General features: G+C 72.0%; 50 protein-coding genes (2 of these 50 only partly in view). 27 read left to right on the forward strand and 23 right to left on the reverse strand.

All coding sequences use genetic code 11. The features are described from left to right. Positions 1-1,829 carry the 3' portion of a hypothetical protein gene (locus tag EXW95_RS00940; RefSeq protein WP_174365943.1) on the forward strand. It extends 265 nt beyond the left edge of the window, so 1,829 of the gene's 2,094 nt are visible here — the last part of the coding sequence; the start codon falls outside the window, past its left edge; the stop codon is at positions 1,827-1,829. Positions 1,830-2,379: 550 nt separating this feature from the next. After that, positions 2,380-3,192, forward strand: a complete 813-nt coding sequence (locus EXW95_RS00945) for an endo alpha-1,4 polygalactosaminidase (protein ID WP_174365944.1) — start codon at positions 2,380-2,382, stop codon at positions 3,190-3,192. Between the two features lie 21 nt (positions 3,193-3,213). Here the strand turns inward: EXW95_RS00945 and EXW95_RS00950 are convergent, their stop codons facing one another. From EXW95_RS00950 to EXW95_RS01000, 11 genes are all read right to left on the reverse strand, one after another. Beyond that, positions 3,214-3,789 (reverse strand): hypothetical protein, encoded by a 576-nt coding sequence (locus EXW95_RS00950; protein ID WP_174365945.1) that lies wholly within the window; start codon positions 3,787-3,789, stop codon positions 3,214-3,216. A gap of 109 nt (positions 3,790-3,898) precedes the next feature. Then, positions 3,899-4,597, reverse strand: coding sequence for a histidine phosphatase family protein (locus EXW95_RS00955; protein WP_174365946.1), 699 nt, complete (start codon positions 4,595-4,597; stop codon positions 3,899-3,901). Continuing rightward, positions 4,590-5,684 (reverse strand): phosphotransferase family protein, encoded by a 1,095-nt coding sequence (locus EXW95_RS00960; protein WP_174365947.1) that lies wholly within the window; start codon positions 5,682-5,684, stop codon positions 4,590-4,592. Before EXW95_RS00960 ends, EXW95_RS00955 begins: the two co-directional genes overlap by 8 nt. Then, complete coding sequence (locus EXW95_RS00965) at positions 5,681-6,481, reverse strand: SDR family oxidoreductase (protein ID WP_174365948.1); 801 nt, start codon at positions 6,479-6,481, stop codon at positions 5,681-5,683. The genes EXW95_RS00960 and EXW95_RS00965 overlap by 4 nt, the downstream gene beginning before the upstream one ends. Position 6,482: 1 nt before the next feature. After that, complete coding sequence (locus EXW95_RS00970) at positions 6,483-7,277, reverse strand: SDR family oxidoreductase (protein ID WP_174365949.1); 795 nt, start codon at positions 7,275-7,277, stop codon at positions 6,483-6,485. A gap of 213 nt (positions 7,278-7,490) precedes the next feature. Then, entirely contained in the window at positions 7,491-8,726 is a 1,236-nt protein-coding gene (locus EXW95_RS00975) for an acyl-CoA dehydrogenase family protein (RefSeq protein WP_174365950.1), read from the reverse strand. Then, a complete protein-coding gene (locus EXW95_RS00980) occupies positions 8,723-9,070 on the reverse strand; it encodes a hypothetical protein (RefSeq protein WP_174365951.1) in 348 nt (115 codons plus the stop codon). The genes EXW95_RS00975 and EXW95_RS00980 overlap by 4 nt, the downstream gene beginning before the upstream one ends. Then, the gene (locus EXW95_RS00985) at positions 9,067-9,471 is read right to left on the reverse strand and encodes a PaaI family thioesterase (RefSeq protein WP_174366033.1); all 405 of its coding nucleotides are present in this window, start codon (positions 9,469-9,471) and stop codon (positions 9,067-9,069) included. The genes EXW95_RS00980 and EXW95_RS00985 overlap by 4 nt, the downstream gene beginning before the upstream one ends. Positions 9,472-9,476: 5 nt before the next feature. Further along, positions 9,477-9,944 (reverse strand): MaoC family dehydratase, encoded by a 468-nt coding sequence (locus EXW95_RS00990; protein WP_174365952.1) that lies wholly within the window; start codon positions 9,942-9,944, stop codon positions 9,477-9,479. Continuing rightward, the gene (locus EXW95_RS00995; RefSeq protein ID WP_174365953.1) at positions 9,941-10,717 is read right to left on the reverse strand and encodes an SDR family oxidoreductase; all 777 of its coding nucleotides are present in this window, start codon (positions 10,715-10,717) and stop codon (positions 9,941-9,943) included. Before EXW95_RS00995 ends, EXW95_RS00990 begins: the two co-directional genes overlap by 4 nt. A 131-nt stretch (positions 10,718-10,848) precedes the next feature. Further along, positions 10,849-11,628, reverse strand: a complete 780-nt coding sequence (locus tag EXW95_RS01000) for a hypothetical protein (RefSeq protein WP_174365954.1) — start codon at positions 11,626-11,628, stop codon at positions 10,849-10,851. Between the two features lie 197 nt (positions 11,629-11,825). Here EXW95_RS01000 and EXW95_RS01005 point away from each other — a divergent pair, with 197 nt between their 5' ends. The 9 genes from EXW95_RS01005 to EXW95_RS01045 all read left to right on the forward strand — a co-directional run bounded on the left by EXW95_RS01005 (position 11,826) and on the right by EXW95_RS01045 (position 23,064). After that, positions 11,826-13,022 (forward strand): hypothetical protein, encoded by a 1,197-nt coding sequence (locus tag EXW95_RS01005; RefSeq protein WP_174365955.1) that lies wholly within the window; start codon positions 11,826-11,828, stop codon positions 13,020-13,022. Continuing rightward, a complete protein-coding gene (locus tag EXW95_RS01010; protein WP_174365956.1) occupies positions 13,003-14,955 on the forward strand; it encodes a glycosyltransferase in 1,953 nt (650 codons plus the stop codon). Before EXW95_RS01005 ends, EXW95_RS01010 begins: the two co-directional genes overlap by 20 nt. Further along, positions 14,952-15,263: an STAS domain-containing protein gene (locus EXW95_RS01015; RefSeq protein ID WP_174365957.1), complete on the forward strand. Its 312-nt coding sequence runs from the start codon at positions 14,952-14,954 to the stop codon at positions 15,261-15,263. Before EXW95_RS01010 ends, EXW95_RS01015 begins: the two co-directional genes overlap by 4 nt. 8 nt (positions 15,264-15,271) lie before the next feature. Further along, complete coding sequence (locus EXW95_RS01020) at positions 15,272-16,813, forward strand: ATP-binding SpoIIE family protein phosphatase (RefSeq protein ID WP_174365958.1); 1,542 nt, start codon at positions 15,272-15,274, stop codon at positions 16,811-16,813. 26 nt (positions 16,814-16,839) lie between these two features. Then, entirely contained in the window at positions 16,840-17,142 is a 303-nt protein-coding gene (locus EXW95_RS01025; protein ID WP_058978979.1) for an STAS domain-containing protein, read from the forward strand. After that, entirely contained in the window at positions 17,139-17,549 is a 411-nt protein-coding gene (locus EXW95_RS01030) for a response regulator (protein WP_174365959.1), read from the forward strand. Before EXW95_RS01025 ends, EXW95_RS01030 begins: the two co-directional genes overlap by 4 nt. Then, positions 17,542-20,787: a 6-pyruvoyl-tetrahydropterin synthase-related protein gene (locus tag EXW95_RS01035; RefSeq protein ID WP_174365960.1), complete on the forward strand. Its 3,246-nt coding sequence runs from the start codon at positions 17,542-17,544 to the stop codon at positions 20,785-20,787. Before EXW95_RS01030 ends, EXW95_RS01035 begins: the two co-directional genes overlap by 8 nt. Continuing rightward, positions 20,784-21,740, forward strand: coding sequence for a hypothetical protein (locus tag EXW95_RS01040; protein WP_174365961.1), 957 nt, complete (start codon positions 20,784-20,786; stop codon positions 21,738-21,740). Before EXW95_RS01035 ends, EXW95_RS01040 begins: the two co-directional genes overlap by 4 nt. 82 nt (positions 21,741-21,822) lie before the next feature. Then, positions 21,823-23,064 (forward strand): hypothetical protein, encoded by a 1,242-nt coding sequence (locus EXW95_RS01045; protein ID WP_174365962.1) that lies wholly within the window; start codon positions 21,823-21,825, stop codon positions 23,062-23,064. 44 nt (positions 23,065-23,108) lie between these two features. On the opposite strand, the gene EXW95_RS01050 is transcribed toward EXW95_RS01045, so the two are convergent. Continuing rightward, entirely contained in the window at positions 23,109-24,596 is a 1,488-nt protein-coding gene (locus EXW95_RS01050) for a sensor domain-containing diguanylate cyclase (RefSeq protein WP_174365963.1), read from the reverse strand. Between the two features lie 103 nt (positions 24,597-24,699). Between EXW95_RS01050 and EXW95_RS20315 the strand changes: the two genes are divergently transcribed. The 11 genes from EXW95_RS20315 (at position 24,700) to EXW95_RS01105 (ending at position 37,673) form a co-directional block, all read left to right on the forward strand. After that, positions 24,700-25,791, forward strand: a complete 1,092-nt coding sequence (locus tag EXW95_RS20315) for a substrate-binding domain-containing protein (RefSeq protein WP_217449121.1) — start codon at positions 24,700-24,702, stop codon at positions 25,789-25,791. Next, positions 25,788-26,567, forward strand: coding sequence for a molybdate ABC transporter substrate-binding protein (gene modA / locus EXW95_RS01060; protein ID WP_174365964.1), 780 nt, complete (start codon positions 25,788-25,790; stop codon positions 26,565-26,567). The genes EXW95_RS20315 and modA overlap by 4 nt, the downstream gene beginning before the upstream one ends. 190 nt (positions 26,568-26,757) lie before the next feature. Continuing rightward, positions 26,758-27,555 (forward strand): ABC transporter permease, encoded by a 798-nt coding sequence (locus EXW95_RS01065; protein WP_371809858.1) that lies wholly within the window; start codon positions 26,758-26,760, stop codon positions 27,553-27,555. Positions 27,556-27,828: 273 nt separating this feature from the next. Beyond that, positions 27,829-29,793, forward strand: a complete 1,965-nt coding sequence (locus tag EXW95_RS01070; protein ID WP_174365966.1) for an HD domain-containing phosphohydrolase — start codon at positions 27,829-27,831, stop codon at positions 29,791-29,793. After that, on the forward strand, positions 29,790-31,379 hold the full coding sequence (locus EXW95_RS01075) for a GGDEF domain-containing protein (protein WP_174365967.1): 1,590 nt from the start codon (positions 29,790-29,792) through the stop codon (positions 31,377-31,379). Before EXW95_RS01070 ends, EXW95_RS01075 begins: the two co-directional genes overlap by 4 nt. Continuing rightward, complete coding sequence (locus EXW95_RS01080; RefSeq protein WP_174365968.1) at positions 31,376-32,413, forward strand: serine hydrolase; 1,038 nt, start codon at positions 31,376-31,378, stop codon at positions 32,411-32,413. Before EXW95_RS01075 ends, EXW95_RS01080 begins: the two co-directional genes overlap by 4 nt. A gap of 135 nt (positions 32,414-32,548) precedes the next feature. After that, positions 32,549-34,258: a hypothetical protein gene (locus EXW95_RS01085; protein ID WP_174365969.1), complete on the forward strand. Its 1,710-nt coding sequence runs from the start codon at positions 32,549-32,551 to the stop codon at positions 34,256-34,258. Beyond that, on the forward strand, positions 34,255-34,689 hold the full coding sequence (locus EXW95_RS01090) for a prepilin-type N-terminal cleavage/methylation domain-containing protein (RefSeq protein WP_174365970.1): 435 nt from the start codon (positions 34,255-34,257) through the stop codon (positions 34,687-34,689). Before EXW95_RS01085 ends, EXW95_RS01090 begins: the two co-directional genes overlap by 4 nt. Then, positions 34,686-35,075, forward strand: a complete 390-nt coding sequence (locus tag EXW95_RS01095) for a type II secretion system protein J (protein ID WP_174365971.1) — start codon at positions 34,686-34,688, stop codon at positions 35,073-35,075. The genes EXW95_RS01090 and EXW95_RS01095 overlap by 4 nt, the downstream gene beginning before the upstream one ends. Then, positions 35,072-35,842, forward strand: coding sequence for a prepilin-type N-terminal cleavage/methylation domain-containing protein (locus tag EXW95_RS01100; protein WP_174365972.1), 771 nt, complete (start codon positions 35,072-35,074; stop codon positions 35,840-35,842). Before EXW95_RS01095 ends, EXW95_RS01100 begins: the two co-directional genes overlap by 4 nt. Before the next feature lie 163 nt (positions 35,843-36,005). Next, on the forward strand, positions 36,006-37,673 hold the full coding sequence (locus tag EXW95_RS01105) for an FAD-dependent oxidoreductase (RefSeq protein ID WP_371809859.1): 1,668 nt from the start codon (positions 36,006-36,008) through the stop codon (positions 37,671-37,673). Between the two features lie 174 nt (positions 37,674-37,847). Here EXW95_RS01105 and EXW95_RS01110 read toward each other — a convergent pair whose 3' ends face one another. Then, positions 37,848-38,033, reverse strand: a complete 186-nt coding sequence (locus EXW95_RS01110) for an ArsR/SmtB family transcription factor (protein ID WP_371809860.1) — start codon at positions 38,031-38,033, stop codon at positions 37,848-37,850. Positions 38,034-38,724: 691 nt separating this feature from the next. Between EXW95_RS01110 and EXW95_RS01115 the strand changes: the two genes are divergently transcribed. Continuing rightward, complete coding sequence (locus tag EXW95_RS01115; RefSeq protein ID WP_174365973.1) at positions 38,725-40,125, forward strand: replication initiator protein A; 1,401 nt, start codon at positions 38,725-38,727, stop codon at positions 40,123-40,125. Here the strand turns inward: EXW95_RS01115 and dnaE are convergent. From dnaE to lexA, 4 genes are all read right to left on the reverse strand, one after another. After that, positions 40,103-43,258, reverse strand: a complete 3,156-nt coding sequence (gene dnaE, locus EXW95_RS01120; protein ID WP_371809861.1) for a DNA polymerase III subunit alpha — start codon at positions 43,256-43,258, stop codon at positions 40,103-40,105. The genes EXW95_RS01115 and dnaE overlap by 23 nt on opposite strands. A gap of 70 nt (positions 43,259-43,328) precedes the next feature. Continuing rightward, a complete protein-coding gene (locus EXW95_RS01125; protein ID WP_371809862.1) occupies positions 43,329-43,601 on the reverse strand; it encodes a DUF6504 family protein in 273 nt (90 codons plus the stop codon). After that, positions 43,598-44,833: a Y-family DNA polymerase gene (locus EXW95_RS01130; RefSeq protein WP_371809863.1), complete on the reverse strand. Its 1,236-nt coding sequence runs from the start codon at positions 44,831-44,833 to the stop codon at positions 43,598-43,600. The genes EXW95_RS01125 and EXW95_RS01130 overlap by 4 nt, the downstream gene beginning before the upstream one ends. Before the next feature lie 2 nt (positions 44,834-44,835). Then, positions 44,836-45,471 carry a transcriptional repressor LexA gene (gene lexA, locus EXW95_RS01135; protein ID WP_174365975.1) on the reverse strand — a complete coding sequence of 212 codons (636 nt, stop codon included), beginning with the start codon at positions 45,469-45,471 and terminating at the stop codon, positions 44,836-44,838. A 383-nt stretch (positions 45,472-45,854) separates the two neighbouring features. On the opposite strand from lexA, the gene EXW95_RS01140 reads away from it, so the two are divergent. Both EXW95_RS01140 and EXW95_RS01145 read left to right on the forward strand, forming a co-directional pair. Beyond that, entirely contained in the window at positions 45,855-46,883 is a 1,029-nt protein-coding gene (locus tag EXW95_RS01140) for a type II toxin-antitoxin system prevent-host-death family antitoxin (protein ID WP_174365976.1), read from the forward strand. Further along, complete coding sequence (locus tag EXW95_RS01145; RefSeq protein ID WP_174365977.1) at positions 46,880-47,920, forward strand: ParB/RepB/Spo0J family partition protein; 1,041 nt, start codon at positions 46,880-46,882, stop codon at positions 47,918-47,920. The genes EXW95_RS01140 and EXW95_RS01145 overlap by 4 nt, the downstream gene beginning before the upstream one ends. A gap of 604 nt (positions 47,921-48,524) precedes the next feature. Here EXW95_RS01145 and EXW95_RS01150 read toward each other — a convergent pair. The 3 genes from EXW95_RS01150 to pucL are packed head-to-tail and all read right to left on the reverse strand — an operon-like array spanning position 48,525 to position 50,799. After that, positions 48,525-49,037, reverse strand: a complete 513-nt coding sequence (locus EXW95_RS01150) for a MarR family winged helix-turn-helix transcriptional regulator (protein WP_371809864.1) — start codon at positions 49,035-49,037, stop codon at positions 48,525-48,527. A gap of 5 nt (positions 49,038-49,042) precedes the next feature. Then, positions 49,043-49,396 carry a hydroxyisourate hydrolase gene (uraH, locus tag EXW95_RS01155; RefSeq protein ID WP_174365978.1) on the reverse strand — a complete coding sequence of 118 codons (354 nt, stop codon included), beginning with the start codon at positions 49,394-49,396 and terminating at the stop codon, positions 49,043-49,045. After that, the gene (gene pucL / locus EXW95_RS01160) at positions 49,393-50,799 is read right to left on the reverse strand and encodes a factor-independent urate hydroxylase (protein WP_371809865.1); all 1,407 of its coding nucleotides are present in this window, start codon (positions 50,797-50,799) and stop codon (positions 49,393-49,395) included. Before pucL ends, uraH begins: the two co-directional genes overlap by 4 nt. Positions 50,800-50,992: 193 nt before the next feature. Between pucL and EXW95_RS01165 the strand changes: the two genes are divergently transcribed. After that, entirely contained in the window at positions 50,993-52,309 is a 1,317-nt protein-coding gene (locus EXW95_RS01165; protein ID WP_174365979.1) for an AMP-binding protein, read from the forward strand. Positions 52,310-52,592: 283 nt separating this feature from the next. Then, on the forward strand, positions 52,593-55,118 hold the full coding sequence (locus tag EXW95_RS01170) for a heavy metal translocating P-type ATPase (RefSeq protein ID WP_174365980.1): 2,526 nt from the start codon (positions 52,593-52,595) through the stop codon (positions 55,116-55,118). 63 nt (positions 55,119-55,181) lie between these two features. On the opposite strand, the gene EXW95_RS01175 is transcribed toward EXW95_RS01170, so the two are convergent. From EXW95_RS01175 to nirB, 3 genes are all read right to left on the reverse strand, one after another. After that, entirely contained in the window at positions 55,182-56,015 is an 834-nt protein-coding gene (locus EXW95_RS01175) for a uroporphyrinogen-III synthase (RefSeq protein ID WP_174365981.1), read from the reverse strand. Next, positions 55,994-56,314: a nitrite reductase small subunit NirD gene (nirD, locus tag EXW95_RS01180; RefSeq protein ID WP_371809866.1), complete on the reverse strand. Its 321-nt coding sequence runs from the start codon at positions 56,312-56,314 to the stop codon at positions 55,994-55,996. Before nirD ends, EXW95_RS01175 begins: the two co-directional genes overlap by 22 nt. Positions 56,315-56,460: 146 nt before the next feature. After that, positions 56,461-57,671, reverse strand: partial view of a nitrite reductase large subunit NirB gene (gene nirB, locus EXW95_RS01185; RefSeq protein WP_371809867.1) — the 3' portion only. 1,327 nt of this gene lie beyond the right edge of the window; only the last 1,211 of its 2,538 coding nucleotides appear in the window; its start codon lies beyond the right edge, outside the window — the gene reads right to left on this strand; it ends in the stop codon at positions 56,461-56,463.

The following is a 57,671-nucleotide window of genomic DNA, read 5'->3' on the forward strand; positions in this document are numbered from 1 at the left end:
CCCTGCGGGTCCTGATCCTGGCCGGAGGTGCGGACAGCAACCTCGACACGGCCCGCGCCATGCTCGATCAGGCGGGCGTGCCCTACGACGTGATCTTCCCCGCGCAGACGCCCCTGACCCCGGAGTCGCTGGTCGCGCCGGACGGCAGCGGGCGCTACCAGGGCGTGATCCTCACCACCGGGAACCTCGCGTACGAGGCCAGTCCCGGCGTGTTCCAGAGCGCACTGGACTGGGCCGGATGGAACCTGCTGTGGCAGTACCAGAAGGACTACCGCGCGCGGCAGCTGTCACTGTACACCTACCCCGGCACCTGGCCGGAGGATTACGGCCTGCGGGACGCCGGCGTGGCGAGCAGCAGCGCGGACGTGAAACCCACCGCCGCCGCCTCGGGGGTGCTCAGCGACCTGCGGCAGGTGAACATTCCGGTGCGGTACGCGTACAACTACCCGTCCACCCTGGCGACCGTGCCCGGCGTGAGCAGCACGCCACTGCTGCGCGATCCCAACGGTCGCGTGCTGGGCGTGCAGTCCACCACCGACGGGCGCGAGCGGGTCGCGCTGACCTTCGCGCAGAACCCCTACCTGCTGCACAGCACCCTGCTGGGGTACTCCCTGACGAACTGGCTGACGCGGGGCGTGCGGCTGGGCGAGTACCGCCGCTTCGCGCAGCTGGACATCGACGACTGGTTCCTGCCGGGCGACGTGTACAACCCCTCGACCGGCACCATCAGGGCCGACGGGTTCCGGATCGCGGCGGTGGACGCCATGAACCTCCCGGTGCAACTGGCGTCCCTGCGGGCGCTGTACCCGGTCGCCCCGGCACTGAACTTCACCATCGCGTACAACGGGGGCGGCGCGAACGCCAGCGCGCCCGCCAGCTGCGCCCCCTTCCCCCTCGGGACGCCCGACACGCTGTCCAGCGCCACCAAGTGCCTCGCGAACACGTTCGACTGGGTCAGTCACACCCTCGACCACGAGTACATGGACTTCCTGACGTACGACCAGTCGATGGCGCAGCTCGCCCCGAACCTGAGTGTCGCGCAGGCGTTCGGCCTGAAACTCAGCGCGCAGGGGCTCGTGACGGGCGACATGTCCGGCCTGGGCTACTACAACCCCGCCGGGGACGGCCCCAAGACGAACTTCGGGCTGGGCGCGTCGAACCTCGCGTTCCTGAACGCCGCGCAGGCGACCGGCGTGCGCTACCTCGCGTCGAACCGCTCGGTGGACGGACAGTGGGACCCCACCTGCACGAACTGCGGGCTGTACCACCCGCTGAACCCGTCCATCTTCCTGGTGCCGCGCTGGCCCACGAACGTGTTCTACAGCGTCACCAACCCCAACCAGGCCGTCAGTGCCTACAACAGCGTGTACGGCCCGACCGGCACCGCGCCCTACTGGGATCACAACCTGACCTACGCCGAGTACCTGGACAAGGAAAGCGATCTGGCGCTGGGTCACGTCCTGTCCGGCAGCGCGTTCCCGCACTACATGCACCAGAACAACCTGCGGCAGTTCAGCCTGAACAGGAGCCTCGCCAGCGACTGGCTGGGCGCCGTGCTGAAGAAGTACGCCCGGTACTCCACGCTGCCGCTGAACACCTGGCGCTGGGACGACCTGGGCCCGTACATGCGCGACCGGACCCTTGCCCTGAAAGCCGGCGTGAGCGGCAGCTGGAACCGCGCGTCGAACACGGTGACCGTCACCTCCGAACGCGGCGGCCCAGCCTTCGTGACCGGCGCACTGGGCGGCACGCAGACGAACTACGCCGGCCGGACCATCAGTCTCGTGACCCTGGGGGCCGGTCAGAGCGTCACTCTGCCCGTCCAGTGAAGGGGGCCGCGCCCACCGCGCGGTGGCCTGCAGCCGCCCACGTCGTGAACAGGTCGGGTCACCAGCCCCCCACGCCCGGAACCCGCTGCGCTCCGGCCCGCCTGCTGGCCCGACTGCTGGCCCACCTCCTGAGACGGACTCCGATTGAATGGCTTATAAGGCCGTTCAATCCGAGCGAAGTGATACGGACTCCGGTTGAAAGGTTTGCAAAATCTTTCAACCCGAGCGGAGCGAGCAGGAGAGAACCGGGTTCCGGGCGTGGAGTTGGCAACCTGGTGTCGTTCCGGGTTGTTAACGAAACAAACGGAATCCGTATGAGTCGGAGCAAAACGGGTTCCGGGCGTGAAGGTCGCAACCCGGTGATGTTCCGGCTGGAGGGCGAAACACACGGGATCCGTATGACGCTGCTCGGGAGGTGGGGGGCGCCCCGCCCCGCCCGCCACGCGGCCCAGTCCGCAGCCCAGTGTCTGGCCCGGTCTCCGGTCCTGGGCTACGCCCCCGCACGCGTCCCCTGCGCTTCCCGGCACCCCGGCGCCTGGCAGGAGGCCCCATGACCGGACACCTCCGCCACCCCCTGACGTACCTGCAGCCGCCGGCCCGGACCGCCGGACCGCCAGGCCGCCGCGCCCTGAGCGTGTACTACGGCCCGAACGCCCTGAACGTCCTGTGCCGCTACCAGCGGGTCATCGTGCAGCCCGGCCACTACCGCGTGGACGCCGTGCGCTGGCTGCAGTCGCGCGGCGTGCAGGTCCTGGCGTACCTGAGCCTGGGCATGGACAGCAGTCCGCACGGCGAGTGGCTGCGTGGCGCGCCCGACCCGCACTGGCACCTGCGGCCCGTGGACGCCCGCCACCCGGAGTGGCGCGCGCGGATCGAGGCGCAGGTCCTGGCGCACAAGGCGGTGTTCGACGGGTTCCTGCTCGACACGCTCGACAGTGCCAGCGACCCGGTGCAGGTGCGCGCCATGCTGAAACTCGTGCGGCAGGTGCGGCAGTGGGCCGGACCCTGCTACCTGATGGCGAACCGTGGCTTCGGGCTGCTGCCGCGCCTGGGCGGGACCATCAACGGCGTGCTGATCGAGGCGCTGTCCACCACCTGGGCCGACGGGTACCGCACGTACGAACGGCACGAACTGGAGTACACGGCCGCGCTGGTCGCGCAGGCGCGCCGCCTGCACCTGGAGGTGTACGGCCTGGACTACGCCGTGACCACCCGCGCCCGGCGGTTCGCGCTGCGCCGGGCCGAGGCGCTGGGCGTCCCGACGTTCGTCAGCAACCGCGAACTGACCCTGCCCGGCGGGCTGCTGCCCCGGCTGGCCGCGCCGGAACGGGCGGAGGCGCCCAGGCGCAGCGCGCGCGCCTGAGCGCCACCAGACCCCGCGGAACTACAGGGCGGTGTCGATGCTGACGTCGTCCCAGTCGAGGGCGACGTCCGCGAGCGTCACGATGGGCACCTCGCCGAGCAGGGCACGCAGGTGCTCGATCTGCTCGGTGACCTTCGGGGAGGTCGGCGGGGTGTCGTCCACCTCGGCCGCCTTGGCGCGGAACCAGAAGCGCGGCTTGCTGGCCTGTTTGGCCTGGGCGGACCGTTCGTCCAGCAGCGCCACGAGCGCCTGGGTGGCCTGCACGATCTGCTCGTCGAGCGGCGTCGAGAGCAGTTCCGCGACCGCCTGGGTCTGCAGCAGACCGCTGAGGGTGCCGGGGTCGGCGCCCAGGTCCGCCATGCAGCGCGTGGCGAGGTGCTGGGTGTGCCCCATGTTGGAGTTCATGCCGACGGAGTTGCCGGGGCGGCGGACCTTGTCGCCCTGCACGGCCAGCAGTTCAGGCAGGTTGCCGGGGCGGGGCACGGCGATCAGGCGCAGCCAGGGGCCGCGCGCGCGGTGCGCCTGCAGGACCGTGATGACCTGCGCGGTGCGGTAGACCGCATCATCGGTGGCGGTCAGGACCTCGCGGACGTTCATGCGTCCACCCTAGCGGGGAGGGCGGCACAAATCTCTTTCACTGGGGGGAACACGCTGCAGAGGATAGCGGCATTGACGCCCGGCGTCATGTGGGTTGCTGCGCGGCCGGTCACCGCCATGACCGCTCGGCGGGCGGCAGGTGCGCCTCCTCGTTGAAACTGTCCAGGCTGACGCGCCCACCGCCGAAGGTCAGGCGGGTGACGCTGGCGTTGCGCACCCGCCAGTTCAGGCGCAGGGCCGTGGCGTCCGTGGCGTCCAGCACGCGGGCGAGCGTCAGGCCGATCACGCCGCCACTCGTGAAGACCGCCACGCGGCTCCCGCCGGGCAGGGCCAGCGTGTCCGCCAGGGCCGCGAGAACCCGCGCGCGAAACGCCGCCCACGTCTCCACGTCCGGGTGGGTCAGGGTGCCCGCCTGCCACGCGGCCGCGACCGTCTCCAGCAGCGCCTGGAAGGTGCTGTTGCGCGTCTGGGGGTCGCTGGCGCGGAAGGCGGCGACCTGCGCGGCGAACGCGTCGTCCCGCGCGGCCAGCAGCGGCGCCAGTGTACGGATCAGGCCGTCCCCGTCGAACTCGGCCAGCCGGGCGTCCTGGGTCGCAGCAGGCCAGCCGCTCGCCTGCCCGGCCGCCAGCCCCGCGCTGCGCCGCTGCCGCACGAGGGGGCCGTGCAGGACGTGCGTGGGCACCCAGCCCTCCGCCTGGAACGCCGCGCCGACCGCGCGGGCCTGGGTCTCGCCCAGCGGGGACAGACGGTCGGTGTCGGCCTCGAACGGCGTGGCCTGCCCGTGGCGGATCAGCCGCAGTTCACTCACGCGCGTCCTGCGTCCGGATCAGCTCCCAGGCGCGGCGCATCAGCCACGCGGCCTGCGCGGCCAGCGGCGCGAAGCGCGGGTCCTGCGTCTGCCCCAGGCGGTAACGGGCGAAGATCTGGATGACGATCACCGCGAGCTTGAAGTGCCCCAGCACCTCGAACCACGGCAGCGCGTCCGCCACGCGTCGCCCGCTGCGGGCCTCGTAACGGGCCACCAGCTCGTCCCGGTCCGGAAAGCCCGGCGCCGCCGCCCCGACGCGGTTGGGCGCGCCGCCGGGCAGCTCCGGCATCGTCCAGTACGTCAGGGTCAGGCCCAGGTCCACCAGCGGGTCGCCCAGCGTGGTCATCTCCCAGTCCAGCAGCGCCACCACCCGGCCCGGATCGTGGGGGTCGAGCATCAGGTTGTCCAGCTTGAAGTCGTTGTGGACCAGCGCGTGCGCCGTTTCCGTGGGCGTGTGCGCCTCCAGCCACGCGATCACCAGTTCGTCGCGCAGCTCGGCAGGTGGGGGGAGGTCCCCGGTGTCCTGGAGAGCCTCGCGGGCGCGGCGCCAGCGGCCCGCCCAGCCGTCCACCTGACGGCGGTTGAAGCCCTCGGGTTTCCCCAGGTCACGTAACCCCGCGGCACTCACGTCCACCGCGTGCAGGTCCGCCAGCGTATCAATGAGGGCCGCGCCCAGCCGCTCCGGCGCGTCCGGGAGGTCGCGGTACTCGGGCGGGAGGCTGGTCCGCACGACCGTCCCGCGCCGCCGCTCCATCAGGTAGAACGGGCTGCCGATCACGCCCGCGTCCTCCACGACCAGCAGCGGCGCCGGGGCGACCGGCAGCACCGGGTGGATGCGGGAGAGCAGGTTCGCCTCGCGGGTCATGTCGTGCGCGCCCTTCGGGAGCGGCCCCAGCGGCGCGCGGCGCAGCACGTACTCCTGCTCACCCAGGCGCAGCAGGTACGTCAGGTTCGAGAAGCCCCCGGGGAACTGCAGGACCTCCAGCGCCTCCACGTCGCCGGGCACCCGGCCGCGCAGGGCCTCCCGCAGCGCCTCCAGCGGGAGTTCCTCGCCGGGGCGGACGGGCGCGGCGTCCGGCGCGGTCAACGGCTCGCCTCCCCCGCCTCTGCCCCGTCCTGCTGGGCGTGCAGCAACGCCATGGCCTTGCCGCGCAGGTGCCGCATCTTCCCGATCCAGCCGTCGTAATCCGCCGCCTTGAGCTGGAATCCTTTCAGGGTGCTGGGGTGCGTGGTGATCAGGAACCCGTCGGCGCGCAGCACCTCCAGCGTCCTCGCGACCAGTTCGTCGGTCGTGATGGCCGTCTGCTGCAGCAGGGGCGCGTTCTGGATCATGGGCGTCCACACGCCTTCCGGGCACAGCGCGGCGACCTTGATGCCCCGGTCACCGTACGTGATGCTCAGCCACTCCGCGAACGCCAGCGCGGCGTGCTTGGTCACGGCGTATGGCGCGGAGTGCAATTCCGTCAGCAGGCCCGCTGCCGACGCGGTGTTCAGCAGGTACCCGTCCCCCCGCTCCAGCATGTGCGGCAGGACGTGCCGCGCCGCCCAGACGTGACTCATGACGTTCACCCGCTGGATCAGATCCCACACGCGGTCCGGGGTGTCCGGCCCCTCCCCCACCGCGATGCCCGCATTCGAACAGAAGAGGTCGATGCGGCCCTCCTGCGCCAGCACGTCGTCGATCAGGCCCTTCACGCCCGCCTCCTGCCCCACGTCCGCCGCGATGAAGCGCGCCCCGATCACGGCCGCCTCCTGCGCGCCCAGCTCCGCGTTGCGGTCCGAGGCGACCACCGTCGCGCCCTCCTGCACGAACGCCGCCGCCAGCGCCTTCCCGATCCCTGACGCCGCGCCCGTCACCACGATCACTTTCCGTTCAAAGTCCATGTCAGCCCTCCAGTGCATCCGGGAACGCGTGGCCCCCGGCGAGTTGTTCGGTCGTCTGCCGCGACAGGTCCCGCACGCGGCCCAGCCAGCGGTCATGCGAATTCGCGCGCGCCTGGAAGGCCCGCACGGTCATCGGATGCGTCGTGATCAGGAACTGCCCCGACCGCAGGCCAGTCACGGCCGCCCCGGCGACCTCCTCGGGCGTGATCGCCCCGGCCTGCAGGTGCGGCGCGCCCGCGATCAGGGGCGTCTGCACCCACTCCGGGCACAGCGCCGCCACGCTGATGCCCCGGTCCCCGTACGTGATCGCCAGCCACTCCGCGAAGGCCAGCGCCTCATGCTTCGTCACCGCGTACGGCGCGGAATGCACCTCGGTCAGCAGGCCCGCCGCCGACACCGTCTGCAACAGCGTGCCGCTCCCGCGCGCGAGCATGTGCGGCAACACGTGCCGCGCGCCCCACACGTGACTCAGGACATTCACGCGCCACGACACGTCCCACAACGCGTCCTGCGCCTCCAGACCGTTCCCGACGGCCAGTCCCGCGTTCGAGCACAGCAGGTCGACGCGGCCCTCGTGCGCCAGCACGTCGTCGATCAGGGCCTTCACCCCGGCCTCCTGCCCCACGTCGGCCGGCACGAACCGCGCGCCGATCGCTGCCGCCTCACGCGCCCCGGCCTCCGCGTTCCGGTCGGACGCCACCACCACCGCGCCCTCCTGCGCCAGCCGCGCCGCCAGCGCCCGACCGATCCCGGACGCCGACCCCGTCACCACCGCCACCGCCTGATTCAAGTCCATGATCACTCCTCGGTTCCCGCACCCCCTCCCGGCCTCCCCCCTGAAGGGGGAGGAGAAAACCCGGGATGCGCGGCTGGTACGGATTCCGTTTGTTTCGTTAACAACCCGGGACAGCACCGGGTTGCCAACTCCACGTCCGGAACCCGTTTCTCTCCCACTCGCTCTGCTCGGATTGAACGGCTTTGTAAGCCATTCAATCGGAGTTCGTATGACTCAGCGGCGTCCGCTGACGCCCTGGCGGCGCAGTTCTTCCTTGGCGACCGTCTCGGCGTGCACGATGTCCGGGCCGTCCGCGAGGCGCAGGGTGCGCGCCTGGGCGTACATCATCGCCAGGGGCGTGTCCTGGCTGACGCCCGCCCCGCCGAACACCTGAATGGCGCGGTCGATGACGCGCAGCGCGACGTTCGGCGCGACGACCTTGATCGCGGCGATCTGCCCGCGCGCCTCCTTGTTCCCGACGGTGTCCATCATGTGCGCGGCGTGCAGAGTCAGCAGGCGAGCCTGGTCGATCTCCATGCGGCTCGCGGCGATGGCCTCGCGGACGTGCTGGTGCCCGGTGAGGGGTTTGCCGAACGCGGTACGGGACGCGGCGCGCTGCACCATGAGATCCAGGGCGCGTTCGGCCTGTCCGATCAGGCGCATGCAGTGGTGGATGCGGCCCGGCCCGAGGCGGCCCTGCGCGATCTCGAAACCGCGTCCCTCGCCGAGCAGGAGGTTCGCGGCGGGCACGCGCACGTCACGGAAGGTCATCTGCGCGTGGCCGTGCGGGGCGTCGTCGTACCCGAACACGGTCAGCATGCGTTCCTTCGTGACGCCCGGCGCGTCCAGGGGCACCAGGATCATGCTCTGCTGGCGGTGCCGTTCGGCACTCGGGTCAGTCTTGCCCATGAAGATGCTGATCTTGCAGCGGGGGTCCCCGGCGCCGCTCGTCCACCACTTGTCGCCGTTCACGACGTACTCGTCCCCATCGCGGGTGATGCTGGACTGAATGTTCGTCGCGTCGCTTGAGGCGACGTCGGGTTCGGTCATGGAGAACGCGCTGCGGATCTCGCCGTTCAGCAGCGGGATCAGCCACTGCTCCTGCTGCTCGGGCGTGCCGTAGCGGGCCAGGACCTCCATGTTCCCGGTGTCGGGCGCCGAGCAGTTGAACACCTCCGGCGCCCACCAGACGCGGCCCATGACCTCGCACAGGCCCGCGTACTCCAGGTTCGACAGGCCCGGCCCGAAGGTGCCGTCCGGGTCGCTGGCGGGCGGCAGGAACAGGTTCCACAGGCCCTCGGCACGCGCCTTCGGTTTCAGTTCGTCGATGATCGGGAGGTGCTCCCAGCGGTTCCCCGACTCGATCTGCCGGGCGACCTCGGCCTCGTTGGGGTAGATGTGCGCGTCCATGAACGCGGTGAGGCGCGCGTGCAGGTCACGGGCGCGGGGGGACACGTCGAACATCGTCATAGGGATTCCTCCTCAGTCAGGGGGCGGAAGCTGGCCTCGTCACCGTCGATGCCCAGCAGGAAGTCTCGGTAGCCCCGCCCGGCCTCGCCGCGCAGGATCAGGCCCAGCGACATCAGGCCGTCCAGGACCGCCTCGGCGCGCTCCAGCAGCTCCGGGTCGGGATCCTCGGCGAGTTGCCGCGCGAGGCGGGCGTCCTCGTCGAACAGTGGGCGGTACGGGTCGAAGGTGGGTGTAGCCTCAAATGTGCCCCGAATTGCGAACATCTCGGTGGCGGTGACGGTCAGGGTGCCGAGCACCTCGCCGGTCGTGGGGCGCTCCAGGGTGTAGCGGCTGCCGATCTTCATGGCACGTCCGCGCGGGCGATGGTGCCCAGTGCCGTGGCGACGAGTTTCTCCTGACCGTCCTGCGCGGCGTAGAGGTCGCAGCGGGTCACGGCCTGCCGTTTCCCGGCGCTGATGACGCTGCCGCGTCCGATCAGGGTGTCGCCCTGCGCGGGCCGCAGGAAGTTGATCTTGAATTCACTCGTCAGGACGCTCGGCCCCAGCGCGGCGGCCCCCATGAACGTCAGGGTGATGTCCGCCAGCGTCGCCTGGAGGCCACCGTGCGCGAAGCCGTGGTGTTGCGTCAGGTCGGGCCGCAGGGCGAGACGCACCTCGACCTCGTCGGGGGTGAAGCGAGTCGCGCGGGCGCCAACGAGGGTGCTGAACGGTTGGGCGTCCAGCACGCCCTGCGCCATGGAGAGCATGTCGGTCACAGGTAGACCCGGTAGACGCTCTCGGCGGTGCAGGCGGGTTTATCGGCCCCGTCGATCTCGATGGTGTTCGCGACCGTGATCTGAACAAAACCCTGGCCCGGTTCGGCGGACTGGAGCACGGCGCGGTTGCGCAGGCGTGCTCCGGCGCGGACGGGCGCGATGAAGCGCACGCGGTTCAGGCCGTAGTTGACGGTCATCCGCGCGCCGTCGATGTGGGGGCTGCCGCCGCACGTCATGAACTCCCCGGCCAGCAGCGACAGGGTCAGGAACCCGTGCGCGATGGTGCCGCCGAAGGGGCCCTGCGCGGCCCGTTCGGGGTCGACGTGGATGAACTGGTGGTCGCCCGTGGCGTCCGCGAACGCCTGGATGCGGTCCTGGGTGACCTCCACCCAGTCGGACAGCGCGACCTGCTGCCCGACGTGCGCGGCCAGTTCGTCCGGTCGGAGTCCGGTGGGGGTGGTCATACGACGCCGGCGCCGCCGTCCACGGCGATGTTCTGCCCGGTCATGTAGGCGCTGGCGTCGCTGGCGAGGAGCAGCGCGAGGCCCTTGAGGTCCTCGTCGGTGCCGAGGCGGTGCATGGGCGTGGATTCCAGGATGTTCTGCTCGCCGTACGCCAGGGTCCCCTTGGTCATCTTGGTGGGGAAGTACCCGGGGCAGATGCTGTTCACGGTGACGCCCTTGTCGGCCATCTCGGCGGCCAGGGCGCGGGTGAAGTTCACGACGGCGCCCTTGCTGGTGTTGTACGCGACGGTGGGGGCCATGCGGGGGTCGTTGCCCTGCAGCCCGGCGACCGACGCGACGTTCACGATGCGGCCCTTCCCGGCGGGGAGCATGCAGCGTTTCAGGACGCTCTGGGTGATGAGGAACAGGCCGTTCACGTTGACGTTCATGACCTTCATCCACGCCTCCATGGGGTGGTCGACGGTCGGGGAGCCCCAGGTGGCCCCGGCGTTGTTCACGAGGATGTCGATGGGGCCGACCTCGGCGTGGATGCGTTCCACGAGCGGATCAATGGTGTCGAAGGCGCCCAGGTCGTTGGGGTAGACGTGCGCGGTGATGCCCATGGAGGCGAGGTGCGCTTTGGCTTCGTCGAGTTCGTGGGCTTTGCGGGCGGTGAGGACGACGGTCGCGCCGTATTCGCCGAGCGCCTCGGCGATCTGGAGGCCGAGGCCGCGGCTGCCGCCGGTGATGAGGGCGACCTTGCCGGTCAGGTTGAACAGGTCTTTCAGGGCCATGCGGGGTGAACCTCCGGGTGAGGGGACGTGCGGCGGGGGGTTGAGGCCACCAGCATAGGCAGAAATGTACGTGAACGTCAATTTTGAACGCGAACGGACGCTGCGAGCGGGGACGGGGTCACGGCTGGGGGTCAGGGCCGCCAGTCCAGCGTCGCCTCGCGCGCGGCCCGCAGGCCCGCCACCTCCAGTTCCGCCCGCAGGCGGTAGCGTCCCGCCGGGAGGCCATCCAGCACCGGCAGGACCGGCTCGGCGCGCCGGACCTCGCCCGGCCACAGGATCACTGTCGGGCCGCCCGCGCACGCCTCGTCCGGCAGGACCGTCACGTCCTTTCCCCGCGCGTCCAGCAGCCGCAACCGGACCACGAAGCAGTCCCAGTCCACCCGCACCGGCCAGCGTCCGGTATTCACGACGCGCACGTCGACCGCCAGCGCCCCCCGCGCCGGGGAGGTCGGGCGCACGAAGACACTCAGGCGAGACTCGCGGGCCACCTCGTCGGCCGTGACCGTGATGCCGGGCGGCCCGACCCTGGGCGTGCCCACCGGCACCACCACCCGGTTCAGGAGGGGGGCAAGCCGTCCCACACTGCCCACAGCTCGCTCGGTGTCCAGCAGGTGCGCCAGCGTGAAGCGCGCGGGGCGTACCTGCACGGCGCCGCTGCGGGCGATCTCGCGGGCCTCCCCGCCCAGAGTCTCGGTCAGCGCGTCGGTCAGGGCACGTACGGGGGGCTGCCCCGGCCCGGCCCACAGCAGCGTCAGCCGGGGTCGGCCCGCGCGCGTGTCCACGGCCGCGCCGGCAAACGCCGGGAAGCGGGCGGCGAGGGCCGTCCAGTCCGGCCGGTTGCCCGTCCGGGCCTGCGCGCCGGGGCTGGCCAGGAGGAGCAGGGCGCACAGGACCGGGCGCAGGCGTCGCATGGCTCCAGTGTGACCCGCCCAGCCCGGCAACGAGGCGCCACGTTCATGGTTCGGGGCCGTCATGGTCTGTCAGAATTCCCGTCCCACAACCCCCCATCAGGTTAAGGCACACCGATATTTGCGTCTCAGCCGTGGTTTTTCGCATGCAGCCCCCAGTGAAAGCTCCCGGTGATGACCGGCGGGGCAGCATGGAACGCGTGAACGGACGCCGAGAATCCATGCAGGGCTTGCTGACGGTCGCGGCCATCCTGCTGAGCAGCGCGCTGAACTACGCGTTCACGCTGCTGCTGGGCCGCTGGCTGGACGCCTCGCAGTACGGGGCGTTCGCGTCGTTCACGTCGCTGTTCATGCTGTCGGCTGCGCTGCCGATCGCGTTCCAGCAGGCCACGTCCCGCCGCGCGCAGGGGGCGAACACCGCCGCCGCGCTGCGGGCCGGTGGGCTGCTGGGCGCGGCGCTGCTGCTGCTCTCGCCACTGGCGGGCCTGCTGGGATTGCAGCCCGCGTGGGTGGCGGCGTTCGCGCTGACCGTCCCGACGCTGGCGCTGCTGGGCGCGTGGCGCGGCGCGGCGCAGCGGGACGGCCGGGCCGCCGCGTTCGGCCTGAGTCTGCTGGCCGAGCACGGCCTGAAGATCGCGCTGACGGCGCCGCTGCTGCTGGTCCTGCCGGGCGCGGCGGCGGCGGTCGCGGCGACACTGCTGGGGATGCTGCTGGCGCTGCCGCTGGTCCGGCCCTGCCCGGCCTCCGGCACGGCCGGAGCTGCCGCGCCGGAAGCGGAAGGCAAGCGGCTGCTGGCGCTGGTCGCCGCCGCGCAGAGTGGGCTGCTGTACGGGGACGTGCTGCTGGCCGGGGCGCTGCTCGCCCCCGGTGACGCGGGCGCGTTCGCGGCGGCAGCCACCCTGGCGCGCGTGGTGTTCTTCGCCGGGTGGGCGGTGCAGGTCGCGGCGTTCCCGCTCGTGGCCCGCCGCGCCGCCACCGGGGAGCCGCTGCGGCCCCTGCTGCTGGGTGCGCTGGGCGCGACGCTGCTCGTGGCGGGCGTCCCGGCGGCGCTGCTGGCGCTCGCGCCGGAGCTGTGCGCCCGCGTGGCGTTCGGCGGGGCGCTGCCGGGCGCTTCGGCGCTGCTGCCCGCCGCGGCGCTGGGCACCCTGGCGCTGACGGTGGCCGGCACGGCCATGAATCACCTGCTCGCTTCGGGCGGGCGCGGCGCGCAGCTGCTCACGGCGCGGGCGTACCTGCTGTCCGGCGCGGCGATGCTGCTGCTGGCGCTGGTGTCCTCGCATCAACCATCACATTTGACGCTCTTCGTGGCGGTCGGGAAGGGTACCCTGCTCCTGAGCGCCGCGTCCTCCCTCATCCCTCACTCCTGGAGGTTTACCCGTGTCGTATCCCGCGTTTGAGCAGTGGCGTGACGTGCCGCTGCCCCGAGTCACCCTGAGTATCGTCGTGCCCGCGTACAACGAGTCCGAGCGGATCCTGCCGACCCTGGCGGCGTTCGCGGTGGCGGTCAGCGCCATCGGCGAGCCGTGGGAACTGATCGTCAGTGACGACGGCAGCCGCGACGGCACCGCCGACCTGGTCGGGGCGCTGCCCTGGGCGAACCTGCGCGTGATCCGGCACGCGAACACCGGCAAGGGCGGCGCGGTCCGCCGGGGCGTGCGCGCCGCGCGCGGCGACCTGATCCTGTTCGCGGACGCGGACAACAGCACGCCCATCGAGGAACTGCCGCGCCTGATCGCGGCGGTCCGCGCCGGGGCGCACGTCGCGATCGGGTCGCGCGCCGCCGAGGGCGCCGAGGAGGTCGGCAAGAGCCCCCTGCGGCGGCTGGTGTCCGGCGGGCTGCGGCGCGTGACGCGGGTGCTGACCGGCGTGACCGCCGAGGACACCCAGTGCGGCTTCAAGCTGTTCCGGGGCGAGGTGGCCCGCGACCTGTTCCGGCGCGGCGTGCTCGACGGGTTCTCCTTCGACCTGGAACTTCTGTACCTCGCGGCGCGTGACGGTCTGCGCGTCGTGGAGGTCCCGGTCCGCTGGGTGGACGCCCCGGACAGCAAGGTGGATCCCGTGAAAGACTCCGTGAAGTTCCTCAAGGACGTCCTGATGCTGCGCCGCCTGCACGGCAGCGGCCACCCGCGCCGCGACGGGCTGCACCTGGCAGTCGTCACGGCGTACCCGCCGGGGCGGCGCAGCCTGAACGAGTACGGCCTGCACCTCTCGCGGGTGCTGGCGGACAAGCCCGAGGTGGGACACATGACCATCCTGGCCGACCGGCTGCCCGCCGGGCAGGAGGCCGCCGACGCTCCGAACGTGCGGCGCGTGTGGGACTTCAACGATCCGCTGTCGGCGGCGCGGCTGCTGCTGGCGCTGCGCCGCGCGCGGCCCGACGCGGTGATCTTCAACCTGCAGATGGCGAGTTTCGGGGACCGGCGCGTCCCGGCGGCGCTGGGGCTGCTCACGCCCATGCTGGCGCGGGCGCTGGGGACGCCCAGCGTGACGCTGCTGCACAACCTGTTCGAGACGGTGGACCTGGACCGCGCGGGCTTCGGCGGGAATCCGCTGAAGGTGAAGGTCACGCGGGCGTTCGGGCGGCTGTTCACGCGGGCGCTGCTCGCGTCGAACCTCGTGGCGACGACCCTGCCGCGTTACGTGAAGCTGCTGCGCGAGGAGTACGGCGCCCAGAACGTGTTCCTCGCGCCGCACGGGACGTTCCAGCTGCCCCTCCCGCCGCAGCCGTTCCCGGAGGTGCCGACCGTGATGACCTTCGGGAAGTTCGGGACGTACAAGCGCGTGGAGGTGCTGATCGAGGCCCACCGCCGCCTGCTGGAACGCGATCCGCGCACGCGGCTGGTGATCGCCGGGAGTGACACGCCGAACGCGCCGGGGTACCTCGCGGGCGTGCAGGCGCAGTTCGCGGACGTGCCGAACATCACCTTCACCGGCTACGTCGCCGAGGAGGACGTGCCGCGCGTGTTCAGTGACAGCACGGTCGTGGCCTTCCCGTACAACGCCACGACCGGCAGCAGCGGCGTGCTGCACCAGGCCGGGGAGTTCGGGCGCGGCGCGGTCATGCCGAACATCGGGGACCTCGCGGATCTGATCCAGGACGAGGGCTACCGCGCGGAATTCTTCGAGCCCGAGGACCCCGAGTCCCTGGCGGACGCGCTGTGGCGCGTGCTGAGCGACCCGCGTCAGGCGGCGGCGCTGGGCGACGCGAACTGGCGGGTGGCGTCCAGCCTGCCGCTCTCCGACGTGGCAGACTGGTACCTGCTCCACATTGAAGACCTCACGGGCGCCGCGCCCGGTCCCTCACCCCGCGCCCAGGAGGCCCAGGCATGACCCGACCCCCCACCACCCTCGACATTCAGGTGCGCCGCGATACGGACGACCTGCACCTGTCACTCAGCGGACGCCTGGACGCGCACCAGGTGCCGGGGTTCCTCGCGGCGGCCGAACCGCTCGCGGCGCGCACGACCCTGGACCTGGGCGGCGTGACGTTCATGGATTCCAGTGGGCTGGCGGCGCTGGTGCGCCTGGTGCGCGCCGCGCGGTCCGCCGGGCAGGACCTCGGGATCGTGAACGTTCAGGACGGCGTGCGGCTGGCCATGGAGATCACGGGCCTGTACGCCGTGCTGCCGATCCGCTGAGCGCGGCCATGGACGCGCCCGATCCCTTCACGGAACTGCTGGATCAGGTCGCGGACCTGAGTGATCAGCTGGTGTTCCTGCAGCGCCTGATCCCGCAGGCGCTGGCCCTGACCGACGAGGCGCAGGCGACCGGGCTGGTGCAGCAGGCGGCGGCGCTGATCAGCACGCCGGGCGCGGCGCTGAACGTGCGGGGCGAGTGGCTGGGCGACACGCCGGGCTGGCTGCGCGGCGTGCGTCCGCCTGATCACCCGGCGGTCCTCCCGGCGGGCGCGCTGTATACCGGCGCGCCGTTCGTGGGCGCGTGGCGGCTGACGGCGGTGCTGGCGGTGCCGCTGGAGCAGGGCTGGCTGGCCCTGTGGGGCAAGCGCGATTTCCTGGCGGGCGAGCGGGAACTGATCAGCACGCTCGCGCAACTGCTCGACGCGGCCCTGCGGGCCATGCAGGGGCGGCGCGAGGCGGCGCGGTACGAACTGCAGGAGCGCGACCGGCGGCAGGCGCGGGCGGTGTGGCGCGCCGTGACGCCCGAGGCGCTGCGGACCCCGCCGGGGTACCACCTGCACCTGCACTCGCAGCCCGCCAGTGATTTCGGCGGGGACTTCCAGTTCCAGGAGGCCGAGTGGCTGGTCGCGGGCGACGTGAGCGGCAAGGGCCTCCCGGCGGCGATCATCACGGCGATGTTCGCGTCGGCGTTCACGGTCGCGGCGCGTTCGTCGTCGCTGAACAGCACGCTGGGCGAGGCGCTGCACGACCACCTGGAACGCTCGGGGGCGTTCTGCACGCTCGCGGCGATGCAGGTGCGGCCCGACGGGCAGTTGCGCGTGCTGAACATCGGGCATCCGCCGGTGCTGCTGCGCCGCGCCGACGGGCGCCTGGAGGAGGTGCGGGCCTCGGCGCCGCCGCTGGGCACCTTCCCACTGCTGCACGTGGACGTGGAGCGGGTGTGGCTGCATCCGGGCGACGCGCTGCTGGTGTACAGCGACGGCCTGTTCGAGGCGGAGGACGCCGCGGGCGTGCCGTTCGGCCTGGACCGCACCCGGCAGCTCGCGTCGGAGGTCGCGCCCACCTCGTTCATCCGGCAGGCGGTCTCGGGCCTGCGCGGCTTCGAGGTGGCCGATGACCTGACGCTGCTCGTGCTGCAGCGCGACCCGGCGGCGCGCGGGGTGCAGCGGCGCCTGCCGGGCGACCTGCAGGCCCTGGCGACCCTCAGCGAGGCGCTGCGCGAGGCGGTGCCGCCGGACCACCCGGCGCTGATGCCGACGGAACTGGCGATCACGGAACTGTTCGTGAACGCGGTGCGGCACGGCGGGGCGCGCGAGGTGACGCTGCGGGCGCACACCTCCGGCGCGGACATTCTGGTGACCCTGATGGACGACGGGTCGCCGTTCGATCCTCGCAGCGCCGCGCCGCAGGAGGGCGGGGAGCTGCGCGAACACGGGTACGGGCTGCTGATCGCGCAGCGCTGCGCGCGGGAATGGCATTATGCTCGCAAGGCACAGTTCAACCGCCAGACGCTGCGACTGCGCGCGCCCGACCTCTCCGCACTCATCTGACGACGCCTGAAAGGATGCTGCCCCCGATGCCCCTGACCTACACCGTGAACGGCCCTGAACTGATCCTCTCCGGACGCCTGGACGCCCAGAACGCCCTGGATTTACGCGCCGCGCTCGCGGAGCACGCCGGGCAGACCGGTGACCTGCGCGTGGACATGGCGGACGTGCCGTTCATGGACAGCAGCGCCCTCGCGGCGCTGGTCAGCGCCCTGAAGGACCGGCGCCGCGAGGGCCGGTCGCTGCGCCTGACCCGCGCGAGTCCGGCGGTGCATGAACTGATGTCCCTGACCATGCTGGGCCGGGTCTTCGGTCTGGAGGACCCCAGGTGACGCGGCACCTGCCGGCGAACGTGACCCTGTTAGGGCACGTGCCGTCCAAGCACGTCCTGATCGTGGAGGACGCGCCGGGCATGCGGCTGCTGGTGCGGCACATCCTGCAGCAGGGCGGGCACAAGCCGCTGGAGGCCGAGTCGGTCGAGGCCGCCTTCGAGGAACTCGCGCGCGGCCCGGTGGACGTGATCGTGACCGACCTGATGCTGCCGGGCCGCTCGGGCCTGGACCTGCTGCGTGACCTGCGCGGCACGCCGGACGCGCCGCCGGTGATCGTCCTGACCGGCAGCGGCGAGGAGGTCCTGCGTGAACAGGCCCTGAGCCTGGGGGCGCGCAGCGTGCTGTTCAAACCCTTCAGCCGCTACGAACTCCTTGACGCCGTGTTTGCCGCCGGGATGGGTGGCTGACCCGCCGGAGGGCCACCTGGCACGCGTGGAAGGGCTGACCGGGCGGCTCAGGGAACGGCTCCGCCCACTGGCCGGGCCGGTGGGCGGATTCGGGGAGCGGCTGGCGGACGGGTTGGCGCCGCTGTGGGGCTGGCGGAAGCGGCGGGCGCCCGTCGCGCTGGGCGACACGCAGGGCGACGGCGGCGAGGCCCGCCCCAGCCTGGACCTGCCGGGCGCGCTGCTCCCGCCGGGCGAGGACGAACGCGCCGGGGGGCGGCTGCTGGCCTTCGCGCTGCTGCTGATGCTGGTGCTGCACGGCACGCAGCTGATCAGCGGGTCGTTCACGCGCACGTACGACGCCCTGATTCACGTGTACTTCGGCGCGCACTACGCGAAGTCCTTCTTCGACCCGTGGGAGAGCGGGTGGTACACCGGGTTCTCGCTGACGTCGTACCCGCCGCTCAGTCACTACCTGATCGCGCTGCTGAGTTTCCCGCTGGGCCTGATGGGCGCGTTCGCCGCCACGCAGATCCTGGCCCTGACCGGCCTGACGGTCGGCATGTACCGCTTTGGGAAGGTGTTCGTCACGGCCCGCGCGGCCGGGTACGGCGCGGTGCTGCTGATCCTGTCGAGCGCCATCGCCGAGACGGTGCAGGTGTTCGGGCAGCTGCCCACCACCCTCAGTCTGGGGCTGCTGCTGAATGCCATTCCGTTCGCGGTGCGCTGGGTGCGGACCGGGCAGAAGACGTACCTGATCCGCGCGGCCATGTGGACCGCGGCGACCACGGCCGCGCATCACGTCACGACGCTGTTCGGCAGCGTGTTCTTCATCGCGCCGGTGCTGCTGGCGGTGGTGCTGGAGGGTGCCTCGCGGCCCCGCCCGGCCGAAGGGCGCAGCGGCTGGTGGCGGGTGTGGCGGCGCGTGTACCGGGTGCTGCCGCGCGTGTACCGGGGCGGCCTGTACGGCGTGTCGGCCATCATGGCGCTGGTGCTGGTCGTGCTGCCGTACTGGCTGTGGAGCCGCGCCGACCCGATCACGCAGGTGCCGATCCCGCACGGCAGCCGCGCGAACTTCCTGGTGCGGCGCGACTTCGGGTTCATGTTCTGGCTGGTGCCGTGGGCGACGCTGCTGCCCATCTACTGGGACGCGGTCCGCCGCGGGTTCTACAGTCACCGGGGCCTGCCGCGCTGGCCGATGATGGCCAGCATCCTGCTGCTGAGCCTGCTCGGCACGGGCGGGACCACGCCCATCCCGAAGAAACTGCTGCGCGGCGCGTTCGACATCCTGACCCTGGACCGCTTCACGTTCTGGGCGTGCATGCTGATCCTGCCGCTGGCCGGGCTGGTCATCGAGTCGTGGCGGCACGGGGCGTGGCGGGTGTTCGTGCAGGCACGCTTCGGGGCGCGGGTGCACCACGCGCTGGGGTTGCTGTTCGTGACGGCCGCGCTGATCCTGTCGGTCAGCATCAGCGCCCTGACGTACTACCGCAAGTTCCAGCCGGACCGGATCGACGTGCGGCCCATCGTGAACTTCCTGGAATCCGGGGGGCGCGACCGTTACCGCTACATGGTGCTGGGCTTCGGGGATCAGATGGCGTGGCTGAGTGCCAACACCCGCGCGACCACCCCCGACGGGAACTACCACAGCGCCCGGCGCCTGCCGGAACTGACCGCCACGCCGGTCGAGCGGCTGGAGGGCGCCAAGTACACCGGCGTGCCCGGCCTGGGCAGCCTGCGGCAGTTCATCACGACACCCGCGAAGTACAACCTGCGCTTCATGCTCAGCAACGACGCGTTCTACGACCCGGCGCTGCACATGCTCGGCTGGGTGAGGCTGGGGACGCTGCCGGGCGGCATCATGGTGTGGGAACGCCCGGACATTCCCGAGGTGCAGCCCCGGCTGCCCCGGCGGGAACTGCCGGTGTGGCAGCGCCTGATGTGGGGACTGCTGCCGTCCGGCGCGCCGGTGCTGGCGCTGCTGTCGCTGCTGCTGCCGGTCCGCGCGCCGCGGGGCCGCTCGCGCTGGCCGTGGGTGCGGCTGCTGGCCGAGGACAGCCTGGACCCCCCGCCGCAGCAGGGCGCGTGGTGGCATTCCTGGGTGCGGTGGCTGCCGTTCCGGTCGTGGCGCACGGCGCGCCTGCGGTCGCGGCGGCGGCCGCTGATCTGGCGGCTGCTGAACACCGGCGTGCTGCTGACGCTGCTGCTGGGCGGCGCGACGTTCGCGTACCTGAAGTCGCGGCCCGCCGAGACGCCCGAGCGGGCGGTGCTGGGCTACTGGGACGACCTGGACTTCAAACGCTTCGGGAAGGCGTACACCTGGATCGAGCCGCAGGAGGGCCTGACCGAGGAACGCTGGCTGCTGGACCTGTCGGTGGTGGGGGGCCTGCGCAGCGGCTACGCGAAACTCGACTCGCTGCGCGTCCTGGACGTGACGTACAGCGGCCCTCAGAACGCGCCGGACACCGTGGCGACCGTCCGGTCGAGCCTGACGTGGTTCACGGCGCTGGGCGACGTGACCGAGGAGGTCACCCAGGACCTGCGCCGCACCGACCGGGGCTGGCGCCTGCTGGTCTCCCCCACCCTGAACGTCCGCCCGCCACTGCGCTTCCAGGCGGTGCCCGGCGTGCAGGTGGGCGCGCCGCCCACGCCGGACACGCCGGTGCCACTGCGGGTCCTCAGTCAGCGGCTGGTGGCCTTCCGGAACGCGCCGGACGCGCCCGAGCAGGTGGCGGTGGTGGGCGAGGTGCAGAACGCGGGGCAGGTGGGCGCGTCCCTGACCATCTCGGCGAACGTCACCGACGCCAGCGGGCAGGAACTCGCCCGGAACGACGCGACCGAGACGTTCCTGCCGTGGCTGAATCCCGGCGAGCGCACGCCGTTCCTCGTGACCTTCGACGGGCCGGGCATGACCGTGGACATCCGCGACGTGGCCTCCTACGCGGTGCGGGCCAGCGGCGTGAGCAGCAATCGCAACCTCGCGCGGGACCTGAACCTGTGGCGGCGCGGCCCGGCGGTGCGGGTCGAGAACACCGGCCCGGCCGAGGCGACCCTCACGAATGTGATCGGCACGCTGGACGACCCTGGCGGCGTCGCGTGGGTGGGCCGCACGTACCTGATGGAGGCCGTGCCGCCCATGCAGTCGCGCGAGGCGAACCTGCCGCTGGCCCTGCCGCGCGGGTACCGGGTACTGATCGGGGATGGAGGCCGCGTGAGCGGCTCGCGGCTGTTCGCGCACGCCTTCCACCGGGAGGAACCGTGACGCGCCCCCTTTCCCTGCACCCTGCCCTGCTGGGCCTCCTGCTCCTGCTGGGCCTTGTGCTCCTGCTGGGCAGCTGCCAGCGTCCCCCGCCGGACACGGCGGGCCTGCGCCTGACGCCCCTGCCCGGCCTGAGCGTGCGCGGCGCGCAGCTGCAGGTGACCGGGACCGGCCCCCTGCGGGTCGCCTGCGATACCCCGGCGGGGCCGGTCGTGCGGACCCTGCCGCGCGCCGGGACGCTCCCGGTGCCGCCCGGCGCGCTGAGCTGCGAGGCGGCCCTGACCGCCGCCCCGGAGGGCCGCGTCGCGCTGGATCTGACCCAGGCGCAGGTACCACAGGCACAGGCACCCCAGTCACAGGCACCCCAGCCCCCGGCCCCGGCCCTCTCCCGGCCCGGCCCCACCCCAGCCCCGCCCCTGAGCGGCACGCTGCGCGTCACGCCCTCCCGGATCGGTCTGGGCGAACGGGAGGTCTGGACCGTCACCGCCGAGCTGAGTGCCCCCGGTGGCCGCCCCGCCCCGGACGGCACGCCGGTCCTGCTGCAGGCCACCGCGGGCACCGAGCGGCTCAGCGCGGTGCGCCTGACCGTCAGCGGCGTGGCCCGCTGGCAGCTGACCCCCGCCACGCCCGGTCAGTTCACGTTCACCGCGCAGAGCGGCGACTGGCAGGCCCGCGCGCGCGCGGCGGCCCGTAGCGGCCTGCTGGGCGGACGCCCACGGGCGGTGTTCACCGGGCGGGTCCTGACCCTGGGACCGCTGCGCTGGGAGGACGGCGCGATGCCGGACGACGGCACGCCCGTGCGGCTGCGCGCCCTGAGCCGCGCCGGGACGGTCGTGTGGACGGCGGACGTGACCGTCGCCGCCGGACAGGTCCGCGCCGAGGTGCCGCGCCTGCCTGGCGCCGTGACCCTGCGCGCCGAACTCGCGGGCAGCGAGGTGAGTGTCGCGTGGCCGTGAACCGCACTGCCCCACCTGCGCGCCCGGCGCAACCGGTCCGCGCGCGGCCACCCGGAGTCCTCGTGCTTCCGCCGGAGTCCGCATGAGACCCCGCCCGCGCCCCAGCCTGGGCACGCGACTCAAACGGCTGGCGTTCGTGCTGATCGTGCTCGGCAGCGCCGCTGGCGCCCTGGCGACCCTGCTGCTGTCCGCGCAGGTCTTCGAGCGGCTCAGCCGGGCCGACGTGCAGGTCGACGCCCTGTTCCTCGCGCGGCGGCCGCCCTCCAGCGCCACGCTCGCCTGGCAGCCCGCCCCGCCCGGCGCGGACCAGCCCGACGGGATCACGCTGGAGGACATCCGGCAGGCGTACCTGCTGGCCTACAGCGAACTGACGTACGCGCACGGCAGCGGCGACACCACGGGTCTTCCGGGTCGCCTGGGGGGCCGGGCGCTGCGCGAGGCGCTCGCGGCCACCTCGCCGCGCTCCGGGGCGCTGCTGCTCGACTGGGAGCACCGCGCCACGCCGCTGGGCCTGCTCGACCGCCGCACGTTCCGCCTGCGGGACGAGCTGTGGACCCTGCGGGCCCTGCCCGGCCCGGACGGCTGGGCCGAGCCGGTGGCGCGGCGCGAGACGCGCACCGTCACGCTCGAACGGGACGGTGGGGTGTGGCGCGTCACGGACTGGCGCGTCACGGCCGTGCAGACGCCGCGCGCCCGCGCGGCCACGCCGCTGCCCACAGGGTCGTGGCGGGCCGTGACGGTCGAGGAATGGAGCGACTGGACCCGCGAGGACTGGGCGGCCCTGCTGCGCCGCGTCCGCCGCGCCGGACTGGGACCGGTCGCACTGACCATGCCCGCTGTGCCCACGCTGAACACCGGCCGCGCGCTGAGTCTCGGGACGCGGCTGGCGCGGCAGCAGGGCGTCGCGGTGATCGTGACCTTCAGTTCACCGCTGACGCTGGAGAACCTGCCGTCGCGTGTCACGGCGGCCGTGCAGGCGCGCGGCGCGCTGGCCCTGCGGCCCGGCCCGCTGCCGGACAGCGCCCCGAACACGGCCCGCGCCCTGGAGATCCTGCGCGCCGCGCAGCCCCTCCCGCTGATCACCGAGGGCGCGCCCGTCCGCGTGGAGGTCGCGCCGCTCATCGCCGGGACCGTCACCGGGGCGCCGACGCCCGGCGCGGCCTTCCTGCTGCCCGGCCCGCCCCGCCTGCCCTGGAAGCAGGAGGCGTACCTGCAGGCGGTCGCGGCCCTCCCGGACCAGGGCTGGATCGCGCCGGGCCTGGACGCCCTGACCGACCCCGAGGGTCAACTGACCCCGCTGGGCCGCGCCGCGCTGGGCCGCTGACCCGACCCGCTGGTCCTGGCGGACTGGGGGGCGCGAGTCCGCGCTCAGGCGCGCTGGGCGGCGCGGCGGCGTTTGCTGCCGTACATGCGGGCGTCGGCGAGGTCGAGCAGGTCGGCGCGCCTGGCCTCGCCGCTGTGGGCGACGCCGACGCTCACGCCGGGCAGTGGGCTGAGCTGGCGGGTGGCGAGCACGGCGGCGTCCACGAATTCCAGCAGGTGGTCCTCGCTGAGCGGATCGGCGATCACGACGAATTCATCGCCGCCGTAGCGGTAGGCGGCGCCGCTGCGGCCCAGTTCGGCGGCCAGCGCCGCGGCGAAGATGCGCAGCAGTTTGTCGCCCTGCGCGTGGCCCTGGGTGTCGTTCAGGTGCTTGAGGCCGTCGAGGTCCAGCAGTGCGAGCGTGAACGGCACCTCGGTCAGCGCGGCGTAGTCGTCCTCGAAGGCGCGGCGGTTCAGGATGCCGGTCAGGGCGTCGCGGCGGGCCCAGGCGCGCGCCTGGTGGTGGTCGAGCATCTGCTGCGCGGCGCGGCCCGTCGCCTCCAGCAGGCTGCGGTCGGCGGGGCGCCACTCGGGGACGGGGTGGTCGCGGCGGCGGGTGAAGATCAGGTGCGTGACGCCCTGCGGGTCCCGCCCGGCCGGGATGACCGCCACCTGCGTGATGTCGCCGCTGACGGGCACCCCGGCCCGGTCGGCCAGGGCCGGCAGGTCGTGGACGTAGCGGGGTTCGGCGACGCGGTTGAGCCCCAGGGCGCTGATGGCGGCGGGGGCGCCGGGCGCGGCCGGCTGGTGCTGGACCGGCAGGTCGGGGCGGACGTGACTGACCTGCAGGTCCACCTCGTCCCCCTGGGTGCGGCAGACACCGGCCTGGTCGGCGTCCAGCGCGTCGCCGAGCAGCGAGGCGACGGCCAGCAGCGCGTCGCGTGGTTCCAGGTCGAGGTTCAGCAGCTGGTGCACGCCGCTGAGCGCCTGGGCCTGGTCGAGGCTGCGCTGCAGTTCGGAGCTGTGTTCCCGCTGGGCGCTCAGGGACAGGCTCAGGCGCTGCTGGTAGGCGCGCAGTTCGAGTTCGTTCACGACGATCGAGGCGAGGTCCTGCAGGGCCTGCAGGTCGTCCGGGCTCAGCGGGTGCGGCTGGTGGTCGGTGACGCACAGCGTGCCGATGCGCTGCCCGCTGGGCATGATCAGGGGCGCTCCGGCGTACATGTGGATGTGCGGGTCGCCGGTGACCATGGGGTTGGTGGCGAAGCGCGGGTCGGCCTGGGCGTTCTCGATGACGGTGGGGTGGTCGTGCAGGATCGTCCAGGCGCAGAAGGAGTCGCGGCGGTCGGCGACGGCGCTGTTCAGACCGACGCTGGCCTTGCTCCACTGGCGGGCCTGGTCGATGAAGTTGATGGTGGCGACCGGGGTGCGCAGCAGGTGCGCGGCGAGGCGCACGACCCGGTCGAACTGCGGCTCGCGGGGCGTGTCCAGGATGCCGTAGTACGCGAGCGCCATCAGGCGCTGGGCCTCTTCGGGTGGGAGTGGGGCGCCGCTCATCGCACCTCACTGTATGCGCTGGCGGGGTCGCGGCGCATGAACGTGACCCCGAGGCCTGGTACGTTCGATTGACACTCTGTCGCGCAGACTTTACGCTCGCGGGGTGAGTGACCGTCCGGCCGGGGCCGTGAACGACGCCCCGCTGCGCTGCGCCGTGCGGGAGCGGCGGGAGGCCGCGGGCCTGAGCGTCTCGGCGCTGGCGGCGCAGGTGGGCCTGTCACGGCAGGCGCTCAGCCGGGTCGAGTCAGGCGCGGCGGTGCCCGGCACGCGGCAGGCGCTGCTGCTGGCCCGCGCGCTGCGCTGCCGGGTGGAGGACCTGTTCAGTCTGGGCGCGGCGCGTCTCCCGGCGCGCGTCCCGCCCGGCACCCCGCCCGGCACGCGGGTGCGGCTGGCCGAGGTGGACGGCGCGTGGCAGGCGCTGCCGCTGTCGGGCGAGGCGGGCCTGCGCGTCGCGGCGGACGGGGTGCTGCTGGCGTCCGGCGAGGTGGAGGTGCCGCTGTCGCTGGACGAGGCGCGCCGCACGGCGCTCGTGGCGGGCTGCGATCCGGCGCTGGGGCTGCTGTGCACGTCCCTGACCGGGGGCCGCGCGGCCTGGGTGCCGCGCGCCAGCCTGGAGGCCCTGCAGGCCGCCGCGCGCGGCGAGGTGCACGCGGCGGGCCTGCACCTGGGCCGCCCGGAACGCCACCGCGAGGTCGTGGCGCGTGAACTGCCGGGCGCGCGGCTGCTGCGGCTGTGGCAGGCCGAACAGGGGCTGATCGTCGCGCCGGGCAATCCGCTGGGGGTGCGCGGCCCGGCGGACCTGCCCCGCGCGCGCCTGGTGACCCGCCCGGCGGGCGCGGGGGGCCGGGCACTGCTCGACAGCTGGCTGCGCGAGGCGGGCCTGGACGCGGCCGGGCGCGCGGCGAGGCACGCCGCCGCGCCGGTGGCGGCCTCACCGCTGGACGCGGCGGCGGCCGTGGCGCGCGGCGAGGCGGACGTCGCGCCGGGACCGCGCTCGGCAGCCGGCGCGTACGGGCTGGGGCTCGTTCCGCTGGTCATGGAGGCCTTCGATCTGGCCGTGCCCGAGCGGCACCTCGCGCATCCGGGCGTGCAGGCGCTGATCGCGGCGGCGCGCAGCGCGGCCTTTCACGCGGACCTGCGCAGCCTGGGCGGCTACGTCCCGGCCGACCCTGCCCACCCACTGGAGACTCCATGAACGTGATCCTGTCCCCCTCCAATCCCCGCCGCGTGGCGCTGCTGGCCGCGCTGCTGCTCGCGTCCCCGGCGGGCGCGGCGTCCCTGACGGTCTTCGCGGCGTCGTCCCTGACCGACGCCTTCACCGAGATCGGCCGGGCCTTCGACGCGCGGACCGGGCACCGCACGACCTTCCAGTTCGCGGGGTCGCAGGTGCTGCGCGCGCAACTGGAGGGCGGCGCCCGCGCGGACGTGTTCGCCAGCGCGAACGACGCGCAGTTCACGCCGCTGCTGGGGTCGGTGGTCGCGGCGCGCGAGGTGTTCGCCCGCAACCGCCTGACCGTGATCGCCCCGGCGGGCAGCGCGAGGGTGCGGTCCGTGCGCGACCTGACGGCCAGCGGGGTGCGGCTGGTGCTGGCCGCGCCGAACGTGCCGGTCGGGGACTACACCCGGCGGATGCTCGCGGCAGTGGACCGCTCGGGCACGTACGGGCGGGACTTCGCGGCGCGCACGCTGCGCAACGTGGTCAGCGAGGAGGGGAACGTGCGGCAGGTGGCGCTGAAGGTCAGCCTGGGCGAGGCCGACGCGGCGGTCGTGTACGCCAGCGACGTGACCCCCACCCTGAAAAAGACCGTGCGGGTGGTGCCGCTGCCCACCCGCTTCAACCAGCCGGCGGCGTACCCGCTGGGGGTGGTGCGCGGCAGCGCGAACCCCGAGGCGGCGCGGGCCTTCGTGACGTTCGTGAAGGGCAAGGAGGGGCAGGCGATCCTGCGCCGCTGGGGGTTCCTGAGTCCGTGACCGGGCCACGGGAGTCATGCGGACTCCGGTTGAAAGGGTTGCAAAACCGTTCAACCCGAGCAGACTCGGAGAGCTGCGAAGCAGAGCGAGCAGGAACGAAACGGGTTCCGGGCGTGGAGTCGGCAACCCGGCGTCCTTCCGGGTTGTTCACGAAACAGACGGAATCCGTATCAGGGGCCGGGCGGTCGCCGTGAGGCGCACTCGCGGCGGGCTGGGCTGGGCCGGGGGGGCGCTGGGGGCGCTGTTCGCGGCGTTCCTGCTGCTGCCCACGCTGGTGCTGCTCTCGCGCGGGCTGGGCGCGGACTTCTGGGTGACGCTGCGCAGCCCGGCGGTCCTCGACGCGCTGCGGGTGAGCCTGTGGACGACCGGTGTGACGCTGCTCGTCACGGTGATCACCGGCACGCCGCTGGCGTACCTGCTGGCCCGGCGGGAGTTCCCCGGTCGGGCGCTGCTGGACGCGCTGCTGGACCTGCCGGTGGTGCTGCCGCCCGTGGTGGCGGGGCTGGGGCTGCTGCTGACCTTCGGGCGGGGCGGGCTGCTGGGGCCGGGCCTGGAACTGGCGGGGGTCAGTCTGGCGTTCTCCCCGGCGGCGGTGGTGCTGGCGCAGCTGTTCACGTCGGCGCCGTTCTACCTGCGCGCGGCGAAGGCGGGTTTCGCGGCGGTGGACCGCGAGGCGGAGGAGGCGGCCCTGACGGACGGCGCGGGACGCTGGGCGGCGCTGCGGTTCATCACGTTGCCGCTGGCGTTCCCGTTCCTGCTGGAGGGGCTGGTCCTGACCTGGGCGCGGGCGCTGGGGGAGTTCGGCGCGACGATCCTGTTCGCGGGTTCGCTGCAGGGCCGCACAAGAACGGTGACGCTGGCAATCTACGGCGCGCTGGACAGCGAACTGGGACCGGCGCTGGTGCTGTCAGCCGTGATGGTGGTCGTGGCGTTCTCGGTGCTGCTGACCGTTCGGCTGCTGGCCGCGCGGCGCGACCGGCTGGGCTAGCCGTGCGGGCGAAGACAGGGCATCCTCCGGGGCCCGCAGGAACGGTCGCGCCACGCGACGTCGTCGAGGACCCTGAAACGCGTGCGGTCACCGGGTGCCGCCAGTGCACGGCCTGCCGGACAGCTCCGTCCCCTATCCGTCTGTGGCCTGACCCGTCTGGCCTGACCCGTCTGGCCCGATCCATCTGGCCCGATCCATCGGCGGAGCCACCCACACGGGGGCCGCGGAGTTTCGCATGGCGCGCGGCCTGCCACGGGCTACCATGCAGGAGGCATGACCGACACCTTCGCGCATGACCTCCTGCTGAACACCACGCGCTTCCTGCTGGCTCAGCCGGAGCCGGACCGGCTGTGCCGCGACGGACTGACGTTCCTGGCGGGTCAGCTGGGCGCGACGCTGGGGATGCTGCACCTGCGCGAGACGGAAGTCACGTACCGCCTGCACAGCCACGTCGGCACGCACCCGCTGCTGCACGTCCACGAGCTGCAGATCATGGAGCCCGGCTGGGAGGAGCTGCTGCAGGCCGGCGCGTGGATCAGCACCCCGGTGCCCGCCCCGGACTGGACCGGGCCGGAGGAACGCAACTACGCCCGGCTGGACGCGCGGCACCTCGTGAACTTCGGGCTGTACAGCGGGCCGCGCCTGATCGGCACCGTGAACCTGCTCTTCGATCGGCCGCGCCCGGACCTGTCGGACCTGGAGGTGCTGGGCACGGTCGGGGCGCTGTGGGGCACACTGCTCGAACGGCAGCAGGCACAGCGGGACCTCGCGGGCCGCGAGGCGATGCTGCGCATGATCACCGACCAGGGCAGCGACCTGCTGAGCGTCGTGGACGAGCAGGGCGTCATCACGTACCAGAGCGCCGCGTCCGGCGAACTGATCGGGTACCCGGCCGACTTCCTGATCGGCAGACCCTACAGCGGCGCGATCCACCGCCCGGACCTGCCCGGCGTCACGGCGGCGCTGGACAACCTGCGGCGCGTGCCGGGCAGCGCCCTGAACCTCTCGTTCCGCATCCGTCACGCCCGCGGGCAGCTGGTGTGGCTGGAAGCGAACGCCCGTAACCTCCTGCACGAACCGGCGGTGCGCGGCGTCGTGATCCACATGCGGGACGTGACGGCCGCGCAGGCCACCCAGCGGTACCTGGAGCGGCGCGTGCAGGACCTGACGCTGATGCACGACACGGGCCGCCTGCTGCACCTGAGCCGCACCGTTCCCGAGGTCGCCGAGGGCCTCGTGGACCTCATCCAGGGCCGCCTGGGCCTCCCGCACGTCCAGGTGGGCCGCCTGCTGCCGGACGGCAGCGTCGAGGCGGTCGCGCGCGAGACAGAGGTCCGGGACCAGCCGCCCACCCGCCTCGCACCCGGCGAGGGCCTGATCGGCGCGGCCCTGGAGGCCGGACAGACCCTCTACGTCCCGGATGTGCGTCAGGACCCCCGCTACGTGCAGCGGCACGTGACCATGCGCAGCGAGGCGATCGTCCCGATCCGCGTGAACGGGCAGCTGTGGGGCGTCCTCAACGTCGAGAGTCCCCAGCGCGACGCCTTCGACCGGGGTGACATCCAGACGCTGGAGACCGTAGCCGCCCAGGCCGGATCGGTCCTGGCGAACGTGGCGTTGCTTGAGGATCTGCGCCGCAGCCGCGACGAGCTGCGCGCCGCGTACGACGAGACGCTGGCGGGCTGGGCACGCGCGCTGGACCTGCGCGACCGTGAAACCGAGGGGCACAGCCAGCGCGTGACCGACCTGACCGTGCAGCTCGCCCGGCAGATGGGCGTCCCCGCCGAGCAACTGGTGCACATCTGGCGCGGGGCGCTGCTGCACGACATCGGCAAGGTCGGCATTCCCGACGCGATCCTGCTCAAACCCGGCCCGCTGACCGACGAGGAGTGGCAGGTCATGCGCCAGCACCCGCAGATGGCCTTCGACGTGCTGCGCCCCATCGCGTTCCTGCACCCCGCGCTGGACATCCCCCTGGCGCACCACGAGCACTGGAACGGCGGCGGGTACCCGCGCGGCCTTCAGGCCGAGCAGATTCCGCTGGCCGCGCGGATCTTCACGATCGTGGACGTCTGGGACGCGCTGCGCAGCGACCGCCCCTACCGCCCGGCCTGGACGCGCGAGCGGGCGCTGGCGCACCTGGAGGCGCAGTCCGGCGTGCAGTTCGACCCGCAGGTGGTCCAGGCGTTCATGCGCCTGATCCGCAGCCAGCAGACCCTCGGCGGGGAGAGCGCGTGAGCGGCCTCACCGCGCAGGGCCTGCGCGAGGAACTCGAGGCGCTCAGTCTCGCCGCGCAGGGTGCGGCGGACCCGGCCGAGCGCGCCACGCACCTGCGGGACGCGGCGTACCTCGCGCTGGACCTCGGCGATCCGGCCCTGGCCATGACGCACGCCCTGGCCTGCCTGGAGTCGGCGCGCCGCACCGCCGACCTGTCCCTGCAGGCCCGCGCGCACGTCACGATCGCGCTGGTCATGGGCGACGTCCACGACGACGTGGGCGCGGGCGCACACTTCCGGGAGGCCGAGGGGCTGGCCCGCAGCGCCCGCGACGCGCGGGGCGTGGCCGTCACCAGCGTGAACGCCGCCCACTACGACCAGGAACGCGGACATTACGCGGCCAGCGTGCTGCGCCTGCTGACCCTGCTGCGCTCGCCGTACGCGTCGGCGCTGCACTTCGACGCGCAGCGCAAGGGCCTCGATCAGGTGTTCCACATCAACTTCACGCGCGGCGCGGCCTGCGCGCTTCTGGGCCTGGGCGTGGACGCCGACCCCAGCCGGACAGGCCTCGACGCCCGGCGCGACGAGATCGACGCGCAACTGCGCGAATCCCACGCGGTCCTGCAGCGCCTGCACCGGCGGGAGGAGCAGCTCGCGAACTCCCGCTGGCAGACCGACGTCCTGGAGGCGCTGCTGCTGCACGCGCGCCTGCACGGCGCACTGGACCGCGCAGGCGCACTGGCCGACGAATGGGTGCACCTCACGACCGACTGGAACGTGCGCGCGCAACTGGGCCGCGCCCTGCTGGGCCGCGCCGAACTGCGCGCCCAGCAGGGCCAGTGGGCGGCCGTGCGCGAGGACGCCGCCCGCGCCGCCGAACTGTTCGGGGACGAACACCCCAGCCGCGCACTGTCCGCGCAGCAGCTGCTCGCCCGCGCGTACGCCGCGCAGGGCGACTGGCGCGCCGCGTTCGAGGTGCAGCAGGCCCTCTCCACGCAGGCCGAACGGATCTACCGGGCGTTCACGCAGCAGAGCGCCCGGCTGCGCGTCATCGAGCGGCAGGCCATCGAGGCGGAGGTCCGCGCCGTCGCCTTCGCGGAGGCCGCGCTGCGCGACCCGCTGACCGGCATTCCCAACCGCGCCGGGGCGCTGCGCCGACTCGACCAGCTGATCCGGGCCGCCCGGCGCGGCCGTCCCGGCGCGGTGGCGCTGCTGGACATCGACCACTTCAAGTCCGTGAACGACCGCCACGGGCACGCCGCCGGGGACGAGGTCCTGCGCCGCGTGGCGACCACCGTGACCCGCGCGATCCGCGAGGTGGACCAGCTGGCCCGCTACGGCGGCGAGGAGTTCCTGCTGGTCCTCGACGGCCTGAGTCTGCACGAGGCGCGCCGCGCCTGCCGCCGCGTCAGCCAGCTCATCACCGAGATCGACTGGGACGACGTCGCGCCGGGCCTGCGGGTCACGGCCAGCATCGGCGTGGCGGTCGTCCGCCCCGGCCTGGACCGCGAGGTCATCCTGCGCGAGGCCGACGCCGCCATGTACGCCGCGAAGGCCGCCGGTCGCAACACCGTCCGCGTGGCCGTCACCAGCGGCTCGGCCGAATGACCGGGAATCCCCCCGGCCCCGACCTGATTCCGGAGCGCACCGCGCGGCTGCTGCGCGGCGCCACCGGTCCCGGCGGACCCAGCGCCGCCGCACTGGGCGTCGTGACCGGGCGCGGCGCACGCAGCACCCTGACCGTCGGTCACACCCGGCACGGTGGCCCCGCGCTGAGTGGACACGAGTGGTGGGACCTCGCCAGTCTCACCAAACCGCTCCTGACTGCCCGTGAGCTGCTGCGCGCCGCTGAGGACGGCCTGCTCGACCTGGACGACCCGCTCGGACAGCATCTGCCGGACCTCGCCCACGGGCAGGACGCCGCGCTGCGGCAGCGCACGCTGCGCCAGCTGCTGACGCACAGCGCCGGACTGGGTCCCTGGGCGCGCCTGCACACCTGGGGAGACGAGGCGACCATCCGTCACCGCCTCCTGCAGGAACCATGGGAGGTCGGTCCCGCCGGACCCGTGCGCTACTCGGACCTGGGGTACGTGCTCCTGGGCAGCGTCCTGGAACGCGTCCGCGCCCGCCCGCTGCGCGGCTTCACGCTGGACCCCGGCCTGACCTTCAGCCCGGACGTCCACACGGTCTCCACTGAGGTCTGCGCGTGGCGTGGGCGGCTCCTGACGGCGGAGACCCATGACGAGAACGCCGCTGCCCTGGGGGGCACCGCCGGACACGCCGGGCTGTTCGGCACATTGAACGGCGTGCTGGATCAGGCCGAGCGGCTGCTGCGCGGTGGCTGGCTCTCCCCGGCCGCGCAGGCCCTGGCCCTGCGCCCCCAGGTGCCGGAACGCACCCTGGCGTTCGTGCACGCCTGCCCCGGCTGGAGCGGCGGGAGCCTGTGCAGTCCCCACGCGGTGGGTCACACCGGCTTCACCGGGACTGGCCTGTGGGTGGATCCCCCACGCGGCCTGGCCTGGGTGCTGCTGACCAACCGCGTGCACCCGACCCGGCACACCCGGTTCGACATTCAGGGCCTGCGGCGCGCCGTGGGAAACACCCTGGCCGCGCATCACACCCCCGATCGGGTGGAAGTCTGACAGGCATCTGTCAGGCGATTCGTGAAGGGGGGAATTTCTCACGTTCGATACCGATTCGGGGGATGGTGCGTTCCCGGCGCGGGTGGAACCATGAGCCTACCCGGTCACCCAGCCGTGACCCACGAGGAGTTCATCATGCATACCCGCGAACAAGGCACCGCGCTGATCACCGTCCTCATGACGGCTGTCCTGCTCATGGGCGTCGTCACCGTCACCACGCAACTCACGCTGGGCAGCCGTAAGACCGGCGCGGACGACACCCGCACCTTCCAGTCCGCCCTGCAGGGCGAGAGTGCCCTGGCCGACTTCCTGGTCTGGGCGCAGGACAACGGCCAGTTCCTGGGCAGCGTCCCGGCCGGGTGCGTCAGCACCAACGCGATCTCGCAGCTGTCCTGCACCACCAAGGAGTGGCTGAAGACGTACCCCGGCAGCGGCGGCGTGAACCTGAAACTGGCCGGTATCCAGCTGTCGGGCAGCAACATCGTCACCATGGACGTCGAGGCGAGTTCCACCTCGGGCGGCTCGAACACCCGCATCCTGCAGCAGTACAAACTGAAGAAGCTGGATCTGCCGCCCCTGAACGTGCCCTCCGCCGTGCTGTCGTTCCCCGGCGTGGACGTTGGCGGGAACGCCAGCATCGGCGGGACGGTCCTGCCGACCTCACTGCCCGACGGATATGGGCTGTTCAAGAACTTCGCGCGCAGCACCGCCACGTCGGTCACGCCGCTGGCCAAGGGCAGCACCATGCAGGTCGCCCTGAGTGGCGACGCCGACCAGGTCCGCCGCCTGTCCCGCATGAGGGCCGGGGACTACGTGCAGTTGCCCCTGGCGAACAGCGCCGTGGGGAATCTGGCCACCCCGCTCCAGACCGGCACCTTCAAGATCACGAACAACGCGGGCGGCGCCCTGAGCCTGGAGGCCGTGCAGATCCCGGCGGCCGTCGGCAGTTTCAGCCCCTTCATGCCGAAGAACGAGACGCAGCTGGACTACGTCATGAACGGCGTCGTGAGTGCCGGCGCCGGGAACCTGACCCTGCGCGCCACCGAGACGTTCATCAAGGGTGACAAGGTCGCCGTGAAGATCGCGGGCGTCACGTACACCGCGACCGTCACGGCGGACGGCGCGGCCAACGCGACCAGCGGGAACACCTCGGTCAGCATCGGCGCCTGGAGCCCCGCCACACCCGTGATTCCCGAGGGCACGGCCGTCGCCAAGTCCACGAACGCCGTCGTGACCAGCGGGGACTACAAAGACTGCTCCACCAGTGCGCTGGGCGTCACCAACAAATGCTCCACCAGCGATCTGGTCGGCGGCCTGATCACCGGCGCCGCCGCGAATGCCTACGCGCCCAGCCCCCTGAACGACGCGATGTTCATCAAGACCTTCGGCCGCACTCCCGCCGAACTGAAATCCATGGCGACCGTGATTCCCGAGGCGAACTTCGACCGCGAGGCCGCGAACATCAACGGTCTGACCTGGCTGTCCAGCAGCGGCGGCAGCGTCAACCTGAACAACGAGAAGCTGCGCGGCACCGGCATCCTGATCGTGGACGGCGACCTGAACATCAACCAGAACCAGGCGGACGCCTGCGACATGAAAGGCGTGATCTACGTGCGCGGCAACCTCAGCATCCAGGGGAACCTGGGCCTGTGCGGCGCGATCGTCGTGGAGGGCAGCATCACCGACACCACCGGCATGAAGGTCGTCGGGACCGACGGTGAGGACACCAAGTTCAGCGGCACCGGCCGCAAGGTGCAGTACGATCCGAACGTGATCATGGACATCACCGCCGGCGCCGGTAAATACGTCCTGAGCCTCGAACAGGGCACCTGGAGACAGCGGTGAGGGGCACGCAGGGCTTCAGCCTGCTGGAAGTGCTGTTCGTGGTCACCATCCTGGGCATCCTGCTGGCCCTCGGCGTCCCCAGCTACCAGCGCTGGATCACCCGCACCGAACTCGACCGCGCCGCCGGGCTGGTCGCCACCGAGATCCAGACCACCCGCAGCGCCGCCCGCAAGGGCACCGTCCAGACTTTCACGGCCACCGCGGGCGGCACCAGCGTCGTCAGTCGCGGCACCACGCTCAACCTCCCCACCGCGAAGACCGACGGGGCCGTGAGTCTCACGTTCCAGCCGCCCTTCGGGACCATCCAGACCCCAGCCGGGGCCGTCGCGCCCATCACGCCCGTCAACGTGATCGTCCGCTCCACCCGTGACCCGAACCTGTTCCGCACCGTCAGTGTCGTCAGCCTGATGGGGAAGGTGATCGTGAAATGAACCACCAGGGCTTCACCATCGTCGAACTGCTCGTCTCCATCGCCATCCTGGGCCTGATCCTGATCACCATCGGCGCCGTCCTGCCCGGACTGGCCAAGGTCAACCGCAGTTCCGCGCAGGACCAGACCACCGTGCTCGCCGCCCGCGCGTACTTCGAGCAGGTCCGTTCCCAGCTGAAGGCCGATTTCAACGGCAGCGTCACCGGCCTCAGCATTCCGGGCAACAACCAGAACGGCATGAAATGCACCCCCAGCGAGACCAGCAAGTACAGCACGGTCACCACCACCCTGAAGGTCAGCCGGACCGTCACCCTGACCTGCGTATCGAGCGGCCGCACCAGCACCTTCAAACTGACGGTCGCCAACCCGGACCTGGGCGCCGTATGAACCAGCGGTCTATGAAACGCGAGCAGGGCTTCACCCTCATCGAACTGCTGGTCGGCATGAGCATTCTCGCGGTGCTGATGGTCGCGATGTTCAACTTCCAGCAGAGCACCTCCAAGTTCGCCACCAGTCAGAACAGCGTCGCGCAGCGCCTCCAGACCATCAACGACCTGTCCGGGTACCTGGGCGACCAGCTGCGCGCCGCCGGTGGCGTCGCCCCCGCCGGGACCAGCCTCCCGGACGGCACCGCGGCCGGAACCCTGTCCAGCTGCGACCCGACCGGCACCTCACCGTGCCTGGCCCTGCTGATTCCCGTCGTGGAGGACGAGCGCGGCGCGGCCGCCTGCGCCACCACGCCCGCCACCGAACCCGGCCGGATCGTGGGCTGGACCCTGAACGTCTACCGCTACGTGCCCCGCACCAAACTCGAGGCGGCCCTAAAGACCGTCAGCAGCAGCACCCTGGACAGCGCCGCGTACGGTCTGGTCGAGGTTCGCCTGCAGAACCCCAGCAATCCGGTCAAGGCCGCCGGGAGCTGCGGCACCAGCAAACCCCTCCCGGACGCCGTCAGTGCCTACACGACCGTCATCGGCCGGAACCTGATCAGCGACGGGGCCGTCGTGGGCACCGACCCGGCCTTCGCGTACGACGCCACCAAGCGACTCGTCACGCTGCGCCTGCGAACCGTCGAACTCGTGCAGAACAAGCTGACCTACACGCCCAGCGACCGCTTCTACACGCTGAACGTCAACACCCGCAACGTGTTCTGATCGCTGCAGGGAAGGGGCGCCGGGGCAGACTCCCCCGGCGCCTCTTCCTGATCACCGCGCGCCTCACGTCGTCTGGCGGGTTCGTGAAGGAAAGGGCGTATCGCGGGTCTGGGGTGGGTACACTGCGCGGCATGACACGAGCGGTGGCCGGGTGGGTGGAGGCGTGATCACGGCGGACTGCCTGCGGGACCTGCCGCTGTTCGAGGGCGTCCCGGAGGGCCTGCTGCACGCGGCGGCGCAGGACGCGGCGGACGTGCGCGTCAATCCGGGCGAGTACCTGATCCGCGAGGGGGACACGGCGGCGTTCTTCGTGCTGCTGGAGGGCGAACTGGCAGTCACCAAGGAGGTCGGCGGCGCGGTGCAGGCGGTGGACACGTACCGGCCCGGCGATTCGTTCGGGGAGCTGCCGCTGCTGCTGGGCACGGCGGCGACGGTGGACCTGCGGGCGCAGGCGCCGGTGCGCGCCATGCGGCTGGAGGGGCCGGAGTTCATGACGCTGCTCGCGTACACGGAGGTCCTGTCGGGGCGGGTGCTGGCGAACCTGGCGCGGCGGGTGGGGAACCTGCAGCGGGTGACGCTGGAGGCGCCGCAGGCGGTGACGCTGCTGGTCGGTTCGGCGGACGACCTGCACTGCTTCGGGCTGCGGGACTTCCTGTCGCGCAATCAGGTGGTGTTCCGGTGGCTGGACCCGGCGTCGTCCGCGCTGACCTGCGTGCTCCCGGCGGGCGTGCTGGATGGGCCTCTGCCGGCGGTGGTGCTGCCGGACGGCGAGGTGCTGCGCCAGCCCAGCGTGCGGGACGTGGCGACGCGGGTGGGCCTGCAGGTGCAGCCTGAACACGACGAGTACGACGTGGTGATCGTGGGCGGCGGCCCGGCGGGGCTGGCGGCGGCGGTGTACGGCGCCTCGGAGGGCCTGTGCACCCTGCTGATCGAGAAAGAAGCGCCGGGGGGGCAGGCGGGCACGAGCAGCCGCATCGAGAACTACCTGGGTTTCCCGACCGGCCTGTCCGGCGCGGAACTGAGTGCGCGGGCGCTGCGGCAGGCGCGGCGTTTCGGGGCGGAGGTCGTCCTGACGCGCGAGGTCGCGGCCCTGACGCCAGGCCCGGACGGGCACGAGGTGCGGCTCGACGGCGGCACGCGGGTCCGGGCGCGCAGCGTGGTGCTGACCATGGGCGTGTCGTGGCGGACCCTGCCCCTGCCGGACGCGGCCCGCTTCGTGGGGCGCGGCGTGTGGTACGGCGCGGCCCGCACCGAGGCGCCGGGCACGCGCGGCAAGAACGTGTACCTGATCGGCGGGGGGAACTCGGCGGGGCAGGCGGCAATGTTCTTCTCGAACTACGCGCGGCGCGTGTCCATCCTGATCCGCGCCGACCACGTCGAGAAGGGCATGTCGCAGTACCTGATCGATCAACTGCGGGCCCGCGCGAACGTGCGCATCTGCGAGTGCTGCGAGGTCACCGCCCTGCACGGCGACGCGCACCTGAGTGGCCTGACGGTGCACCACTCGGACAGCGGCGAGGACGAGCATGTCGAGACCGACTCGCTGTTCGTGCTGATCGGCGCGGATGCCCGCACGGACTGGCTGCGGGACGTGGTCCTGCGGGACGAGCGCGGGTACGTCTGCTCGGGCCTGGACCTGGCACCGCAGGGGGCGTGGCCGCTGTCACGCGATCCCTTCCCGCTGGAGACGAGCGTACCGGGCGTATTCGTGGCGGGCGACGTGCGGCGCGGCTCGGTCAAGCGGGTAGCGAGCAGTGTCGGCGAGGGCAGTATGAGCATCGCCCTGGTCCACCAGTACCTCGCGCTGGCAGAGCGGGATGGCCGCGGCTGATCCTGCGCCCCTCTGCTCCACTGATCTGAAGAGCGAGTCCAGCCAGGAACGTCGCATGTTGTCCGATAGGCCCAGGCCGAATGGGCACGAGATTCAGGGTGCGCGGCGTGATCTGGACCACCGGGTGGTCCATGGGAGCCGGGGCGACCAGGGAGGGTTCGGCGGCGCGTGACTTCAGGATCGTTCGCGGGCGTGTTCGATGGCGTTCGTCAGCAGCAGGGTGACGTGCTGGTCGGCCAGGCGGTAGAAGACGCTGCGGCCGTCCCGGTGCGCGCTGACCAGCCGGTGTTCGCGCAGGAGACGCAACTGGTGACTGGTGGCGCTCTCGCTGATGCCCGCCACGAGCGCCAGATCGTGCACGCACAGGTCCCCGGGCGCGGGCCACCGCCTGCGGATGCAGGCAGTCCTCGGCTCAGGTCGCGTCCAGTGCGACGGGGGCGGACGAACTCATCCTGCCATCCTATCGCGGCTCTGCGCGAGCACACAGCGGACACGGGACAGGGCATCCCATCCGGCCTCCCACTTGCCTGACAGCGAAATGTGCATTCTGTATTCTGCTCTAAGGCTCTATTTTGACTATCGGACAACTTGCGCCGTTTTTTCGCAATGCCCTATCGGACAACTTGCGCCGTTTGGACGACCGGAGCGCTCTGGGCGGGAAAATCTCGACACTCCATCCGCGCAAGATCGACCTATCGGACAACTTGCGCCGTTTGGGCTGAAACTATCGGACAACTTGCGCCGTTTTTATCCACAGGTATCGGACAACTTGCGCCGTTTGGTGTCACTAGGTATCGGACAACTTGCGCCAAACCTATCGGACAACTTGCGCCGTTTGCCCTGCAGGTATCGGACAACTTGCGCCGTTCAGGGGGTCAAACTATCGGACAACTTGCGCCGAACTATCGGACAACTTGCGCCGAAAAGGCCGTTTTTTCTCGTGTGGCACACATCTCGGTTGGGCGCTTGGTGTTGACAACATATATTTAAAAAAGAATTATCTAAAAGATAAAAAACAACAAACACACACCGACGACACCCCGGGGGAGCAGTGACCGACAAAGGCATCAAACGATTCGACGAGCTGAACATCGCGCGACTGAGTCTCATCAGCGTGCAGGAACGCATCCCAGCCGACTACCGCGACTGGACCGTCGAACTCGAGGACGGTGACCGCCGCTACCGCGTGACCTGTCAGGCCCTCCCCGAATACGGCGTGCCACACGGCATCGACACCGACATCAGCGCGGCGCTCGTGAACCTGTACATCGATCAGGGCTCTCCGCCGGACGGTGTCGTGACCTGCACGCCCTACCAGTTGCTGCAGATGGCCGGACTCGACACCAGCGGCCGGTACTACGCCGCGCTGGACGAGAGCCTCAAACGCCTGACGACCACCACGTACTTCATCGCCGAGGGCTGGCGGGACCATCCGCGGGGCCGCTGGACCAACGTGAACTTCCGGTACATCGACCGCATCGAGTTCACGTCCGGTGAGGCTGACCGCCTGGACGCCAGCAGCATCCTGCGGGTCACGCTGCCGCAGGAGATCTCCCGCAGTGTCCGCGCCGGATACATCAAGTCGCTGGACCTGTCGTTCATGCAGACCCTCCGGCGTCCCCCCACCCGCGCCCTGTACCGCCTGCTGGACGCCCAGCGGCGCGACCCGGAACATCCCGACGCGGTCGCCATGGCCTACCAGGTGGGTCTGATGGAGTGGGCGCAGGCGTGCAAGATCGTCACCGACCGGCCCAGCATGGCGCAGCGCACGCTGGACGCCGCGCACGAGGAACTGATCGAGAAGGGCTTCCTGAAGAACGTCGAGTACGTGGGGCGCGGCAAGAAAAAGCTCCTGCACTACACCTTCGGCGAGGCGTTCATCCCGCCGGACCCGGCCCTGCTGCAGGATCTGGCGGACCTGGGCGTCACCCAGACGCGCGCGCTGCAACTGGTGCGCGAATACGGCGAGAAGCCCGTCGAGGAGGCGGTGATCCGCTGCCGGGCCGTGCTCGCCTCGGGCTTCAAGCCCCGGTCCCGACCGGCCTTCTTCGTGGACGTCCTGCGCAACCCAGGCAAGTACGAGGTTCCCGAAGGGGCCGCCGCGCCCCAGAAAGGCACCGTGAAGGCCTCACGGAGCGAGGTGCGCCCTTCTCCTCAGCCCAGCCTGTTCGAGGGGCCTTCCGGTGGCGCTGACGAGGAAGGTGACGGACGGCTGCGGGCCATGCCCCGCGAGAAGCAGGTCGAGGAGGTCATGCGGACCCTGACGTTCCTGCTGCGCAACGACCTGAAACTCCAGGAGCTCGACACGCTGCGCCTCGCGCTGGACGAGGGCCTGGAGGACCCGCTGGACATCAAGGCCTGGGCGATCCGGGGCATCAGCAGCGGGCAGAAGAGCTCGGTGGTCCGCGACCTGCGCGCCCGCCTGAGCCTCACGCCGGGCGGCCCCGCGTGAGCCCCAGGGGCAGTTCGGCCAACACTTCGACCCGAAGCGTCACCGCGCGGCCCCGCCGGGTCACCGCGCCCCGCACGATCAGCGCCCGCGCGTCGCGCAGCAGGATCCGGTGCGCTTCCCAGAGATCCGGGCTGATGATCGCCTGCACCCGCCCCGTGGCGTCCTCCAGGACGTAGAACGCGAAGCCCCGCGCGGTCGGCGGGCGCTGCCTGGCGACGATCACTCCGGCCGCCCAGCGGTCCACGCCGGGCTGCAGCCCGGCCAGCGGCCCGCAGCCCAGGTCGCGCAGGCGGGTGCGGTGCGCGTCCAGCGGGTGCCGCCCGGTCGGGGACGTGCCGGTCAACTGCGTGTCCAGGGCGGCCTGCACGTCCAGGGGAAGGTCCGGCAGGTCGGGCAGCGCGGCCCCCGGGGCCAGCAGGGCCCGCGTGCCCGGTGGGCGGGCGTGCGCGACCGTCTGCAGCGCGGCGTACGCCTCCCGCCGGTTCTTCCGCGCGTCGGTCGCGTCGAAGGCTCCGGCCCGCACGAGGGAGTCCAGCGCGGCCCGGCTGACGGTCACGCGGTCGTAGAAATCCTCCACGCCCCGGAACGTCCCGCCCGTCACGCGTTCCTGCACGATCGTCCGGGCGGTGTCCGCGCTGAGGCCCGCCACGGCGCTCAGGGGGACACGGACAACTTGCGCCGTTTCGGCCCGGTACGCCGTCCCGGAGCGGTTCACGTCCACCCCGGCCAGCCGCACGCCGCGCCGGGCCGCCTCGCGCGCGACGGTGCTCGCGGGCCACATGCCGGGCGCCTCGGTCAGGAACGCCGCGAAGTACGCCGCCGGGTGGTGGCGGCGCATGAACGCGCTGGCGTAGGTGTGCTGCGCGAACGCGTGCGCGTGCGACTCCGCGAAGCCGTAGCCCCGGAAGGCCGCGCACTGCTCGAACACCGCCTCCGCCTCCCAGGGGAACGCCCCGACGGTCGCGGCGGCCCCGTCCACGAACGCGGCGCGCAGCCGCGTGAGTTCCGCGTCGTCCTCGACCTGGCTCAGGCGACTGCGGAAGCGGTCGGCGTCCGGCCAGTCCATCCCGGCGTAGCGCGCGGCGAGGCGCAGGATCTGCTCCTGGAACAGCAGCGTGCCGTAGGTCGGGGCCAGGATCGAACGCAGGGGTTCGGGCATCTCCGGGACCACCTCCTCTCCCCTGGCGCGGCGGACGTACGGGTGCACGGTGCCGCTCTGGATCGGACCGGGGCGGATCAGGGCAATCTGGTGCGCCAGTTGCGTCAGGTTCCTGGGTTGCAGGCGGGCCGTCATCTGCACCTGCGCCGGGCTCTCGATCTGGAACAGCGCCATGGTGTCCCCGGTGCCGATCTCCCGCCACACGCCAGGGTCGTCCGGGAGCTGCCCGTACTCGATCCACTCGCCGCTCAGGCGCAGGACCTCCTCGCGCGCCCGTTCCAGCGCGGCGAGCATCCGCAGGCCCAGCAGGTCCAGCTTGATCAGGCCCAGCCGCTCGACGTCGTCCTTGTCGAAGCTCAGCATGCGGACGCCGCCACTGGACCGCGTCAGGGGGCTGAAGTGCGTCAGGGGTTCACTGCTCAGGACCACGCCGCCACTGTGCGGCGCGAGGTGCCGCGTGAAGCGGGGTTCCACCTGTTCGAGCAGCGTCAGCAGCGCCTCCTTGACGGGGGCGTCCCCGAGGACCTCGGTGAACGCGGCCTCCGCCTCCCGCGCGCGGTGGGGCCGCAGGTGCCCGTAGTCCCGGCCCAGCGCGCGACTCAGCCGGTCCCGGAGGTCCGGCGGGAGGCCCAGCGCCCGCCCGAGATCCTGAATGGCGCTCCTGAGGCGGTACGTGACGCGGTTGGCGACCATCGCCTCGCCCGCCCCGTTCAGGCCCCAGCGGTCCTCCACCCAGGCGAGCACCTGATCGCGGCGGGAACTGGCGATGTCGATGTCCACGTCCGGCATGCTGGTGCGGCCCGCATGCAGGAACCGCTCGAACAGCAGCCCGTGCGCCAGCGGATCACTCAGGGTGATGCCCAGCACGAAACACAGGACGCTGCCCGCCGCGCTGCCACGCCCCGCCGCGAGAATGCCGTGCGCGCGGCAGTGGTCGGTCACCTCGGCCGCCGTCAGGAAGAACCCCGCGAGGTCCAGCCCGGCGACCGTGGCGAGTTCGGTCCTGAGCCGCTCGAGCGCGGCGGGCCGCGCGTCCGGCAGGTAGCGGTCAGGCACGGCGGCGAAAGCCCGCTCCTCCAGCCCCGCCTGAGCCGTCTGCAAGGGCCGCAGCGGCGGTTCCGGAACGCTGAGCCGTTCGGGCAGCAGGCGCAGCGCACAGTCCCCCGCCAGCGTCCGGGCATTCAGCAGCGCGTCCCCGAACGGCAGCAGCCTCGCCCAGCCGCCCGGCGTGCCGACATGCCGGGCGTCGTTGCGGGGCCGCCCGGCGTGCGGGGTGCCCACGTCGACGCCCAGCCGCGCGCAGCTCAGCGCGTCCAGCAGCGGGTACTCGCCGGGTGAGGCCATGCAGACCTCCGGCGCGGCCACCACCGGCAGGTCCAGATCCCGCGCCAGGCCGCGCAGGTACGACAGGCGCCGCTGCTCGCCCGGCGCCTGCCCGTGAAACAGCTGCACGTACAGCGCCGACGGGAAGAGGCCCCGCAGCAGCCGCAGGTACGTCGCCGCCCGCGCCAGCTCGCGCGCCTCGCCCAGCACCGTCGGGAAACCCGCCCGGCCCCCGGTCAGGCACACGAGGTGCTGCATGCCGCCCACCTGCCGCAGGACGTCCAGCGGCAGCCCGTCCGGACGTTCCAGATTGACGGCTGTAATCAGCTTGCAGAGGGTCGCGTACCCCTCGCGACTGCGGGCCAGCAGCACGAGCGGGAACATGGTGGTCGGGGTGGAGGACCTGGGTGGATTCGGGAACAGCACGGGCAGGGTCACGCCGACCACCGCCGCCATGCCCTGCGCCCGCGCCTCGTCGCACAGCTCCACGGCCCCGGCGACGCTGCACCAGTCGGCCAGCCCGACCGCGCCGAACCCCGCCGCCTTTGCCACCCGCACCAGCCGCCGGGGCGAGACGGTACTGCGGCCCTCGCTGAAGAACGACTGGCAGGCCAGGAGTGCGTCCAGCCGCGCCGCCCCAGCGGGCGTCACGCTGCCCCCCGGCGCGGCCCCGGCAGGTCGGTGACCGGAACCCGTTTGACCGGGACGGTCCGTCTGCGCGTCAGTCCACCAGTCGCGCCAGCCACCAGCGGCCCTCCGGTCCGTCCTCATGGTGCAGTTCGGCCGTCAGGGCGCCGGCCTGCACCAGGAAGCAGTCGCGGGGTCGCTCGCCCAGCCACCAGCGGCCCCCGTAGCGCCACTCGTCCAGCACCGCCTCCACCAGGTACGTCCGGCCCTGCCAGGTCAGGCGGGCCGGGCGGTCCCCGCGCGCCTCGACCTGCGCGGTCTGGACCGGCACGACCTGGACCTGCACGGCGTGCCCGTACGCCTTCACGCGCCCTCGAAGAACGCCAGGACGCGCTGCACCGCCTGTTCACGCCGCGCGGCGTGCCGGGGCGCCCAGCGCGGGGGCGTCAGGTCACGGGGGCGGACCTGCCCGGTCAGCCAGTCCACCCAGGCGTACTGCGCGTCGGTGGCGTACGCCCAGGGGTCGAGCCACTCGACCCGCACCAGCGCGTCCGGGAAGCGTGACAGGACCGTCTTCGTGACCTCCAGTTCGTCGGGACCGGCCCACAGGCCCACCATCCGCGCCGGGTGCGCCAGTCCGCCCAGCTGCGCGCCCAGCCGTTCGATGCCCAGCGGCAGCGCGCCCGTGCCGCGCAGTGCCAGGCCCGCCACGCGGGCCAGTCCCGGTCCGTCCAGCGGCCACTTCAGCTGCCGGGTGGCGTCCAGGCGGCCGCCCGGCGTGTCGGCCTGCACGGTCAGCGTGGCGGCCAGTCGGCCCCGCAGGGCGCTCAGCAGGTCGGCCGTGAGTTCGCGCAGCGCCGCGTCCACCTGCGCGGTGTCCAGCAGTGGCGTGTCGAAGGTCAGCGCCGCGCCGAGCACCTCGCCCGTGCGGGGTCGGGTCACGCCCGCCGACCTCTCCCCTCTCAGGAAGCGGTTCAGGGGCCGCCCGATGTCCACGCCCAGGAACGCCTCGCGCTGCGCGGCACTCCAGGCCATCAGGTCCCCCAGGTCGCGCACGCCCAGGAACTGCAGCCGTTCCAGCGCGGCGGGCGGCACGCCCAGCGCAGCGAGGTGCGCCAGCGGCGTGAGGCGCACGAACGCTTCCTCCGGCGCGGCGCCGTGAACCGCCCGCATCTCGCCGGGCGCGGCGCGCAGCGCGGCCAGCTGGGCGATTTCGCGGCTGGCGGCCAGGCCCACCGGGGCGTGCAGCGCCGCCGCGAGGTCACGCGCGCCGGACTCCCCGAGCGTCAGGAACGCCACGCCGGGCTCGCGGCCCTCCACGCGGTCGCTGAAGCGGGCGTGCAGCTGCCCGAGCAGTTCCGCCCAGATCGCCTGCGCTTCGGGGGCGGGTACGATCTCGGCGTGCAGGTCCGGGCAGCGCGACAGGGCCGCCGCCACCCGCAGGCCCGGCTGCACCCCGGCCGCCTGCGCCAGCGGGCAGGCCTGCAGGACGCGCCGACCCTCGTTCAGCGCGGCGACCGGCACGCCCGGATGCTGCCGCCGCAGGTGTGAGAGCGGCCAGGGGCTCAGCAGGACGCAGGCGACCCCGACCCCGGCCACGGTCAGGCCCTCCGGGGCAGGGGTCGCGGCCCGGCGAGGCCCAGCCGGGCCACCATCCGTCCCTGCACCTGCACGTCCGCCGCCGGGTAGGTCCGGCGGGGATGGTCCGGGTTCTCGCTGACGAGCACGACCTCGTCTCCGAACACGTACAGCCGCTTGAGCGTCGCGGCGTTCTCGCCGGGGATCAGCACGACCGCCACCTCGCCGTCCAGTACCTGCGGCGCGGGCCGCACGAGCACGTAGTCGCCGTCGAGCACGCCGATGCCGGTCATGGAGTCGCCGCGCACCTGCAGGAGGAAGTCACCCTCGCGCACGCCGAGCAGCTGGTCGAGGCTGGGCGTGACGTGATCCGGCGTCTGCTCGGCCAGGATCGGCGCGCCGGCCGCGACCTGACCGTAGATGGGAATGCCGTCCTGAATGGCCGCGCGGGCCTGCTCGCTGAGATGCAGGCGGCCCCGCGCGCCGTGGCGTTCGATCAGGCCCAGTTCCCCCAGCGCCCGCAGGTGAAAGGAGATGGTCGCCTCGCTGAGTCCGGCGGCGCGGGCGAGTTCGGCGGCGCTGGGCGGGCCGCCGGCACGGGTGAGCTGCGCGGCGAGGCGCAGGAGGTTCAGGCGCAGTGGGGTCAGGCGGGGGGGCATCAGGGTCACTCCTCGACTATCGAAGAATCCTTAGATAGCTGCCCGCATCGTGACCCATCTCAGGATTGCGCGTCAAGACACCGCCTTCAGGCGGAGTGATACGGGATTAAATTGACTTGCTTGCAACGTGATCGCGTTCCATTGTCCCCTCTCCCCTGGTGGGAGAGGGAGGGAGGAGCGAAGCGACGGAAGGGTGAGGGGGCCACCGGGCGACTCCGAATGATGTGGAATCACTCGAATCCCGTATGAGGCGTTCCCTCATGACGCAGGAGTGGTGAGGCCCGGCGCGGACTGGACCACCCGGTGGTCCACCCGATCGTGAAGCGCAGGGCGCGGCGGCACTCCGGCTTGAAAAAAGGTGTACATCTTTTTATAGTCCGCGTATGGCTCAAGCGGGACGCGACACCAGCGTCAAGACACGGGACCTGCGCAGCAGCCTCTCCGAGGTGCTCGGACAGGTCGAACGCGGCGGCCGGGTGATCGTCGAGAAGTACAACGACCCCGTCGCCGCGATCATTCCCATGAGCGACTACCTGACCCTCCGCCGCCTGGGCGCCGCCCGCGCCCACCCCAGTGACAAGGAGCCCCACATGGCCCACCGCATCGTGACCAGCAACATCTCCGGAGGCGAGGGCAAGACCTCCATCACCCGCGAACTCGCCCTGACCCTCGCCGACCAGGGCTACCGCGTGGCGATCATCGACACCGACCCCCAGGGCTCCCTGACCAAGAACCTCGGCCTGCACGACCCGGTCGAGGGCGTCGCCCGCGCCGATCTGCCCGGCTACCGCCGCGAGCACACCATCCTGAGCGTCTTCGACGAGGACACCGAACCGCGCCTGGGCCCCCCGGTACCGGTGCTCGGCGTGGACGTCTGGGTGTCCAACGACGCCCTGTACGAGGTCGACCAGCGCATCGGCGCGGACCTCACCAAGATGGGCAACCTGCGTGAGGCCGTCGACCACATCGCCCCGCAGTACGACTTCATCCTGATCGACACCAAGCCCGGCATCACACCTCTGCTGAACGCCGCCGTGGCCGCCGCCGACCACCTGATCGTCCCGATCTCCGGCGACAAGGGCTTCGAGAACCTCGACAAGATCGTGAAACTCGTCAAGGGCGCGCGGCCCTACGCACCCGGCCTGGGCGTGCGGATGTTCATTCCCAACCGCGTGCGCAGCAGCACCAACGTCTACAAGGACCTGCTGGAGATGATGAAGCAGTACCAGAGCGTCGCGCCGGTCTCCAGCCAGATCCGCGACAGCGTCCTGATGATGGACGCCCAGCGCGCCCGCCGCCCCCTGGTCCGCCACAAGCCCGGCTCGGACATCGCGCAGGACATCCGCAACGTCACCCGCGACCTGCTGAACGAACTGGGCGTGCAGCAGGTCACGACCGGGGTGACCCCGTGACCCGCCCCGGCGTGAGCGCCGCCGCGTTCGGCGCGCTGGACATGATGGAGGAACTGCGCGACCGCAGCGCCGACGCCCAGCTGCCCATCGCGTCCATCCGCGTTCTGCCGGAATTCAACCCCCGGCGCCTGCTGGGCGACCAGGCCTTCACCGACGAGGCGCTGGCCGACCTGGCGCAGAACATCCGCACGTACGGCGTGCTGCAACCCGTGCTGGTGCGCCGCCGCCGCGCCGAGATCCTGCTCGTCGCCGGGGAGCGGCGCCTGCGCGCCGCGACCCTGGCCGGGCTCACGCAGGTGCCCGTCATCTACGTGGACGCCGACGACGCCCGCGCCTACGAGATCGCCATCATCGAGAACGCGCAGCGCAACGACCTCGACCTCGTCACCGAGACCCTGGTCGGCTTCCAGTTCCTGTCGCGCCGCCTGAACCTCAGCAGCGACGAGATCGTCAGTTACCTGCACCACGTCCGCAAGGGCCGCCGCGAGGACGACCTGGGCGTCGAGCGGCTCCTGCGCGACATGTACGGCACCGGCATCAGCGTGTGGGGCCAGCAGCGCGCCCTGATCCTGCGCATGACCGCCGCCGAACGCGAGGCCATCCAGGCGCGCCGCGTGGACGCCAAGGTCTGCGCGGAACTCGTGGCGCTGACCGAGGGCGATACCCGCAGCGCCCTGCTCGACCTCGCCATCCGCGAGGGACTCACCGCGCGGCAGGTCCGCGAACTCGTGCGCAACGAGCAGGCCAGCAGTCGCCCCGCCCGCCCGGCCCTGACCGTCCAGGGAGACCAGTTGCGGCGCCTGCTGCCCCGCCTGAACCGTCTGGAGGGCGAGGACGCCCGCCGCGCCGGGGAGCTGCTGAGCGAACTGAACGGCCTGCTCTCCCCCCACCCCCCGCTGAAACCACCTGCCCGGAGGCCGCCCGCCAGCATGGCATGGGCGGCCTCTTTCCTTGCCACAGTCAGACCGGTCGCACGCTGGACCACCGGGTGGTCCACAGGTGGACTGATCGCTTCTGGTGAGGGACTTCCGTGCTGATGCCCGCCCAGTGCTCCCGGGACAGGGGGTGCCGGGCGCCGCGGTCGAGGGAGCGGAAGCCCAGATCGGTGGACCACCCGGTGGTCCAGTGTCTGACCTCCCCCGTGTGGCATTGCGGACCGAGTCGATGTCCGATCGGACGGGGAATGCGCTACGCCCTCGAACAAGACGCTGTCCCGCCAACACGCCGCGTCCCAGGCTGTGTGTGGGTGTGGACCACTGGGTGGTCCAAAGCGTGACTTGCCCCGTGCGGCGTTTCAGACCGGCTCGAAGTCCGAACCGGTGCGGACGCCGTGTGTGTCGTGGACAGAGCGGAGCACCAGCGATCCGTCCACTCCATGTCCGGAACCCGTTTCTCTCCTTCGCGTTCTGCTGCGCACCTCAGCGGGTCCGTATGAGGGTCAGTGGGACACGCTCTGGCTCACGACGCCATGCCGTCAGGATGCCGGGCCCTGGCCAGTCCGCGAGTGTGGACCACCCGGTGGTCCAATCGCGAAAGTGCCGTACTCCCACCCGCTCTGGCAACCCGGCGCGGCCCTCAGCCCTGCGTGTTCTCTCGCCCATCCGGTATGGTGGACCACCCGGTGGTCCAGGCGATGGGCCTTCAGTCGGGTGGCGTGTCCTGGCGTTCCAGGTGATCCAGCAGCAGTTCGCTCAGGTGATCCAGCTTGCCGAGCTGGGTGGCGTTCAGGGGCTGCAGCAGCCCGGCTTCCAGCGTCAGGAACTCGGGCAGCAGGGTCTCGACCAGCGCTGTTCCGGCGGCGTTCAGGCGGACGTAGGCCTGTCGGCGGTCGCTGGGGTGCGGCACACGCGTGATCAGGTTCAGGTCGAGGAGCCGCGCGATGCGGTTGGAGGTGGCGGGGCCGTTCACGGCGCAGCGGTCCAGCAGGTCGCCGGGGCGCAGGCCCTCCGGAGGGGCGCTGCGGTACAGCGTGAGCAGCAGGTCCCAGCCGGCGGCGTTCAGGCCGTGCGCGGCCAGCAGGCGGTCGAGTTGCGCTTGCAGCCTCATGCCCAGTCGGGTCAGGCGCAGGACGCGCAGCATGGGGCTGGCGTCCAGGTCGGGCCGCCGCGCCTGCCAGTCCTCCCCGACCTGGGTCAGGAACGCCCGGGAGTTCACGCCCGTCAGCTGCCCCGGTAGGTGCTGTAGGACCAGGGACTGACGAGCAGCGGGACGTGGTAGTGGGCCGACGCGTCCGCGACGGTGAAGCGTAGGGTCACCTCGTCCAGAAAGGGCGTGGCGCTGGTCAGCTCGGCGAAGTACGCAGCGACGGTGAACGTCAGTTCGTACGTGCCGGTCCGGAGTTCGCCGCGTGCGATCAGCGCCTCGTCGGTGCGGCCGTCGGCGTTCGTGACCGTCCGGGTCAGCAGGGTCCGCGCCCCGCCGCCGTCCACCCGCTGCAGGGTCACCGGAATGCCCCCGGCCGGGCGGCCCCGCGCGGTGTCGAGGACATGCGTGCTCAGGCCAGCGCCGCTCACGCGCGTTCCACCCAGCCCTCGATCACGCCGTACGGTTCGGCGTCCGCGTGGAAGATCACGCCCGGGTTGTCCATGCCGAAGCGGTCCAGCGGGTAGAGGATGTGATGCCGGTTCGGGAACGAGAAGTGAATGCGGTCGATCTCGTCGCAGCGGGTCAGGACCGCCTCGCCCAGGCGGTAGAGGGTCTGCTGCATGCTGTGCGAGTAGTGGTCCGGGAACACGTCCAGCAGCGTCTGATACACCCGCGTCCAGACGTCGTCGTAATCGGGCTCGTCGGTGTCGGGTTCTTCGGTGCGGTACGTCCAGCGGGCGGTGACGGTCGTCGCCAGGACGCGGTCGGTGGTGTCGGGCAGCGTCGTGAACTGATCGCGGTGGAATCCGGCCCAGCCGCTCCGGGTGGTCTTGAGGATGTACAGCTCGTCGATGCCGCTCTCGACGGTGAAGGTGTGCCCGTCGCCGCTGACGGTCGCCGTGTGTTTGGGCATCTGGCGCACGAAGGCGTGGTCGTGCGCCTCGCCGCCGCTGCACATGCGGTCCCAGGTGTGTTCAACGAACGTGGCGCGGGCGTGCGTGACGCGCGGGCCGCGCTCCACGAAGTGCCGGATCAGGTGCTTGCCGAACGCCTCGACGCTGCCGGTCATGCCGTCGCGCGCCAGGGCGTAGATGGTGTTGCGGACCGTGTCGGTCGCCACGAGGTCCGTGTTGTCGCCACTCACGTGCGCGGCCTCGAAGTCGCCCTGCATGGCGACGCGTACCTGCACGTCCTTGATGTCGTGGCGGGGCTGGTCGCGGAACACCTTGAACAGGCGCACGTCGGCCTTGCCGTAGTTGTTGTCGCCGAGTCTGACCTTGACCATGGGAAACTCCGGAGTGGGGGAGAGGGCAGGGGGCTGCTGGATCAGGTCCAGCACGCGCAGGCGGGCGATCCGGTCGATCTCGTGCAGGGCCGCCTCGACCTCCTGCTCGGAGGTGTGCGTCAGGCGGCGCCGGGCCTGCTCGAAGATGCTGGCCTTGTCGTGCTCGCGGACGCACACGACGTACGGCAGGCCGAACTTCTCGTGGTACGCGGCATTCAGGGCGTGGAATTCGGCGTACTCGGCGTCGCTCAGGCGGTCGAGGCCCGCGCTGGCCTGCTCGTGGGCGCTCTCGCGGGTCAGGTCACCGGCCCGCGCGGCCTTCCCGGCGAGGTCCGGGTGGGCGCGGATCAGGGCGCGCTGCTCGTCGGGGGTGCCGCCGCGGGCCGCGCGGGCGAACGCGGCGGCCAGCGCCTCGGCGCCGGGGTAGGGGCGGCCCCTGGCAACCTGCGCGGCGTACTGCGGGGAGTGTTCGAGCACCCCCGCGAAGTGCGCCTGGAAGTCCGACTCACTGAGGAGGTTGATCTGGTCGAGGGACAGGGTGGGCACAGGGGACCTCCGGGCAGTCAGGATTATTTCGACGGCGAAATGATGTGAGGTGCAGCGTAGTCCCCACCCCCTTGCCTGTCAATGCCAATCCGTTCTGCTGCCTGGACCGGTGCGGCGTACACTGCGGCCTGACCGCAGCACAACCCACCCAGTCGCTTCCACCCAGTCGCTCCCAGCCTGCTATGGAGGACCCGTGACCCATCCCGACCAGCCGCTCTCCGCGCCGGACGTATTCCAGCCCGAATTCGAATGCCTGCCTACCGATAAACTGCGCGCGCTGCAACTGCAGCGGCTGCGCGACCTCCTCGCCCTGCAGTGGGCCAAGGTGCCGCCCATGCGCGCCCGGCTGGAACAGGCCGGACTGCACCCGGACGACCTGCGCCGCCTCCCGGACCTCGCGGCGTTCCCGTTCACCCGCAAGGCGGACCTGCGCGACCACTACCCGCTGGGACTGGTGGCCGCGCCGCGCGCCGCCCTGCGCCGCATCCACGCCAGCAGCGGCACCAGCGGCAAACCCACCGTCGTCGCGTACGACCAACACGACCTGGACGTGTTCGCGGAGGTCGTCGCCCGCAGCCTGTACGCGGCGGGCGCGCGCCCCGGCATGACCTTCCACAACGCCTACGGCTACGGCCTGTTCACCGGGGGGCTGGGCACGCACGCCGGGGCCGAGCGACTGGGCCTGTGCACCGTCCCGGTGTCCGGCGGCGGCACGGAACGGCAGCTGGACCTGATCCTCGACCTGCAACCCGAGGTGATCGCCTGCACGCCCAGCTACGCGCTGGTCCTCGCCGAGGGCTTCCGGCGGCGCGGCGTCACGCCGGGCGACCTCAGCCTGCGCTACGCGGTGCTGGGCGCCGAACCCTGGGCGGAAAAGACCCGCGCCGCCGTGCAGGAGGGCCTGGGCGTCACCGCGACGAACATCTACGGCCTGTCGGAGATCATCGGGCCCGGCGTGAGCAACGAGGACGCCCGCGAGCAGCGCGGCAGTTACGTCTGGGAGGATCACTTCCACCCGGAGATCGTCCACCCCGAGACGGGCGAACCCCTCCCGGACGGCGAGTGGGGCGTGCTGGTCCTGACCTCCATGACCCGCACGGCGCTGCCGCTGCTGCGCTACTGGACCGGCGACATCACCCGCCTGCTGCCCGAAGCGAACGCCACCGGGCGCACCGTGCGCCGCATGGACATCGTCCGGGGGCGCAGCGACGACCTGATCATCCTGCGCGGCGTGAACGTGTACCCCACGCAGCTCGAGGCGGTCCTGCTGACCCTGGGCCACGTCAGTCCGCACTACCACGTCGTCCTGACCCGCACCGGTACGCTGGACGACCTCACCCTGCAACTGGAGGTGCCGCAGGCCAGCCCCGCGCTGCGCGCCGAGATCGAACGGCAGATCAAGGCGCAGGTGGGCGTGACCGTCCGCTGCGAACTGTGCGACCCCGGCACGCTGCCCCGCAGCGAGGGCGGCAAACTGCGCCGAGTGACCGACCACCGACCACCCCGCTGAAGGTGGATGCGGCCCGGCCGTGTGCCGGGGTGGTGTGGCGCCTGGTCATCGGGCATGATCCCCTAGGGGGGGATTCTGAGTGGGTCGACAGTGGTGGATGATCGCCCGGGCGGCCTGCTGCTCCGGGGCGTCGCGGAGGTGTGTCCGGACCGGCCGATCAGGCGGTCGTCTACGCCCAGACGATCGCGTGTGGGGTCGGCGGATGGCGCCGGGTCACCTTGCGGTCCTGGGACCTGCGGCCTATCCTGTCCACATATCCCCCCAGGGGGGATCAGGAGGCGGCATGAGTCAGACGATCGAACTGGGGGTGGGCGGCATGACCTGCGCGAACTGCTCGTCGCGGGTGGAGCGCAGCCTGAAACGGGTTGGGGGCGTGCAGGACGCCAGCGTGAATCTGGCGACCGAGCGGGCCACCGTGACCTTCGATCCGGCGCAGGTCGGCCCGCAGGCCCTGGTGGACACCGTCCGGGACGCCGGGTACGAACCGCTGACGCAGGAGACTGAGTTCGCCGTGGGCGGCATGACCTGTGCGAACTGCTCGTCCCGCGTGGAACGCGCCCTGAAGCGCGCGCCGGGCGTGCTGTCGGCCACCGTGAACCTCGCGACCGAGCGGGCGACCGTCACGTACCTGCCGGGGACGACCTCGCCGGGGGCGCTGCACGCGGTCGTCACGGACGCCGGGTACAGCGTTCCGCTGCCCGCCGCGGCGCCGGACGCCACGGGGATGGTCGCCACGGTACTGGACGCCGGGGCCGCCGATCCGCAGGACGCCCGCGCCCGCGAGACGGCTGCGCTGCGCCGCGACGTGGGGTTCAGCGCGCTGTTCGCCGTGCCGCTGCTGCTGCTCGCGATGCTGCCCATGCTGATCATGCCGCTGCACATGGCCCTGATGGCGGCCGTGGGTGAACGCGCCCTGAACGTGCTGATGCTGCTGCTGGCCGCGCCCGTGCAGTTCGGGCCGGGGCGGCGCTTCTACCGGCAGGGCTGGGCGGCGCTGCGCCACCGCAGTCCGGACATGAACACCCTGGTCATGATCGGCACGACCGCCGCGTTCGGGTACAGCCTGCTCGTGACGCTCGCGCCGCAGCTGTTCCCGGCGGGCACCCGGCACGTGTACTTCGAGGCGTCCGGCGTGGTAATCACGCTGGTGCTGCTCGGGAAGTACTTCGAGTCGGTCGCCAGGGGGCGGTCCAGTGACGCGATGCGCGCCCTGCTGAACCTCCAGCCGCCGGTCGCGCACGTCCTGCGTGGCGGCACCGAGACGGACGTGCCGCTGGCGGCCCTGCGGGTCGGGGACCTGATCCTGGTGCGGCCCGGTGAGAAGATTCCGGTGGACGGCGCCGTGGAGCGCGGCTCGTCGTTCGTGGACGAGAGCATGCTGACCGGCGAGAGCGTCCCTGTCCTCAAGGAGACGGGCGCGGCACTGACGGGCGGCACCCTGAACGGGCGCGGGGCGCTGCACTACCGTGCCGAGCGGGTCGGGGCGGACACCGCGCTGGCCGGGATCATCCGGCTGGTCGAGCGGGCGCAGGGCAGCAAGCCGCCCATCCAGGGCCTCGCGGACCGGGTGGTGGCGGTGTTCGTGCCGGTGGTGCTGGTCATCACCGCCGTGACGTTCCTGGCGTGGCTGCTGCTGGGCGGCCCTGACGCGCTGCCCCGCGCGCTCGTCAGTGCGGTGGCGGTGCTGATCATCGCCTGCCCCTGCGCGATGGGCCTGGCGACGCCCACCAGCGTGATGGTCGGTACGGGCCGCGCCGCGGAGCTGGGCGTGCTGTTCCGGGGCGGCGCGGCGCTGGAGGGCCTGCAGGGCGTGCAGGTGGTCGCGCTGGACAAGACCGGCACCCTGACGCTGGGCCGCCCGGCGCTGGGTGAGGTGCGCCCGCTGTCCGCGTTCACGCGGGACGAGGTGCTGGCCCTGGTGGGCGCCGTCGAGGCGGGCAGTGAGCATCCGGTGGCGCGCGCGCTGGTGGACGCGGCCCGCGCCGGGGGGCAGACCCTGCCGGAGGCCACGGACGTGCAGGCCGTGCCGGGCTTCGGCGTCGAGGGGACCGTGGCGGGGCGGCGCGTGCAGGTGGGCGCCGCGCGGTTCATGACCCGCCTGGGCGTGGACACCGCCGCGCTGGACCCCGAGGCGCAGGCGCTGGCCGACGCCGGGCACACGCCCATGTTCGCCGCGGTGGACGGGCGGATGGCGGCGCTGCTGTCGGTGGTGGACCCGGTGAAGCCCGGCACGCCCGAGGCGGTGCAGGCCCTCCAGGCGGCCGGGCTGCGGGTCGTGATGGTGACCGGGGACGACCGCCGCACCGCGCAGGCCGTCGCCCACACGCTGGGCATCACGGACGTCCGGGCCGAGGTGCTGCCCGAGGACAAGCAGCGGGTCGTGCAGGACCTCCAGGCGGGCGGGGCGCGCGTGGCGTTCGTCGGGGACGGCATCAACGACGCCCCGGCGCTGGCGCAGGCGGACGTGGGCGTCGCCATCGGGACCGGCACGGACGTCGCCGCCGAGAGCGCGGACGTGATCCTCATGAGCGGCGACCTGCGCGGCGTGCCTACCGCCCGCGCCCTGAGCCGCGAGACCCTGTCGAACATCCGCCTGAACCTGCTGTGGGCCTTCGGGTACAACGTGCTGCTGATCCCGGTCGCGGCGGGCGCGCTGTTCCCGCTGCTGGGCTGGCAGCTCAGCCCTGTGCTGGCTGCCGCCGCCATGGGCCTGTCCAGCGTGCTGGTCCTGAGCAACGCGCTGCGCCTGCGCGGCTTCCGGGCACCGCACGCCGCGCCCCGGACGGCTGCACAGGCTGCCACGGCCTGACAGCAACAGGGGAACACCAGAGGCCCGGCCCCCACCTGCTCGGGGGCCGGGCCTCCGGCGTGGTCAGCCTGCGCGGCCCAGGCGCGCGGCGATGATGCCGGGGGCGTGCTCGGCGGCCATGCGGACCAGGATGCCCATCTTGTGCGGGTTGGCTTCCAGGTCGATTCTCAGGCCCAGGTCGGCGGCGGCCTCGCTGCACGCCGGGCCGATGCTGACGACCACCAGGCGGTTCAGGCCCGCGCGGGCTTCCTCCAGCAGGCCGAGTTTCTCGGCGTACTTCAGGAAGTGCAGGATCTGCGTGCCGCTGGACAGCAGCAGAATGTCCGGCCCGCCCAGGACTACGTCGCGCACGGCCTTCGCCAGCGGGGTGGGGTCCTGCGGGAAGGCGCAGCGGTACACGGGCACGCTGGTCACGCGGATGCCCGCGTAGCCGAGTTCGCGCAGCATCGCGCCGGGGATCGCTTCGCCGTACTCGAGGATCACGGCGTGCTGCCCGCGGGTCAGGGTGGCCAGGAGGTGCTCGGTGACCTCGTGCCAGGTGCTGGGTTTGGGCACCTGGGTGCTGCTCAGGCCGAAGGTCTTCAGCGCCTGCGCGGGCTTGTTGCCGCGCGACACGAACGGCACGCCCTGGAGGGTCTCGAGGTGGCGGGGGTCACGGGCGGCGAGTTCCTTGAGGAACATGCGGGTGCCGACGCCGGTGAGGCACGCGACGGCGTGGATGTCCCCGGCCAGCAGGTCGCGTTCGAACTGCGCGAGAGGGCCGGTGAGGTCGAGTTTCATCTCGCGCATGCTCGGCGCGACGTGGGGCACGCCGCCGTACTTGCGGATCAGGGTCTCCATTTCCTCGCTGCGGCGGGATTCCAGACTCAGGACACTTAAGCCAGCGAACCAGTCCATACGTCACCTCCGTCAAAGCGCGTGGCGTACACGGGGACGCTCACGCTGGGGTCGTCGAGGCTCAGGCCGCTTTCCAGGTCGAAGGCGTGCTTGAGCAGGGGAGAGGCGACCTTCACGCGCGTCTCGCCGCTGACGGTGTAACTGCCGGTCAGGCCGCGCGAGAGGACGTTCGCGCCGGTGTACGGGTCGCGGTTGCCGGTGGCGTAGACGCGCCCGCCGACGCGGAACACCGCGACCTGCTGGCCGCCTATCAGGGCGCACACGCCGGTGCCGGGCAGGATGTCCTCCAGCGCGCACACGCGCGTCCAGGGAATCGGGGGGTGGGTGGGGTGGGGCGGTGAGGGTCATGGCGCGTCTCCTTGCGGGGGCTGCGGGGTTCAGGGTGCGGGGCGGAGTTCAGTGGCGTGTCAGGTGCCCGGGGTGCGCGGGTCGCGGGGGCCGGGGGTCAGTCGCCGCCGAGCATCGGCAGGGGGTAGAGGTACGGCGCGTCGGCCGGGCGGATCTGGCCGCGTTCATCGACCCACTGCACGCCCTCGTCGCGGGCGTCGCTGTTCACGAAGGTCCGGAAGCGGGCGCGGATCGCGGGGTCGTTCACGGCGGCCGCCCATTCGTCCCGGTACGTGCCGACGTGCCGGGCCATCTCGGCGTCCAGGTCGGCGCAGATGCCCAGGCGGTCGTCGATGATCACGCTCCGCAGGTAGTCCAGGCCGCCCTCCAGGTTCTCCAGCCAGGTGCTGGTGCGCTGCAGGCGGTCGGCGGTGCGGACGTAGAACATCAGGTAGCGGTCGAGCAGGGTGATGACCTCGTCCTCGCTCAGGTCACTGGCGAGCAGCACCGCGTGCTTGGGGGTCACGCCGCCGTTCCCGCCGACGTACACGTTCCAGCCCTTCTCGGTGGCGATGATCCCGAAGTCCTTGCTGCGTGCCTCGGCGCACTCGCGGGTGCAGCCGGACACGCCACTTTTCAGCTTATGGGGGCTGCGCAGGCCCCGGTAGCGCAGTTCCAGCCGCACGGCGAGACTGGTGGAGTCCTGCACGCCGTAGCGGCACCACGTGCTGCCGACGCAGCTCTTGACGGTGCGCAGGCTCTTGCCGTACGCGTGCCCGCTCTCGAACCCGGCGGCGATCAGTTCCTCCCAGATGGCCGGGAGGTCGTCCCGGTGCGCGCCGAGCAGGTCGATGCGCTGCCCGCCGGTGATCTTGCAGTACAGCCCGTAGCGCTTGGCGACCGCGCCGATGGCGATCAGGCCCTCGGCGGTGATCTCGCCGCCCGGCACGCGCGGCATGACCGAGTACGTGCCGTTCTTCTGGATGTTCGCCAGGAACGCGTCGTTCGTGTCCTGCAGCGGCGCGTGCTGCGGCGCGACCACCAGTTCGTTGTGCAGCGAGGCCAGGATACTGCCCACAGCGGGTTTGCAGATCTCGCAGCCCAGGCCCGAGCCGTGCGCGGCGAGCACCTCGTCCCAGGTGACGTGCCCCCGGACGCGGATCAGGTCGAACAGTTCCTGCCGGGAGTACGGGTAGTGCTCGCACAGGTGGTTGGTGACCGTCTCGCCCAGGCGGCGCAGTTCGGTCTGCAGCAGCCCGTGCAGACTGGGCACGCACCCGCCGCAGCCGGTGCCCGCGCCGGTGCACTTCTTCAGGCTGGCGACGTCCC

The organism is Deinococcus sp. JMULE3 (assembly GCF_013337115.1).
Taxonomy (GTDB): Bacteria; Deinococcota; Deinococci; order Deinococcales; family Deinococcaceae; genus Deinococcus.

Bases quoted from the DNA above. Each gene is read 5' to 3' on its own strand.
- EXW95_RS01100 (WP_174365972.1), top strand. From the start codon at position 35,072: ATGAACCAGCGGTCTATGAAACGCGAGCAGGGCTTCACCCTCATCGAA.
- EXW95_RS00990 (WP_174365952.1), bottom strand. From the start codon at position 9,944: ATGACCACCCCCACCGGACTCCGACCGGACGAACTGGCCGCGCACGTC.
- EXW95_RS01045 (WP_174365962.1), top strand. From the start codon at position 21,823: ATGAGACCCCGCCCGCGCCCCAGCCTGGGCACGCGACTCAAACGGCTG.
- EXW95_RS01085 (WP_174365969.1), top strand. From the start codon at position 32,549: ATGCATACCCGCGAACAAGGCACCGCGCTGATCACCGTCCTCATGACG.
- lexA (WP_174365975.1), bottom strand. From the start codon at position 45,471: ATGCCCCCCCGCCTGACCCCACTGCGCCTGAACCTCCTGCGCCTCGCC.
- EXW95_RS01070 (WP_174365966.1), top strand. From the start codon at position 27,829: ATGACCGACACCTTCGCGCATGACCTCCTGCTGAACACCACGCGCTTC.
- EXW95_RS01095 (WP_174365971.1), top strand. From the start codon at position 34,686: ATGAACCACCAGGGCTTCACCATCGTCGAACTGCTCGTCTCCATCGCC.
- EXW95_RS01175 (WP_174365981.1), bottom strand. From the start codon at position 56,015: ATGGACTGGTTCGCTGGCTTAAGTGTCCTGAGTCTGGAATCCCGCCGC.
- EXW95_RS00995 (WP_174365953.1), bottom strand. From the start codon at position 10,717: ATGGCCCTGAAAGACCTGTTCAACCTGACCGGCAAGGTCGCCCTCATC.
- EXW95_RS00970 (WP_174365949.1), bottom strand. From the start codon at position 7,277: ATGGACTTGAATCAGGCGGTGGCGGTGGTGACGGGGTCGGCGTCCGGG.
- EXW95_RS01020 (WP_174365958.1), top strand. From the start codon at position 15,272: ATGGACGCGCCCGATCCCTTCACGGAACTGCTGGATCAGGTCGCGGAC.
- EXW95_RS01080 (WP_174365968.1), top strand. From the start codon at position 31,376: ATGACCGGGAATCCCCCCGGCCCCGACCTGATTCCGGAGCGCACCGCG.
- EXW95_RS01050 (WP_174365963.1), bottom strand. From the start codon at position 24,596: ATGAGCGGCGCCCCACTCCCACCCGAAGAGGCCCAGCGCCTGATGGCG.
- EXW95_RS00985 (WP_174366033.1), bottom strand. From the start codon at position 9,471: ATGCTCTCCATGGCGCAGGGCGTGCTGGACGCCCAACCGTTCAGCACC.
- EXW95_RS01140 (WP_174365976.1), top strand. From the start codon at position 45,855: ATGGCTCAAGCGGGACGCGACACCAGCGTCAAGACACGGGACCTGCGC.
- EXW95_RS01015 (WP_174365957.1), top strand. From the start codon at position 14,952: ATGACCCGACCCCCCACCACCCTCGACATTCAGGTGCGCCGCGATACG.
- EXW95_RS00980 (WP_174365951.1), bottom strand. From the start codon at position 9,070: ATGAAGATCGGCAGCCGCTACACCCTGGAGCGCCCCACGACCGGCGAG.
- EXW95_RS01000 (WP_174365954.1), bottom strand. From the start codon at position 11,628: ATGCGACGCCTGCGCCCGGTCCTGTGCGCCCTGCTCCTCCTGGCCAGC.
- EXW95_RS00975 (WP_174365950.1), bottom strand. From the start codon at position 8,726: ATGACGATGTTCGACGTGTCCCCCCGCGCCCGTGACCTGCACGCGCGC.
- EXW95_RS00965 (WP_174365948.1), bottom strand. From the start codon at position 6,481: ATGGACTTTGAACGGAAAGTGATCGTGGTGACGGGCGCGGCGTCAGGG.
- EXW95_RS00950 (WP_174365945.1), bottom strand. From the start codon at position 3,789: ATGAACGTCCGCGAGGTCCTGACCGCCACCGATGATGCGGTCTACCGC.
- EXW95_RS01170 (WP_174365980.1), top strand. From the start codon at position 52,593: ATGAGTCAGACGATCGAACTGGGGGTGGGCGGCATGACCTGCGCGAAC.
- EXW95_RS00945 (WP_174365944.1), top strand. From the start codon at position 2,380: ATGACCGGACACCTCCGCCACCCCCTGACGTACCTGCAGCCGCCGGCC.
- EXW95_RS01025 (WP_058978979.1), top strand. From the start codon at position 16,840: ATGCCCCTGACCTACACCGTGAACGGCCCTGAACTGATCCTCTCCGGA.
- modA (WP_174365964.1), top strand. From the start codon at position 25,788: ATGAACGTGATCCTGTCCCCCTCCAATCCCCGCCGCGTGGCGCTGCTG.